The organism is Achromobacter sp. (genome assembly GCF_050285585.1).
Lineage (GTDB): Bacteria > Pseudomonadota > Gammaproteobacteria > Burkholderiales > Burkholderiaceae_B > Achromobacter.
In genome coordinates this window covers 57,220-108,175 of the sequence record NZ_JBLZXF010000016.1, presented here as the reverse complement: position 1 = coordinate 108,175, position 50,956 = coordinate 57,220, and the positions used below count along the sequence as shown (strand labels likewise).

Genomic DNA, 50,956 nt, shown 5'->3' with positions numbered 1-50,956 from the left:
ACTCCGCGCTTGGCTATAATTCGCGGGATTTTTCCCATTTGGAGATCTGCATGGAAAGCATCGAACAGCGCGTCAAGAAGATCGTCGCTGAACAACTTGGCGTCAACGAAGCCGAGATCAAGAACGAATCCTCCTTCCTTGACGACCTCGGTGCCGATTCGCTCGACATGGTCGAACTGGTCATGGCGCTCGAAGACGAATTCGAGACCGAGATCCCCGACGAAGAGGCCGAAAAGATCACGACCGTGCAACAAGCGATTGACTACATCAATTCGCACGGCAAGCAGTAAGCTAGGCTTATACCCTTCTGGTGGCCCGAGGATGAACTTCGGAGCCAACCGGAAAATCGGGGCGGTTTCAGGAATTTGCCGTGTGGTCCGCATGCGGGAAGGGCGTGGTAAAGCCCGACCCGCTTTTGCGTGGGCCGCGCGCGCAGCGCATCCCGAAAACCGCCTTTCTTTTGTCTGTTTGAGGAGTCATCCGTGAAGCGACGTGTCGTCATCACCGGCCTGGGTATCGTTTCTCCCGTGGGGAACGACCTGACCACCGCTTGGGACAATATCGTCAACGGACGTTCTGGCATCAGCCGCATCACCCGTTTCGATCCCTCGGCCATCACCACGCACATTGCCGGCGAAGTCAAAGACTTCGACATCAGCGCCTATATTTCGGCCAAGGAAGCCCGCCAGATGGATACGTTCATCCATTACGGGCTGGCGGCCGGGATGCAGGCATGGCGCGATAGCGGCCTGGAAGTCACCGAAGCCAATGCCGAGCGCATCGGCGTTATCGTGGGTTCCGGCATCGGCGGCCTGCCGCGCATCGAAGAAACCCAGGTCGAATACCTGTCCAAGGGGCCGCGGCGCATTTCGCCGTTCTTCGTGCCGGGTTCGCTGATCAACCTGATCTCCGGCCATCTGTCCATCGCCTATGGCATGAAGGGCCCGAGCTACGCGGTCGTGTCGGCTTGCACCACGGGCCTGCATTGCATTGGCGATGCCGCCCGCCTGATCGAGTACGGCGATGCCGACGTCATGGTGGCCGGCGGCGCCGAGTCGACCGTGTCGCCGCTGGGCATCGGCGGCTTCGCCGCCATGCGTGCCCTGTCGACCCGCAACGATGATCCTCAGACGGCTTCGCGTCCCTGGGATCGCGACCGTGACGGTTTCGTCCTGGGCGAAGGCGCGGGCGTTCTGGTGCTGGAAGAGTACGAGCACGCCAAGAAGCGCGGCGCGCGCATCTACGGCGAATTCGCGGGCTACGGCATGAGCTCCGACGCGCACCACATCACCGCCCCGGACAAGGACGGCCCGCGCCGCGGCGTCATGAACGCGCTGCGCAATGGCGGCCTGAACGTCGATGACGTCCAGTACGTCAACGCGCACGGCACGTCCACGCCTCTGGGCGACAAGAACGAAACCGATGCGTTGAAGCTGGCTTTCGGCGATCACGCCAAGAAGCTGGTGGTCAACTCGACCAAGTCCATGACCGGGCACCTGCTCGGCGCCGCGGGCGGCATCGAGGCAGTGTTCACCACGCTGGCCGTGTACAACCAGGTTTCGCCTCCGACGATCAACATCTTCAATCAGGATCCCGAATGCGATCTGGATTACTGCGCCAATGAAGCGCGGCAGATGAAGATCGACGTGGGTCTGTCCAACTCGTTCGGTTTCGGCGGCACCAACGGCTCCATGGCCGTTCGCCGGGTCTGATTTGGAAGACCCGGTCGGGGAGCGTTGGTCGTTTCGCGTGCCCGTCTCGCGTCCCAGGGGTGTCACGGCTGTCCACGGCCTGGCGCTGGCCCTGGCCGCGGGCAGCGCGTTGACGGCCGCCTCCTGGCACGGCATGGCCGGGCCGGCGTGCGCGGCGGTATTGCTGCTTGGGCTGGCCAGGCTGTTACACTCCGCACGGAGCGGCCCGTCCCCGGTATCCGCGCTGCGCACGGCAGCCGGGGCAGGGCGCTGGCAGTTGCGGCTGCCGCAAGGCTGGCAGGACGCAAGTCTTCTGGACCGGCAGCGCGGTCCTCGCTGGCTCACGCTCACTTTGCAGCCCTTGCCCACCGGGAGTACGGCCTTTACCCACAGCACCATCACCCTCACCGTCTGGCAGCGGACGTTGCGACCTGAGTCCTGGCGGCGCCTTTGCCTGCTGACGGGCACGGCGCGGCGCGTCCGGCCGGCGGCCCGCCCGCGGGAGGCGTCATGAGCGAGCGCGAAGTCGACGCCGAGCTTGTCGCGCGCGTCCAGCGAGGCGACAAGAAAGCCTTCGACCTGCTGGTGCTCAAGTACCAGCGCAAGATTCTCCGCCTGCTGGCCCGGATGATCCGCGACCCCGCGGAAATCGAGGACGTGGCCCAGGAGGCGTTCATCAAGGCCTACCGGGCCCTGCCCCAGTTCCGGGGCGAAAGCGCCTTCTACACCTGGCTGTACCGTATCGCCATCAATACGGCGCGGAACTGGCTGGCGTCGCAGGGCCGGCGTCCCAGCGCGCCCAATGCGATAGAAACGGAAGACGGTGAAACTTTTAACGAAACCGACAACCTAACCGATATAAGCACGCCGGAATCCATGGTCGCCAGCCGCGAAATCGCCGAAACGGTGAACGCGGCCATTGAGGAATTGCCTGAAGAATTGCGCACTGCAATCGTCCTGCGTGAAATCGAAGGTATGAGTTACGAAGACATCGCCCAGAGCATGGACTGCCCGATCGGTACGGTGCGCTCCCGCATTTTTCGTGCGCGTGAAGCCATCGCCACCAAATTGCGCCCATTGCTAGGCACCGATGACGAGCGTCGCTGGTAAGGAGTGGCAGTCATGCAAACAGCAGCCAAATCCGTCGTGATCTCCGAGTCCTCCTGGGAGGAGTCGGTCTCCGCCTGGATGGACGGAGAGGAATCCGACGATATTTTTCCCGGCTTGTTGTCCCGCGAGGGACGCGAGACCTGGGACACCTATCATTTGATCGGTGATTCCCTGCGCAACGCCGACCTGGCGCTGACCCCCAGCGCGGCCTTCCAGGCCCGGCTGGCACGGGCCCTGGACGCGGAATTGCCTATCGTTGCGGCGCCTCGGCGCCGTTCGCCTTTGCGGGTAGGCCTGTCCGGCCTGGCCGTGGCCGCCGCCGTGGCGACCGTCGCCTGGGTGGCCCAGCCCTACCTGACCGGCGAGTCGGGCGGCGAAGTGCGCGTGCTGGCCGACGCCAGCGCGCCGGCCCCGGCCCCGGCCTCGGCCGCGGATGATTCCGGCCTGCGCGACTACCTGGAGGCCCACCGCCAGATGGCCGGCCCCAGCGCCGTCCGGCAGGTGTCGTTCGACGTGGGAGCGGGGCGTTGATGGCGCTGGTGCTTCCATCACGCTGGCCGGTGCTGAATCTGGGACGCGCTGCGTCGCTGCAGGCTCACCGCGCCGGCTGGCTTGCCGCAACGCTTCTGACCGCTTTCCTGGCCGCGCACGAACCGGCGCGCGCCGCCGACGCCGCGCCAGCCGCCACCGATGACGTGGTCCAGCTGCTGACCCGCATCCAGCAGGCGGCCCGCAAGCAGGACTACGCGGGCGTCTTCATGTACCAGCAAGGCGAGACGATCCAATCCTCGCGCCTCGTGCACGTCCTGGACGGCACGGGCGAGCGCGAGCGCCTGGAGATCCTCGACGGCCAGCCCCGGGAATACCTGCGCCACAACGATGACGTGCAGTGCCTGATTCCGGAGCGCAAGACGGTGCTGATCGAGCGCCGCCGGGGAGACCGCTTTCCCGGCCTGCTGCTCGGAGACGCGGCCGATCTGACCGAAAACTACAAGATCCGCACCGAATCGGCCCTGCATCGCGTGGCCGGGCGGGAGTGCCGCCTGATCATGATCGAGCCGCTGGACAAGCTGCGCTACGGTTACCGGCTCTGCGCGGATGTCGAAACCAATCTGCTGCTGAAGGCCCAGACGCTGAACGCCGCCCGCGGCGTGGTGGAGCAGGTGTCGTTTACGTCGTTGCGCCTGGGCTCGGAGGTCGATCCCCAGCTGCTGACCTCGCGTTGGAGCACGCGCGACTGGAAGGTGCTCGAAGCCTCGATGAAGCCGGTCGACCTGGCCGCCCAGGGCTGGCGCATCCCGGCCCCCAAGGGCTTCAGGCCGGTCATGCAGGTGGCGCGCGCCATGGGGCGAGGCGCCACGGTCAGCCAGATGGTGCTGTCCGATGGGCTGGCGGCAATTTCCGTATTCATCGAACCGTACGATAGTCAGCGCGGCCACCGTCCGCCCCATGGCGCCGCCCAGCGGGGTTCGATTACCGTATATGGCACGCGCATCGCGGATTTCTGGCTGACGGCCGTGGGTGAGGTGCCCGTGGCGACGCTGGAACAGCTCGCGGAGTCCACAGAGTACGTGCCCGCCGCCGGGTCCAAGTGATCCGCCGGACGCGGCAAGCAGCAATTTCGGAGTAAGTCTATGAAAGCAATGACAGTGTCGAACGTGTTTTTCCGGCGCTTTCTGGCGGCGGCAGCGCTGGGCGTGGCGATGTCCGTCGCCCAGGCGCCCGTGGCGCTTGCCCAGTCGCCCGGGGTGGTGCTGCCGGACTTCACGAGCATTGTCGAAAAAGCCGATCCCGCGGTCGTGAACATCCGCACCACGGCGACCGTGCCGGTGCGCGGGATGGGCCCCGGCGGCGGCAACGATCCGTACGAGCTGTTCCGCTGGTTCTTCGGCCCCGAATTCCAGCCGCCGGGCGGCGGCGCGCCTACGCCGCGCCAGCGTCCGCAGCAGCCCCAGCCCGAAGAGCGCACGGTGCCGCGCGGCGTGGGGTCCGGCTTCTTCATCTCCGACGACGGCTACATCCTGACCAATAACCACGTGGTCGTGGACGCGACGGACATCTACGTCACCCTGACCGACGGCCGCGAGTTCAAGGCCAAGGTCATCGGCACGGACGAGCGCACCGACGTGGCGTTGATCAAGATCGAAGCCAAGGACATGACTCCGCTGGTCATCGGCGATCCGAAGAAGCTCAAGAAAGGCCAATGGGTGCTGGCCATCGGCTCGCCGTTCGGCCTGGATTCCACCGTAACGTCGGGCATCGTCAGCGCCATCGGCCGCGACACCGGCGAGTACCTGCCTTTCATCCAGACGGACGTGGCGGTCAACCCGGGCAATTCGGGCGGTCCGCTGATCAATCTGGACGGCGAGGTCGTGGGCATCAATTCGCAGATCATTTCGCGCAGCGGCGGCTTCATGGGCATCTCGCTGGCGATTCCCATCGACGAGGCCATGCGCGTGGTGGACCAGTTGCGGGCCACCGGCAAGGTGACGCGCGGCCGCGTCGGCGTGCAGATCGGCGAAGTGGGCAAGGACGTGGCCGAAGCCATCGGCCTGCCCAAGGCCGAGGGGGCGCTGGTGAGCAGCGTGGAAGCCGACGGCCCCGCGGAACAGGCGGGCGTGCAGCCGGGCGACGTGATCCTGAAGTTCAACAACGAGCCGATCAAGCGCTGGTCCGATCTGCCGCGCATCGTGGGCGAAACCAAGCCCGGCACGCGCGCCGACATGCAGGTGTGGCGCAAGGGCAAGACCCTGACGCTGACGGTCAAGGTCGGCGAGATCCCGACCGAGAAGGCGCCTGCCGCAGGCAAGCCGGCGGCGCCCGCGCCGGAAGCCACCAACGCGCTGGGCCTGGGCGTGGTCGACGTGCCTGCCGACGTGCAGAAGAAGCTGCGCATCAAGGGCGGCGTCCAGGTGAAGATCGCCGAGGGCGCGGCCGCCAAGGCGGGCCTGCAGGAAGGCGACATCGTGTTGGCCCTGAACGACACCGACGTGACCGGCGCCAAGCAATTCGGCGAACTTGTCTCCAAGCTGGACAAGGGGCGGGCCGCGGGCCTGTTGGTGCGCCGAGGCGACCAGACGCAGTGGGTGGCGGTCCCTGCTTCGAAGTAGAGCCCCCACGCCTCGCCCCCCTGAGGGGCGGGCTGCCCCCCGAGGGGGCGTCTTTTGCCTTGGGGCGGCGCGCCCTTCGAGGGCGTGCGTTTTCGCCCAGGAACGGCCCGTCGGCAAAAATGGTCCAAGACCGGCTAAAATGCCTGGTTGCCGCAAGAGGGGGCGCATGGCGCCCCCTCGTTTTGCCCGGGCTATGCCCACAGGCACTCCTCTCGTCAGCCGTGCGTACTCCGGCGGCGGTGTCTTCCGGCCCTGTGCCGAGTGTTCCGTCCCCTTATAATTTCAAGCATGCAGCATATCCGCAACTTCTCCATCATTGCCCACATCGATCATGGCAAATCGACGCTGGCCGATCGCCTGATCCAGCGCTGCGGCGGATTGGCGGACCGCGAAATGTCGGCTCAGGTCCTCGATTCGATGGAAATCGAGCGCGAGCGTGGCATCACCATCAAGGCGCAGACGGCCGCCCTGCATTACAAGGCGCAGGACGGCAAGGTCTACAACCTGAACCTGATCGATACCCCGGGACACGTGGACTTTTCGTATGAAGTCAGCCGCTCGCTGTCGGCATGCGAAGGCGCGCTGCTGGTGGTCGACGCGTCGCAGGGCGTCGAAGCGCAGACCGTGGCCAACTGCTACACCGCCATCGAACTGGGCGTGGAAGTCCTGCCCGTGCTGAACAAGATGGACCTGCCGCAGGCCGATCCCGAGGGCGCGCGCCAGGAAGTCGAGGACGTGATCGGCATCGACGCCTCGCAGGCCGTGCTGGCCAGCGCCAAGACCGGCATGGGCATCGACGAGATCCTCGAGTCCATCGTCGCGCGCGTGCCGCATCCCGAGGGCGACCCCGAGGCGCCGCTGCAGGCGTTGATCATCGATTCGTGGTTCGACAACTACGTGGGCGTGGTGATGCTGGTGCGCATCATCAACGGCGTGCTCAAGCCCAAGGACAAGATCCTGCTGATGGCTTCCGGCGCCACCCACCTGTGCGAGCAGACCGGCGTGTTCACGCCCAAGTCGCAGCAGCGCCCGCAACTGTCCGCCGGCGAAGTGGGCTTCATCATCGCCGGCATCAAGCAGCTGGCGGACGCCAAGGTCGGCGATACGGTCACACTGGCCAACAGGCCGGCCGCCACGCCGCTGCCGGGCTTCAAGGAAGTGAAGCCGCAGGTGTTCGCGGGCCTGTATCCGGTGGAAAGCTCCGAGTACGACCAGCTGCGCGATTCGCTGGAAAAGCTGAAGCTGAACGATTCCGCGCTGATGTTCGAGCCGGAAGTCTCGCAGGCGCTGGGCTTCGGCTTCCGTTGCGGCTTCCTGGGCCTGCTGCACATGGAAATCGTGCAGGAGCGCCTGGAGCGCGAGTTCGACATGGACATCATCACCACGGCGCCGTCCGTGGTGTACGAAGTCGTGCAGCGCGATGGCTCCGTGATCACGGTGGAAAGCCCGTCGCGCATGCCGGAAGTGGGCAAGATCCAGGAAATCCGCGAGCCCATCGTGAAGGTCACGCTGTTCATGCCGCAGGACTACGTGGGCCCGGTCATGACGCTGTGCAACAACAAGCGCGGCGTGCAGATCAATATGAGCTACCACGGCCGCCAGGTCCACCTGGTGTACGAGATTCCGCTGGCCGAGATCGTGCTGGACTTCTTCGACAAGCTGAAGTCGGTGTCGCGCGGCTATGCGTCCATGGACTACGAGTTCCTGGAGTACCGCTCCGCCGATGTCGTGCGCGTGGACTTGCTGATCAACAACGACCGTGTGGACGCGCTGGCCGTGATCGTCCACCGCAGCAACGCGCGTCACCGCGCCCGCGATGTGGTTTCGCGCATGCGCGGCCTGATTCCGCGCCAGATGTTCGACGTGGCCATCCAGGCCGCGATCGGCGCCGAGATCATTGCGCGCGAGAACGTGAAGGCCTTGCGCAAGAACGTGCTGGCCAAGTGCTATGGCGGCGACATCTCGCGCAAGAAGAAGCTGCTGGAAAAGCAGAAGGCCGGCAAGAAGCGCATGAAGCAGGTGGGTAGCGTGGAAATCCCGCAGGAGGCGTTCCTGGCCATCCTGCAAGTGGAAGACAAATAGAACCAAAAAGAAGGCGGTTAGCTGATGAGTTGGAACTTTGCCCTGATCCTGTTTGTGTTGCTGGTGCTGACCGGCATTATCTGGGTTCTTGATCTGGCAGTGCTGCGCCGAGGCCGCGAGCGCCGGGCCCAGGCCGCAATGGCGCAATACGACGCGGCCCTGGTCGGAGACGCCCAGGAGGCCGAAAGGCTGCGCCGCGAGGCGGGCGACGCGGCGCGCCGCGTGCCCTGGTGGATCGAGTACGCGGTCAGCTTCTTCCCCGTGATTCTTTTCGTGTTCCTGCTGCGTTCGTTCGTGGTGGAGCCGTTTCGCATCCCGTCGGGTTCCATGCTGCCGACCCTGCAATCGGGCGATCTGATCCTGGTGAACAAGTTCAGCTACGGCCTGCGCCTGCCGGTCATCGACAAAAAGATCATCGAGGTGGGCAAGCCCCAGCGTGGCGACGTTTTCGTCTTCCGCTACCCGGTGGATCCGGACGTCGACTACATCAAGCGGGTGGTCGGCCTGCCCGGCGACGAGATCGCCTACCTGGACAAAAAGCTGTACGTCAACGGCGAATTGGTGCCGCATGTGCGGGACGGCGACTATTTCGAACCCGATCGCGTTTCCTATATTGCGCAATATAAGGAGAAATTGGGCGAAGTTGATCACAAAATCCTGCTAGATGAAAACAAACCGCAGGAATATGCGCCGATGTGGCAATTTCCCAACCGTGGGAACTGCCAATACAGCCGCAATGGGGTACGCTGCAAAGTACCTGAAGGCCAATTCTTCGCAATGGGCGATAATCGGGACAACAGCGCGGACAGCCGGTACTGGGGCTTTGTTCCGGAATCCAATATCGTCGGGCGCGCGTTCTTCATCTGGATGAACTTCAGCGATCTCAGCCGCATCGGCCGGTTCAACTGATTATGTCGCTAGCCACGCTAGAAAACCGCCTGGAGCACCACTTCGGTGATCCGGCCTTGCTTGAACAGGCGCTGACGCATCGCAGTCATGGTTCGCGCCACAACGAGCGATTGGAATTCCTGGGGGATTCCGTGCTGAACTTCGTCGTCGCGGCGATGCTGTTCGAGCGCTATTCCAAGATCGACGAAGGCGACCTGTCGCGCCTGCGGGCCAATCTGGTCAAGCAGGCCTCGCTGGCGGACATCGCCCAGCGCCTGGAGCTGTCGCAGTACCTGCGCCTGGGTGAAGGCGAGTTGAAGAGCGGGGGCTTTCGCCGCCCCTCCATTCTGGCGGACACGGTCGAGGCGCTGTTCGGCGCCGTCTTCCTGGATGCCGGCTTCGATGCCGCCCGCCGCGTGATCGTGCGCCAGTACCAGCCCGTGCTGGCGTCGGTCGACCCCAAGACCCTCGGCAAGGACGCCAAGACGCTGCTGCAGGAATTCCTGCAGGGCCGCAAGATGGCGCTGCCGCAATACACAGTGGTGGCCACGCACGGCGCGGCCCACAGCCAGCAATTCGAAGTCGAGTGCGCCATCGCGGCGCTCGAGATCAAGGTAATGGCCGCAGGCGCCAGCCGCCGGGCGGCCGAGCAATCCGCGGCCAAGCTGGCGCTGGAGGCCGCTTTGGCCGTCAGCCCGGCCACCAAGGCCGCCCGCAAGTCGGGCAAGGCGCGCAAGACCGCGCAATTGTCGCTGCCCGTGGCAGTGGCTCAAGAGACTAAATGAGCGATACCCCTTTCCGTACCGGCTTCGTTGCCATCGTCGGCCGTCCCAACGTGGGCAAGTCCACGCTGACCAACGCCCTGATCGGTTCCAAGATTTCCATCGTGTCGCGCAAGGCGCAGACCACGCGCCATCGCATCCATGGCGTGCTGACGCGCGAGCACGAGCAGTTCGTATTCGTCGATACCCCCGGGTTCCAGACGCGCCACGGCGGCGCCATGAACCGCATGATGAACCGCGTGGTCACGCAGGCCCTGGCCGACGTGGACGTGGTGGTGCACGTGGTCGAGGCCGGCAAGTGGTCCGAAGGCGACGCCAAGCTGCTGCCGCTGCTGCCGTCGCCCGAGCGCACCATTCTGGCCATTTCCAAGATCGACGCCCTAAAGAACCGCGACGATCTGTTCGCGTTCGTGTCCAAGATCATGGCGCTGCATCCGTTCGGCGCCGTCGTGCCCGTCAGCGCCACCAAGAACCAGCAGCTGGACCAGCTGCTGCAGGAGATCGCCGCGCGCCTGCCCGAAGGCGAGCCGATGTTCGAGGAGGACACGCTGACCGACCGCCCCATGCGCTTCATCGCCGCCGAACTCGTGCGCGAGAAGATCTTCCGCCTGGTGGGCGACGAACTTCCCTACGGCTGTACCGTCGTCATCGAACAGTGGGAAGAGACCGACAAGGGCGCGCGCATCGCCGCCTGCGTGGTGGTCGAACGCGACAGCCACAAGCCCATCCTGTTGGGCACGGGCGGCATGCACATGAAGCGCATCGCTTCGGAGGCGCGGCAGGACATCGCCAAGCTGCTGGACAAGCCGGTGCACCTGGAGGTCTACATCAAGGTGCGCAAGGGCTGGTCCGACCGCGAGGGTGCGCTGCGCGACCTGGGCTATGAGTAGACGGGCGCCTCGCGTCCAGGATCGTCCGGGATATATGCTGCACGCCACCGCGTGGCGTGAGACTTCCCTCATCGTTCAGACTTTTTCGCGCGACCACGGCTGCGTGGCCATGGTCGCCAAGGGCGCAAAGCGCCCGTACTCCGTGCTGCGGCCCGTGCTGTCGGCGTTCCAGCCACTGCTGCTGTCGTGGACCGGCAATGGCGAAGTCAAGACGCTGACGCGCGCCGAAATCGCGGGCATCCGCCCGCTGACCGGCACCGCGCTCATGTCGGCCTGGTACATGAACGAGCTGCTGTTGCGGCTGCTGCCGCGCGAAGACGCCCATCCGCTGCTGTTCGACGCCTACGACTTCGCCTTGCAGCAGTTGTCGGGCGGCACTCGCGCGGCCGGCGCGCTGCGCCGGTTCGAATGGACGCTGTTGCGCGAGACCGGCTACGGCGTGGACGAAGCGCCGCCCGACTTCGACGATCCGGCCATCGAGCCTGCCTTGCGGCGCGACCTGCGCGAGCGCCTGGCCGAAATCCTGGCCGGCCGGCCGCTGTCGACCCGGCGCGTGCTGCTGGACCTGCAGCGCATCTGAGCGCATCGCATCCCGGCCATGACCTTCACGCTCAAACAGGTCGAAACTTTCCGCACCGTCTACGAGACGGAAAGCGTCACGGCCGCCGCCCGGCGGCTGGACGTTTCGCCCGCCACCGTCAGCGCCACCCTGGCCGCGCTGGAAGCCAGCATCGAGCTGCGGCTGTTCGAACGCGTGCGCCAGCGCATGCAGCGCACGCCCGAGGCGACGCTGCTGTACGAGGAAATCCGCCGGTTGAATGTCGGGCTGGAAAGCCTGGGGCGCAAGATTCGGGCGATCCGCGGCGCCGCGCAGCCGAGGCTGCGCATCGGTTGCATCCATGCCTATAGCGGCGCGGTCATCAGCGACGCCATCTCGCGTTTCCGCGAGCGCTATCCCGATACCGCGCTGTATTTGCAGATCCGGGATTCCAATACCCTGCGCGACATGGTGGTGTCGGGCGAGCTGGACCTGGCCGCGGTCGCCGACGAATCGGAGCTGGAAGGGCTGCGCGGCCATCGGCTCGCCAGCCTGCGGGCCGTGGCGGTTTTTCCCAGGAACCATCCGCTGGCGCGCCTGCAATGCGTGGAGTTCTCGCACCTGTCCGAGGCCGACGTGATCGCGCTCAATGCCGAGGACGGCTCGCGCAAGCGCCTGGACGCCTTGCTGGCGCAGGCGGGACAGCACTTGAAGGTAGCCATCGAGACGCCGTACTCCAGCACCGTGTGCCAATTGGCGCTGGCCGGCCATGGGGTGGGCATCGCCAACCCCGCGACCGCGGTCGGCATGGAGGCGGTGGGGTTGTGCTACCGGCCGCTGGCGGCGCCCGTGCATTTCGAATGCCACATGATCCTGCATGGCAGCCGCCCCTTGTCCGAGGCGGGGAGATTCTGGGCCACCTGCCTGCGCGGCGCCCTGGCGCCGCTCGTGGCGCGCTTTGGCGTCTAGCCGCCGAAGCGTCCGCTAGCCGCGGCGCCCATCCGAGGTCAGCAACAGTACGATGGACGATTCGGCATCCACGAGGCCGGAGCGCCGCAGCCGGGACACGGCGGCCAGCGCGGCGGCGGAGGAGAGCTCGGTGGCGAGGCCGACGCGTTCCAGGCGCTGCTGCGCCTGCGCGGCGGCCGCGTCCGAAACTTCCACGGGCGAGCCGCCCGAACGCGACAGGACTTCCAGCGATTGCAGCGTGCAGGTGCTGCCCGCGATCGAATACTGGTCCGTCACGCCTTCCCAGGTCTTGCGCGCGTCGCCGGTGGCGCGGGCGCGCGACAGGCGGGCGTAGGGCTCCACCGCATGCATGCGGGGCAGGCGATCGATGAGCCCGGCCTGCAGCAGGTGCCGCCAGCCCAGGAAGATTCCCCAGAACAGGTCGCCGCGCGCCACCGGCACGACGATGTCGGTCGGAACGCCGCAGGCATCGAAGATTTCCTGCGCGATGGGTTTGTAGCCTTCCACGCCGTAGGCGTGCGTGCCCACGGGGGGATTCAGATAGTTGGTGCCGGCGAACGCGCCGTGGTTGCGGCACAGGTCCGCGACGTAGGGCCAGCGGCTGAGGCTGTCCTCGAAGGCGCGCAGCCGAGCGCCGAAGCGCTGCATGGCCTCGCGTTGCAGGGGCGGGCAGTCGCGCATGATGGCGATGTCGGCGTCCAGGCGGGCGGCCGCGCAATAGGCGGCCAGCGATACGCCCGCGTTGCCGCTCGAGGCCGCGGCCACGCGCGTGGCGCCGGCCAGACGGGCGCGCGACACCAGCTGGGCCGCCATGCGGTCCTTGTGGCTGCCCGTGGGATTGGCGCCTTCGCACTTGAGCCACAACTGGCCGACGCCTTCCGCCTGCGCGAGCGCGGGCGCCGCGAGGCAGGGCGTGGCGCCTTCGCCCAGCGTCACGGGATCTAGCACCGGCAGCGGGATGGACGGGTCCGCGGACGGCCCGTAGCTGCACTCCAGGGAAGCGGGGTGGCCCGCCTCCAGGCAGCTGGGGCAGCCCTCGGGGTAGTCGGCGGGAGGCCAAAGGCTGTCGCAGCGGATGCAACGCAGGCCGGACAATCTCGGGTTCATCTGCATGGTTCTTCAGTACCTTGACGAAAGGGAATCCAGGGGGAGGGCGGGCGCGATCTGGAACAGGCAATCGCCGTCGCCGCTGCGGGCGATGGCGCGCAGGCAGACGACGGTGCCGGCCTGCGGGCTGACCAGCGCGCGGGCGGGGAGGTCGGGGCGGGCCGGTTCGATCATCCGGCCGATGCGCTGATGGGCCGTGACCGACTGCCCCAGTTCGACGCCGGGAATGAATACGCCGGACTCGCGGGCGCGCAGGGTGGCGGCCGGCGCGTCGAGATCGTAGAGCCGGATCTCGGGATTGCGCGGCAAGGGACGGCCCGGCAGCAGCCCCAGTTCGCTGAGGCAGCCCAGCAGGCCGTCGCGGCAGCGTTCGACCAGGCCGCCGCTCGTCTCGCGGCCGCCGCCGATTTCCGCGCTCAGACGCAGCACGCCGTGGCGGCTGGCCGCGGCGGGCATGGAGCCCGCCTCGCCGCCGCGGAAGAAGATGCATTGCGGCAGCCCGAAGGCGCGGGCCAGGGCGGGCAGCCGAGCGTCGTAGGGATCGTCGCCATAGCGGGTGATCACCGAAGAGGGAAGGTAGCGCAGCGAGGCGCCGCCGCTGTGCACGTCCACCAGGGCCTGTATGCGCGGCAGCAGCCGGGTTTCCAGCGCGGCCGCGACGCTTTCCGTATAGCCGCGCGCGGGCTGGCCCAGGAAGGCGCGGTTCAGGTTGCCGCCGTCGGAAGGGGAGAGCCGCGTGCCGGCGAGCGAGGCTTCGGCATTGACCGCCGGCAGCAGGTAGACCGTGCCGTGCCGCAGGATGCCCGGCAAGTGGTGCCATAGGTCCAGGATGGCCGCCTGGCCTTCCCATTCGTCGCCGTGCACGCCCGCCATCAAGGCGACGGCCGGCCCGGGCCCCGCGTCGATCTTCAGTACCGGCACGGTGATGCGCCGGTAGGCCGACTCGTTGGTGGCGGCGGCGCAGGTGAAGTCCTCGCGGCTTACCGTGGCCATGCCGCCGCTCCCTGGCGCGTGGGGGTCGGGCTCAATCCAGCGTCGTGCCGGCGGCCTTGATGATGCCTTCCCATTTGGGCAGCTCCTTGCGAATCTGGGTCTGTACGTCTTGCGGCGTGCCGCCCAGGGGTTCCTGGGAGCGGCTGCGCAGTTCCTTGCCGACACTGTCCGAGCGCAGAGCCTGGTTCATGGCCGAGTTCAGCCGCGCGATAACGGCGGGCGGCGTGCCGGCGGGCGCTACCAGCGCGCTCCATGCCGATTGCTCGTAATCGGGATAGCCCTGTTCGGCCACGGTGGGCACGTCGGGGTTGGAGGCGGCGCGGGTCTTGGTGGTGACGGCCAGGGCGCGCAGCCGGCCGTCCTTCAGGTTGCCGATCAGCAGCGGCAGGTTTTCCATCATGGAATCGACGTGGCCGCCGAGCAGGTCTGACAGCTGGGCGGCCGTGGCTTTGTAGGGAATCTGGCGCACGGCGGCGCCGGTCTGGGCGATGAACAGCTTTACGCCGACCTCGCTGGTCGTGCCGGGATCCGCGGAGGTCATGGTCAGGCGCTCGGGCTGGGCGCGGGTGGCGTCGATGAAGCCCTTCAGATCGCGATAGGGCGACGATGCGTTCACGACGATGACATTGGGCGTTTCGGCCACGAGGCCGATCGGCGCGATGTCGCGGTCCAGGTCGTAGAGCTGCTGCTTGAACAGGAACCGGTGCAGCACCAGCGTGCCGACGTGCGCATAGCCAATGGTGTAGCCGTCGGGCGCGGCCCGCGCCACCGCTTGCGTGCCGATGCGTCCGCCCGCCCCGACGCGGTTCTCCACGACCACGGGCTGGCCCAGCTGGCGGCTCATTTCCTGGCCGATGAGGCGCGCCGTGATGTCGGCGTTGCCGCCCGCGGCGGCAGGCACGATCAGCGTGATTGCGCGTTCCGGGTAGTCGGCCAGCGCGAGGGGCGCGGCCAGGCAAAGCGACAGGGCGGCAAGGCAGGCGGTGGCGGAGCGGTTCATGACGATTCCCGAGGCGTTGAGAGCGGTGCCATTTTGCGGCGGCGGCCCCGGGAATATGTTTGGTCGAATGATATGAGTGTTCAGTAAAACCTAATGATTGCCGGGCCTGCGCAGGTCAGCGCGCCGCCCCAGCCCATAGCCCACCGCGGCCGCGCCCAACGCGCAGGCCGCGCCCAGCAGGGCGATCAGCGCCGCGCCGTAGCCCAGCATGTCCACGCCAGCCTTGACCCAGCCGCTGGCCGCGTCGCCGGCCCGGTAGACCACCGTGTCGATGACGTTCTTGGTCTTGTACTTGTCTGCGGGCGGCACCGCGGTGAACAGCATCTCGCGCCCCGGCTTGATCAGCGCGTACTCGCCCACGCGGCGCAGGATCATGACCGCGGCCAGGACGCCGAAGACCGGGAAGGCCGCCAGCGCCAGGAAGCCGGCCGCCATCGCCAGGGGCACGGCGGTCAATAGAAAGCGCAGGCCCAGCCGGGTGGCGACCCGCCCGGTGATGAAGACCTGGGACAGCAGCGACAGCGCCTGCACCGCGAAGTCCAGCGTGCTGAAGACCCGTATGCGTTGGGCCGTGTCGGGAAAGGCATGGGCCACGAGCCGCGCCTGCTCCATGTACAGGAACGTGCTGAGCGTGGCGAGCAGGATCACCAGCAGCGAAATCCCCATCAGGTAGGGCGACCGGAAGATGCGCGATATGCCCGCGAGGACGGAGCCCTCGATGGGGCGCTCCATATCGTCCGGCGAGGCGTCTTCCCGGGCGGCCGCGCGCCACCGCAGCAGCCAACGCTTGAGCGGCAGCGTGGCGGCCAGCAGCAGCGCCGACAGGAGCAGCAGGCCGGCGGGGCCCAGGGCGCCGGCCAGGAGTCCGCCCAACAGCGGGCCCGAGAGGCCGCCCGCGCTGGCGCCCGCGGCGATCAGGGCGAAGAGGCGCTTGGCGGAATCCATCCGGAATACGTCGGCCATCAGGCTCCAGGCGATGGAGACGACGAACAGGTTGAACACCGACAGCCAGACGTAGAAGGTGCGCGCCGCCCAGACGCTGCCGGGCCGCAAGTGGAGCAGGACGGCGAAGCCGGCCATGGTGAGGGCGAAGAGGGCGTAGACCCAGGTGACCAGCGTGGCGCGCGGCACGCGGGCGGACAGCCAGCCGAACAGCGGCACGACGGCAAGCATGGCGATGAAGGTGGCGGTGAATAGCCACTGCAACTGATTCACGCCGGCCTGGATGCCCATCGTTTCGCGGATCGGGCGCAGCATGAAATAGCCGCAGAAGAGAAAGAAGAAAAAGGCGAAGCCGCAGGCCGCCGGAGCCAGCTCGCCATCCTGGATGCCCAGCGCCTGCGCCGCCCGGCCCCGCAGGGTGTTCGCGGCCGCCATGGCGTCAGGCCAGCAGGGCGGCGATGCGGTCCCGCAGGGCGGCGTTGGGTTGCCGGCCGAACCCGGCGCGGGCATTGTCCGCCATGTTGGCCGGTTTGGAGGTGGCGGGGATGACGGCCGTGACGGCGGGATGCCCGATGATGAATTTCAGGAAGAGCTGCGCCCACGACGTGCAATCGATTTCCGCCGCCAGGGCTGGCAGCGCCATGCCCCTGACCTGGCGAAACAGCGCGCCGTCCTGGAAGGGGCGGTTGATCAGCACCGCGACGCCGTTGGCCTGGCATGCGGGCAGCAGGCGTTTTTCCGCGTTGCGGGCCCCGACCGACAGGTTGACCTGCAGGAAATCGGGCCGCTCTCGCTCGACCAGCGCGGTCAGCTCGTCGTGGGCATGGTCCGCATAGTGGGTGATACCCGCGTAACGGATGATGCCCTGGCGTTTCAGATCGCGCAGCAGCGCCAGCTGGTTGGCGGTGTCGATCAGATTGTGAACCTGGACCAGGTCGAGCTTGTCGGTGCCGAGCGCTTTCTGGGATTGGCGAAGCTGGCGCATGGCCGACTCGTGCCCCTGCGTGCTGATCTTGGTGGCCAGGAAGGTCCGGGCCCGCAGGCCGGGGGCGCGGTCCAGCAGCGCGCCGGTGACGGCTTCCGCCTGGCCATAGCTGGGCGCGGTGTCGATGAGCGAGCCGCCCGCTTGCTGGAAGGTATCCAGTACCTGGGCCAGCGGCGCCATGGCGGAGGCATCGCCGGGATCCACGTTGAAGGTGTCCGCGGTACCCAGGCCGATGACGGGCAGCGCCTCGCCGGACGCCGGAACGGTGCGGGCCAGCATCGGAGACTGCTGGCTGAGGGCGCGGGCGGCCCCGGAAGCGCCGATAAGGGCGGCACCGGCGGCGGCCTGGAGGAAACGGCGGCGGTCTGGCATGGCGGCAGGAATCGAAGGTGCCCGAAATAAAAAAGGGCCTACATGGGAATGTAGGCCCTTGGAGCCGTTCTGGCTGCTGGCGATTACTCGCGGTTGCCGCCGAAGATGCCCAGCAGCATCAGCAGGTTCGAGAAGACGTTGTAGACGTCCAGGTAGATGGCCAGCGTGGCGGACACGTAGTTGGTTTCGCCGCCGTTGACCACGCGCTGGAGGTCGACCAGCATGAAGGCGGAGAAGATGACGATGGCCAGGACCGAAATGGTCAGCATCAGCGCAGGCAACTGCAGGAAGATGTTGGCCAGGGCCGCCACCAGGATCACGACCGCGCCGATGAACAGGAATTTCTGCATTCCGGAAAGGTCGCGCTTGATGGTCGTGGCCAGCGTGGCCATCGTGCCGAACACGATCGCGGTGCCGCCGAAGGCGGTCATGACCAGCTGCGAGCCGTTGCTCATGCCCATGACGAAGCCGAGCAGGCGCGACAGCATGATGCCCATGAAGAAAGTGAAGGCTAGCAGCAGGACGACGCCCAGCGAGTTGTTCTTATTCTTCTCGATGGCGAACATCATGCCGAACGCGCCCACCAGGAACACGATCGCGGACAGGCCGGGGCTGGCGCCCATGACGGCGTTGATGCCGGTGTACAGGCCCACGGCGGCGCCCAGCACGGTGGGGATCAGCGAGAGCGCCAGAAGCCAATAGGTGTTGCGCAGGACCTTGTTGCGCGCGACCTCGCCCGGCGCGCCGGCCAGCGCGCCGGAACGGTTAAAAGGGGACGGACGATATTCGTTCATGGAGAACTCCTGTGTGCGGCAGAGTAGTGGTTGCCTAGAAGGCTTAGATGGGAAGGATACCTTACAGTTCCCTGAAGAATCCAGTTTTGACCAGAATTAGACCAGATGCCTGGCATGGGTTCCCGGGAGCTCAGCCTGGCCTGACATCCCGCAGGACACGGGCGACGATGGCCGGCAGTTCGGCGTCCATGCGGGCCTGGATCTGCTCGATGGCGTCCGCCAGGGCCTCCCGCATGAGCTGTTCCACTTCCGCCTGCAGGCGGGCGCTGACGACGGCAGGATCGGGCAGGGGGGCGGGGGCCGGGCCGCCGGCGGGCGAACCCGCGGGTTCGGCCACGTCGGTCAACAGCGGGAAGGCCTCGTCGGCATACGCATGCGCGGCCTCGTCGGCCAGCGCCGTCAGCACCGGCGCCTGCGCGCCGCCGACGGCCGAGGGCGCATGGAAGGTGGGCTCGGCCCGTTGGGTCAAGGTAGGGATGCCGGGGTCGTTGAGGCGAGAGGGCATGGTGGCTCCCAGAAGGTCTGGATGGCGCGGCGGGCCGGGGCGCGCCGGCGTGGCGGTCAGCCGTCCGGCTGCTGGCGGCTGAGGTCGTGGCTGTGCGGCGCGTGGCCGGCGCCCTGGTAGGCGCGCCAGCGCTGGCGGGCGGCCTGCTTGTCCTCGGGGTCGTCGGAGACGATTTCGAGCAGCCGCTCGAAGGCCTCGAACCCGGGGGGGCAGTCATTGTCCAGGTTCAGCAGCCAGGAAGGGGCGGGATGCCCGCCCTGGCTCGCGGCCGCCGCGGCCTGCTGCGGATCGCCCGCGGTCAGCACCACCGGCGTATCGGCCGCCAGCGGGTCGTTGGCCAGCACGTGGGGCACGAAGGACGTGTCGTCGAACGCCCACAGCATGCGGTCGAACGCGGCCAGCCGGCTGCCGTCTTTACAGTACACCACCAGCCGCTGGCCCGCCAGGAAGCGTTTGCGCACGACCTGGCACGCCATGCGCAGGCGGTCTGGCGCGCCGAAGGCGAAATCGATGCGCGTCATGCCAGGCACCGTTCCAGGCGCTTCACGCCTGGTCCAGCAGGTACTGCATCAGCAGCGGCACGGGGCGGCCGGTGGCGCCCTTGTCCTTGCCGCCGCGCCAGGCCGTGCCGGCGATGTCCAGGTGGGCCCAGGGATAGGCCGTGGCGAAGCGCGACAGGAAGCAGGCCGCCGTGACCGCGCCCGCCGGGGGGCCGCCGATGTTGGCGAGGTCGGCGAAGTTGGACTTCAGCTGTTCCTGGTAGGCGTCGTCCATGGGCATGCGCCATGCGGTGTCCAGCGATGCGCGGCCGGCGGCGGCCAGCGCGTCGGCCAGGGCGTCATGCTTGGAGAACAGGCCGCTGTTGACGTTGCCCAGGGCGACCACGCAAGCGCCAGTCAGGGTGGCGATGTCGATCACGGCGGACGGCTTGAAGCGTTCGGCGTAGGTCAGGGCGTCGCACAGGACCAGGCGGCCTTCGGCGTCGGTGTTCAGGATTTCGATGGTCAGGCCGGCCATGCTGGTGACCACGTCGCCCGGCTTGTTGGCCTTGCCGCTGGGCAGGTTCTCGCAAGCGGGGATCAGGCCGACCACGTCCAGCGGAAGCTCCAGTTCGGCCAGGGCGCGGAACGAGCCCAGCACGCTGGCGGCGCCGCACATGTCGTACTTCATTTCGTCCATGGTGGCGGCGGGCTTGAGCGAAATGCCGCCGGCATCGAAGGTGATGCCCTTGCCGACCAGCACGATGGGGCCCGGGGCCGACTTCGCGCTCTTCTTGGCGGACTTGTTGCCGGCGTGGCGCAGCACGATGAAGCGCAGGGCTTCCTCGGAACCGCGGGCGACCGACAGGAACGAACCCATGCCCAGCGCCTCGACCTGCTTGCGGTCCATCACCTCGACCTTCAACGACTTGAACTCGCGGGCCAGGCGCTTGGCGGTCTCGCCCAGGTAGGTGGGGGTGCAGATATTGCCGGGCAGGTTGCCCAGCGTGCGGGTCAGGTCCATGCCGTTGGCGATGGCGCCGCCTTCGCGCAGGCCCTTCTGGGCCTGGGCGGCATCGGCGCGCTCGACGACCTGGACGATTTTCTTGAGCTTGGGGCGGGCGTCGCGGTCGGGCTTGCCGAAGCTGGCGTCGTAGTGATAGGCGGCGTTGCCGGCGGCGATGGCCGCGCTGCGGGCGCGGGCGACGATGGCCACGTCGGCGATGGGGTTGGCGGCCAGCGTGGACACGCCTTCGGCGAGCTGGGCGGCGACGCAGGCCGACGCGAACGCCTGTTCGGCCGAGGCGTGGGCGCGGGCCGAGTATTCCTCCTGCTTGCCCAGGCCCACCAGCACCACGCGTTGCGCGGTCACGCCGGGCAGGTTGCGCAGCGTCAGGGTGGAGCCGGCGCGGCCGCGGAACTCGGCCTTGACCACCGAGCGCACGGCGCCGTTGGAGGCGCGGTCGATGAGGTCTGCTGCGGGGCTCAACACGCCTTCCGCGTACACCCCGACGGCCAGGGCGGCGGTTTTGACTTGGTGCAGGGAAGCAGTGGTCTGTGTGCTAAATTCCATGAGGGTTTCCCGTGTACGTCTGTGTATGATGCGGTCGATTATCCCGCATATTCTCCCATGTCTCTATTTAAACGCTCTGTCGTCAGCGAGATCGTCAGTCACGCTGGCGTTGTCTTTTCCACGTTGCTCGTCGTGTGGCTCAGCGTGCTGCTCGTGCGCTTGCTCGGCGAAGCCGCGGGAGGCAACATCGGGGCGGACGTCGTGCTGGTGCTGGCCGCGCTGTCGACCATCACTGCCTTGCCGACCGTGCTGGCGGTCTCGGTATTCATCGCGGTCCTGACCACCGTCACGCGCAACTACCGCGAATCCGAAATGGTGGTGTGGTTCGCCAGCGGCCTGTCCCTGGCGGACTGGCTGAAGCCCGTGCTGCGCGTGGCCGTCCCCGTCGCGATCGCCGTGGCGGGGCTGACGCTGGTGGCGGCGCCTTGGGCGTACCGCCAGATCGGCGAATACCACGAACGTTTCGAGCAACGCTCGGACCTGTCCAAGGTCACGGCGGGCCAGTTCGCGGAATCGTCCGGAGGCAACCGCGTGTTCTTCGCCGAGGATCCGCTCGACGCCAACGATGAATTGGGCAACGTGTTCGCGCGCGAAACCGGGCCCGAATGGCTGAGCGTGCTGACCGCGAGCAAGGCGCACAGCGAAACTTTGCCCAACGGCGACCGCTTCCTGGTGCTGGGCGAGGGGCACCGCTACGACCTGAAGCCGGGCACGCCCGAGCTCCGCCTGGTGCATTTCGACAAGTACGGGCTGCGTCTGGAAAGCAAGTCGGGCGGCGATCCGGTGGCCGAGGCCCGCGCCGCGGCGGAGCGCTCGTCCAAGGCGCGCACCACCTCGCAACTGATGGCGGACAACACCGACAGCAGCTGGTCGCAGGTGATGTGGCGTATCTCGCTGCCGCTGGCCGCATTGAACCTCGCGCTGCTCGCCATCCCCCTCGGTGCGGTGAACCCCCGCCTGGGACGCTCGGGCGACCTGCTCATCGCCGGCCTGGTGGGCCTGCTCTACATGAATCTGATCAACCTGTCGCGCGCCTGGATCTCCAGCGGCAAGCTCAGCTTCGGCGTGGGCGTGTGGGCCATCCATGGCGTGGTGGCCCTGTTGACGGTCTTCCTGCTGATGCGGCGGCTGCGCGTGAAGGCGCCCCGCAACAGCGCCTAGGGCGGCTCCCCCGGGGCCCCGGCCTTCAGGGCAGATACTTCATCGTGCCGCGCCGGCCGGCCAGCAGGTCGGCGTTCTTCAGCACCGATTTGCGGATGAACTCCCACAGGACCGTCACGCGCTTGAGCTTGCGCAGGTCCTCGTGGCAGTACATCCAGAACGAACGCGTGATCTCCACTTCGTTTTCCAGCACGGGCACGAGCCGCGGGTCCTGCGCGGCGATGAAGCAGGGCAGGATCGCCAGCGACTGGCCCTGCAGCGCGGCGTGGTACTGCGCGACCACGCTGGTGCTGCGCAGGACCACCTTGCTGGCGGGCAGCAGGTCTTCCAGGTAACGCAGGCGTTCGCTGAACAGCAGTTCGTCCACGTAGCCGATGAAGGTATGGTCGGACAGGTCCGCGCGCGACGCGATCGGCGGGTGGCGGGCGAGATAGCCGGGCGTTCCGTACAGGCGCAGCGTGTAGTCGCACAGTTTGCTGCACACATACGGCCCGCGCTGGGGACGCTCGATGGTGATGGCCAGATCGGCCTCGCGCTTGGACAGGCTGACGAAGCGCGGCACCGGCAGGATGTCCAGCGTGATGTGCGGATAGCGGCGCTGGAAATCGGCGGCCAGCGGCGTCAGCACGTAGCTGCCGAAACCTTCGGTGGCGCCGATGCGCAGGTGGCCGGACAGCGCCTGGCCGATGCCCGACAGGTTCTCGCGGGCGGAATGCACCGTGCTTTCCATCTGTTCGGCGTGGACGAAGAGGCGCTGGCCGTCTTCCGTCAGCATGAACCCGGCGCTGCGCGATTTCTCGAACAGCAGCGTTTCCAGCTCGGCCTCCAGCGCGCGGATGCGCCGCGAGACCGTCGTGTGCTCCACCCCGAGCTTGCGCGCCGCCGCGCTGACCCGCTGCGTACGGGCCACTTCCAGGAAATACCGCAGGCTATCCCAATCAAGCACGATCCGGCGCTCCAGGCGTCCGTGGCGCCATGCGCGGCGGACGAGAAATCCTATTGTTCATAAATGCACAAGGAATGTGCATTTCTGGTGTTGCTCGTTGATTTTCACACATCTACACTGGGTTGGCAGACCCTGGGGCGACGCTCCATGGGATCGCAGGCCGCAAAGACGGCGCCATAACGCATAAAACTCAGGAGACAAATCCATGAAATTGCACGCACGCGGGCTGGCCGTAGGTTTGTGTCTGGGCGCCGCCCTGGTTGCCCAGGCGCACGCGGCGGACAAGCCGCCAGTGAAGATCGGCATTCTGACGGACATGTCCGGCACCTACGCCGGGATGGGGGGAGCGGGTTCGGTGGCGGCGGCGCAGTTGGCGATCGACGATTGCCTGGCCGCGGAGTGCAAGGGAATGAAGATCGATCTGGTGTCCGCGGACAACCAGAACAAGGCGGACGTGGGCGCGGCCAAGGCGCGTGAATGGTTCGACCGCGACGGGGTCACCGCCATCGCCGACCTGACCAACTCCGCCGTGGCGCTGGCGGTGCAGGGCATCGCGCGAGAAAAGAACAAGGTGGTGATGTTTTCCGGTCCGGCCACGACGGCGCTGACCAACAAGGACTGCTCGCCCGTCGGCTTCCACTGGATGTTCGACACGTATTCGCAGTCCGCGGGCGGCGCCAAGGCCACGGTGCGGGCGGGCGGCAAGTCCTGGTTCTTCATTACGGTGGACTATGCCTTCGGCCATTCCCTGGAGGCCGATACGGCCAAGGCCGTGCAGGCGCTGGGCGGCACGGTGGCGGGCAGCGTGCGCCACCCGCTGAATGCGCCGGACTTCGCTTCCTATCTGCTGCAGGCCCAAAGCTCCAAGGCGCAGGTGGTGGCGCTGGCCAATGGCGGCCAGGACACCGTCAACGCGGTGAAGCAGGCGCGCGAGTTCGGCATCGTGGCGGGCGGGCAGCGGCTGGTGTCGCTGCTGATCTTCCTGTCCGACCTGCGCGCGCTCGGCCTGGACAATGCCCAGGGCCTGTCGTACGTGGACGGCTTCTATTGGGATTACGACGACACCACCCGCCAGTGGTCCACGCGCTTCGAAAAGGCCTTCCGCGGCCTGAAGCCCACGATGACCCAGGCCGGCGTGTATTCCAGCGTGCTGCACTACCTGCGCGCCGTGGCGGCGTCCGGCAGCACGGACGGCAAGGTGGTGGCCGACAAGATGCGCGAACTGCCCATCAAGGACCCGATCATGCGCAATGCCTCGATCCGCCCGGACGGCCGCGTGATCCACGATATGTATCTGTATGAAGTGAAGAAGCCGGCGGAATCCAAGGGCGGCTGGGACTATTCCAAGCTGGTGGCCACCATTCCGGCCGCCGAGGCTTTCCAGCCCCTGGCCTATTCCACCTGCCCGCTCGTGAAGAAATAAGGCCATGCGCGTGGCGCAGGCCCGAGGCCCGCGCCGCGCCGCAAGATCCATGAACGCGGAGTCCCCTCCGCATCGACTATGCAGTGTGAGGAGCATCAAATGAGTGAAGTCCCGCGCGTTCCGCTATTGATCGGCGGCAAGCTAGTGCAGTCCAAAACCACCGAATGGCGAGACGTGATCAATCCCGCCACCCAGGAGGTCGTCGCCAAGGTCCCCTTCGCCACCCGCGAAGAACTGGACCTGGCCGTCTCCAACGCCAAGGAGGCCTTCAAGACCTGGCGCAACAGCGGGCAGGGCATGCGGATGCGCGTCATGCTGAAGTTCCAGGAGCTGTTGCGCGCCAATACCGGCAAGCTGGCCGAGATGATCACCCGCGAGCACGGCAAGACGCTGCCGGACGCCGAGGGCGAAGTCGGCCGCGGGCTGGAAGTGGTCGAGCACGCTTGCTCGATCGCCAATCTGCAGCTGGGCGAGTACGCCGAGAATGCCGCATCGGGCATCGACGTCTACACGCTGATCCAGCCGCTGGGCGTGTGCGCGGGCATTACCGCGTTCAATTTCCCCGTGATGCTGCCCTGCTTCATGTTCCCCATCGCCGTGGCTTGCGGCAATACCTTCGTGCTCAAACCCTCCGAACAGGACCCGACGTCTTCGCTGTTCCTGGCGCAGCTGGCCCTGGAAGCCGGCCTGCCCCCAGGCGTGCTGAACGTCGTGCACGGCGGCCCCGACACCGCCAACGGCATCTGCGAGCACCCTGACATCAAGGCGGTCTCTTTCATCGGCTCGACCCGCGTGGGCACCGAGATCTACAACCGCGCCTCGGCCGCGGGCAAGCGTTGCCAGTCCATGATGGGCGCCAAGAATCACTGCGTGGTGCTGCCGGACGCCGATCCCGAGGTCGCGCTGAACCAATTGCTGGGCGCCGCCTTCGGCGCGGCCGGCCAGCGCTGCATGGCCTCGTCCGTGGCCGTGCTGGTCGGCGAGGCGCGCAACTGGCTGCCCGATTTCGTCGAACGCGCCAAGAAGCTCAAGGTCAACGCCGGCACCGACCGCGCCGCCGACCTGGGCCCCCTGGTGTCGCCCAATGCCAAGAAGCGCGTCGAAAGCCTGATCCAGAAGGGCGTGGACGAGGGCGCGAAACTGCTGCTGGACGGCCGCAACCTGAAGGTGCCCGGTTTCGAGCAAGGCAACTTCGTGGGCCCGACGATCTTCGACGGCGTCAACGAAAACATGACGATCTATACCGAAGAGGTCTTCGGCCCGGTCCTGTGCGTGGTGGGCGCCGAAACGCTGGAGGACGCGGTGGAGTTCATCAACCGCAACCCCAACGGCAACGGCGTCGCGATCTTCACCCAGGATGGCGGCGCGGCCCGCTACTTCCAGAACAACATCGACGTGGGCCAGGTGGGCATCAACGTGCCGATTCCGGTGCCGGTGGCCTGGTTCAGCTTCACGGGTTCGCGCGGCTCCAAGCTGGGCGACCTGGGCCCCAATGGCAAGCAGGCGGTGCAGTTCTGGACACAGACCAAGACGGTTACCGCGCGCTGGTCCGCGCATGCCAAGAGCGTGAACACCACGATTACGATGCGCTGAAAGGGGGACGTCTTGCTCCTAAGCTTATACAAATAAGTGATATAGCAAGGCGTCCTTATTACTTATAATTGGTCCGTCTATCAGGGGCCAATTCATGAACCTGCAGCAATTTCGTTTCGTGCGGGAAACCATCCGGCGCGACTTCAATCTGACCGAAGCCGCCCGGATGCTCTACACCTCCCAACCGGGGGTCTCCAAGGCGATTATCGAGTTCGAAGACGAACTGGGCATCAAGATCTTCGAACGGCATGGAAAACGCATCAAAGGGCTGACCAAGCCCGGCCTGGCGGTCTCGCAGGTCATCGACCGCATCATGCGGGAAGTGGACAATCTCAAGAAGGTCAGCGACGAGTTCGCGCGCCGCGACGAGGGCGGCCTGGTGATTGCATGCACGCACACCCAGGCGCGCTATCTGCTGCCCCGGGTCATCCCCGCGTTCCGCAAGCAATTTCCCAAGGTGCACCTGTCGCTGGCCGAAGGCAGTCCCGCGCAATTGGCGGAGATGGTCCTGCACGAGCAGGCCGACCTTGCGCTGGCGACGGAATCCCTGGCCCTGACGCCGGGTCTCGCCACCCTGCCGGTCTACGCCTGGGAGCACACCGTGGTCGTGCGCCCGGACCATCCGCTGGCCGAGCTGACGTCGAGCGCCGCCAAGCGCCTGTCGCTGGCGCAGCTGGCCGAATTCCCCATCGTGACCTATGACCGCGCCTTCACCGGCCGCAGCACCATCGACGAGATCTTCGCGAACCAGGGCATCCATCCGGACATCGTGCTGGAAGCCATCGACGCCGACGTGATCAAAACCTACGTCGACGTGGGCCTGGGCATCGGCATCATCGCGGGCGTGGCCTACGACCCGCGGCGCGACTCGAACCTGGTGGGGTTGCCCGTGGGCCATCTGTTCGGCACGCATACGACCCGCGTCGGCGTGAAGGCGGGCGTGTTCCTGCGCGACTATGTCTACACCTTCCTGGAAATGCTGGCGCCGTCCCTGAGCCGCGCCGTCGTCACCGAAGCGGTGCAGGGCACGCCCAAGTAGGCGGCTTCTCCCCCTCATCGAGCAGAAAGCGCGGCGCCTTCCGGCCCGCGCTTTTTTCTTGCCGCTTCCTGATCTCGCTATCCCTCTTTGTGGGCTCATAAAAATAATTAAATAAGAATGGCTCTCATTTGTGTTGACTAAAAAATAGGAATCATTATCATTACATCTAGTCTCAACGACCCAGCGAGGTTCATCATGACGGCAGGACTCAGTGCAGTGGTAGTGGGCGCCGACCGCCTCGGCAACATTCCCGATCTTCTCAAAGGACACAATATTTCGATCACGCACCACATCAGCGGGCGCGATCCCTCGCATCAAAAGAAGACGCTGCAACTGCCGTCGGGCACCCAGCTGGTCATCCTGCTGACCGACTTCCTGGGTCACAACGTCATGAAGACCTTCCGCAACGCGGCTCAGCGCGGCGGCATCCGGGTCGTGGCTTGTCGCCGCTCGGTATGCAGCATGCAGCAGGCGCTGCAGCAGTGCGGCCTGTGCTCCCGCGCGGGCACGGTGCACTAGGCAGCGGCCGCCTGCCGCGGCCGCAAGGGAACACTGGGGAGGCCGAAACGGCCCGCGGCCCGCAAGCCGCGAAGAGAAACGAAAACGCCGCCTGGCTGGAAAGCCAGGCGGCGTTTTGCTTGTCTGGTGCGAGGAAGCGGGGCGGGGCTCAGTTGGCCGCGCGGGCGGAAGCCATCAGGTTGTTGTCCAGGCGGCGGGCGCCGTTGTAGCGCTTGGCCCAGTAGGCCATGGTCATGTTTTCGACGCGGACCACGCCGCCGGCGCTGGGGGAGTGCACGAAGCGGTCATCGCCCAGGTAGATGCCGACATGCGAATAGCGGCGGCCCAGCGTATTGAAGAAGACCAGGTCGCCGGCCTTCAGTTCGTTCTTGTCGACGGCGACGCCCTGGCGCGCCATCTCGGCGGCGTTGCGGGGCAGCTTCAGGCCGAGCGAACGTTCGGCGGTGTACGTGACCAGCCCGCTGCAATCGAATCCGGTATCGGGGGAATTGCCGCCGAAGCGGTAGCGGATGCCCAGGTAGTTCAGGGCTTCGCTTACCATGGCGTTGTCGCTGCTCACGCCGGAATGGGCTTTCTGGCGCTCGCGCTTGAACTTGTGCACCACCAGCATGCCGATGGGGTCATCGGCGGTGGCGACCCACTCCGTTTCGTAGGGGTCGATCTCCGACGTATAGGCGGTTGACTTTTGGTTCGTACCGGCACAACCTGCCAGACCCGCCACGCACGCAACCAGCGCCAGCAAACGCAGACCGCGAGTCGCCTGGCCAGTGGATGAAATCTGTCGCGCGTGTGTGGAGTGTCGATGCATTCGCCTGGGGATGATCCGCGGACAACGGCCAAAAGCACGGAATTCGCCGTGAATCGGGCTGAAATGTCAGCAAAATCAACATTTTTGTACAACTTCGCGGGGATTCTACCAAACTTTCAAGACCGGTTCGTTACGTTACCGGCTTAAATGTCCATGCAGCGTGGACGCTTGGCGGAACTTTTTGACTTGCGGCAAGCCTCGTGCAAGGTTCGCCAACCAAAATGACCGAAGGATTCCAAAAGAAAGCAATCAGCCTTAAGGCTTACGAACGATAACAGGAGACATAAATGCAAAAAACCCGGGATTTCCATTACCGCTCGGTGCACGATCGCGATGCATTCTGGCGGGAAGAGGCGGGCCGCATTCACTGGGAAACGCCGTTCGAGTCTGTGCTGGACTTTTCCCGTCCGCCCTTCGCCAAGTGGTTCGTGGGCGGGCGCACCAATCTTTGCTACAACGCCGTCGACCGCTGGCTGCCGACGCAGGCCGACGCGCCGGCCCTGATCTGGGTGTCCACCGAAGTGGACCGCGAACGCGTCTACTCCCGGCAGGACGTCTTCGAAGAGGTCAATGCCGCCGCCGCCATGCTCAAGGAACTGGGCGTGGGACGCGGCGACCGGGTGCTGCTTTACATGCCGATGGTGCCGGAGGCGGTGTTCACGATGCTGGCCTGCGTCCGGATCGGCGCCGTGCATTCCGTGGTGTTCGGCGGGTTCGCCTCGGTCAACCTGGCGCAGCGCATCGACGACGCGGCGCCCAAGGTCGTGGTCTGTACCGACGGCGGCTCCCGGGCCGGCAAGGTCGTGCCGTACAAACCGCTGCTGGACCGGGCGCTGGCCCTGGCCAAGACGCCGCCCGCCTCGGTGGTGGTGTTCGACCGGGGCCTCGCTCCGTTCGAGCCCGTGGCGGGGCGCGACCTCGATTACGCCGCCCTGAGGGAGCGCCACCGGGGCGCGCGGGTGCCGGTCGAGTGGCTGGAGTCGTCCGAACCCAGTTATATCCTCTACACCTCGGGCACCACGGGCCGGCCCAAGGGCGTGCAGCGCGACACGGGCGGCTATGCCGTCGCGCTGGCTTCGTCCATGGAATACATCTTCAACGGCAAGGCGGGCGACACGTTCTTCTGCACCAGCGACATCGGCTGGGTGGTGGGGCATTCCTACATCGTCTACGGCCCGCTGATCGGCGGGCAGGCGACGGTGCTGTATGAAGGCACGCCGGTGCGCCCCGACGGCGCGATCCTGTGGAGGCTGGTGGAGCAGTTCGGCGTCAATACCCTGTTTTCGGCTCCGACCGCGGTGCGCGTGCTCAAGCGCCAGGACCCGGCGCTTCTCAGACAGCACGACCTGTCCTCGCTGCGCGCGGTGTACCTGGCGGGCGAGCCCCTGGACGAACCCACGGCGCAATGGATTTCCAGCGGGCTGGGCAAGCCGATCATCGACAATTACTGGCAGACGGAATCCGGCTGGCCCATTCTCTCGGCGCAGCCGGGGGTCGAACAGGTGCCCACCCGCTACGGCAGCCCGTCCTTCCCCGTATACGGTTTCGACGCGCGGATCGTCAGCGAATCCACCGGCGAGGACCTGGGCCCGGACCAGAAGGGCGTGGTGGCCATCGTGCCGCCGCTGCCGCCCGGCGCGATGGCGACCATCTGGGGAGATGACGAGCGTTTCGTGCAGACCTACTTCACGTCCATTCCCGGCCGTCAGGTGTATTCCACATTTGACTGGGGGCTGGTGGACGCCGATGGCTACTGGTTCATCCTGGGCCGCACGGACGACGTGATCAACGTGGCGGGCCACCGGCTGGGCACGCGCGAGATCGAGGAATCGGTCAATAGCCACGGCCTGGTAGCCGAATGCGCGGTCGTGGGCGTGGCCGATGCGCTCAAGGGGCAGGTGGCCATGGCGTTCGCGGTGCTGAAGAATCCCGCCGGGGCCGAAACGCCGGAGGGGGCAAAGCAGCTGGAAGGCGATATCATGCGGCTGGTGGAAGATCAGCTGGGAGCGGTGGCCAGGCCCGCCCGGATCCGGTTCGTGGGCGCGTTGCCCAAAACCCGGTCCGGCAAGGTGCTGCGCCGCGCGATCGTCGCGGTATGCGAAGGACGCGATCCCGGCGACCTGACGACCATCGAAGACCCAACCGCCCTGGAACAGATCAAGGAGTCGCTGCAATGAATACCAAACCCGTGCTGAGCGCCGAAGACGTCAAGAAAGTGTTGGCCGCGGCCGAAGCACACGCCCTGCAGAACAAGTGGGCAGTCACCATTGCCGTGGTCGACGACGGCGGCCACCTGCTGGGCATGCTGCGCCTGGACGACGCGGCCCCGATCTCGGCGCATATCGCTCCCGCGAAGGCCAAGACCGCCGCGTTGGGCCGCCGCGAATCGCGCGTCTATGAAGAAATGATCAACAACGGCCGCTATTCATTCCTGTCGGCCCCCCTGATCGACGGCCTGCTGGAAGGCGGCGTGCCGGTCGTGGCGAACGGCCACGTGGTGGGCGCGGTCGGCGTCTCGGGCGTGAAATCGACCGAAGACGTGCAGATCGCTCAAGCAGGCATCGCGGCGCTGGGCCTATGAGCCATGGCGAGCCGTCGGAAGCGCCCGCCGGCGCTTCCGCGCAGCACGCCGGAGCAGGGGGCGACAGCCCTCTGAATCCGGGCGTGGCCAAACGCGAAGTCTGGGCCTGGGCCATGTACGACTTCGCCAATTCCGGCTACACCACCGTGATCCTCACGGCGGTGTTCAGCACCTATTTCGTCGGCGTGGTGGGCGGGCGCGCTCCGTGGGCCACGCTGGCCTGGACCGCGGCGCTGTCGCTGTCCTACCTGCTCATCATGCTGACCATGCCCACGCTGGGCGCCCGCGCCGACGCGCGCGCGGGCAAGCGCCGGCTGCTCTACACCAGCACGGTGGGATGCGTCGCGGCCACCCTGGTGCTGACCCAGGCCGGGCCGGGAGACGTCTGGCTCGCGCTGGCCGCCATCGTCATATCGAACTACTGCTATTGCGTGGGTGAATCCGTGGTGGCGGCCTTCCTGCCCGAGCTCGCCAAGCCCGCCGCGCTGGGGCGGGTGTCGGGCTGGGGCTGGAGCTTCGGCTATTGCGGCGGCATGCTCACCCTGGGACTGTCGCTGGTGGTCGTGACCCTGGCCGAGGCCCGGGGGGCGACGGCCGAGCACTTCGTCCCCTGGGTCATCGTCGTCACGTGCTCCGTATTCGCGCTGGCGGCGCTGCCGTCCTTCTTCCTGCTGCGCGAACGCGCGAAACCGCAAACCGGCCAGCCCGAGGCGCTGCGCATGCTCAAGCGGCTGGCCTACGCGTGGCGTGAAACGGGGTTGCATTTTCCGGAGTTCCGCCGGCTGCTTATGTGCATCGCCTGCTACCAGGCCGGAATCTCCGTGGTGATCACGCTGGCGGCCGTGTACGCCTCGGAGGTCATGGGCTTCACCACTCCCCAGATCATGCTGCTGGTGTTCACGGTGAACATCGGCGCCGCGGCCGGCGCGTTCTCGTTCGGCTACGTGCAGGATCGCATCGGCCACAAGCCGGCGCTGGCCATGACGCTGGTCGGCTGGATCGTCATGGTGCTGGTGGCCTACGCGGCCGTGACGGCGCCGGTGTTCTGGGTGGCCGCCACGCTGGCGGGGCTGTGCATGGGCACCACCCAGAGCGCGGGGCGGGCCATGACGGGCGCGCTCGCGCCCGCAGGCCGCCTGGCCGAGTTCTTCTCGCTGTGGACCTTCGCGGTGCAGCTGGCCGCCGTGATCGGCCCGCTGACCTATGGCCTGGTGACCTGGGCCACTGACGGCAACCACCGGCTGGCGATCCTGGTGACCGGCCTGTTCTTCGTCGGCGGCCTCATCCTGCTGGCGCGCGTGGACATGAAACGCGGGCTGGCCCGGCGCGCCGCCTGAGTCTCGCGAAAGCGCCGCCGCGGCTGCTATCCTTATGGTCTGCCCAGCGGCGCCGCTTTCCCGATGCGGCGCCGGTGCGTTGTTTGCTTGTGCATGCCGCTACATGGATGCCTTGCGGCCCTCCGGCGCGAGGCCGGCATTGCCGGAGCTCCGAGCTCCTGCGCCCTTGCGGGCTCTGGCCCGCATTTTGCGTAAGGTGCCCGTAAGAGCGTGGCGATACGGTTGCAAGTGGGTAATGAAAAAGCGGCATAAACAACAGAATCACCGATTGGAGACAAAAATCATGTCGAACGCTATTGAGTCCGTCCTGGTGGAAACCCGTGTTTTCCCGCCGCCCGAACGCGCGGCGCAGGGCGCCGCCATTCCCAGCATGGAAGCCTATAACGCGCTATGCGCGCAGGTCGAGAACGATTTCGACGGATTCTGGGCCGGCCAGGCCCGCGACAACCTGCAGTGGACCAAGCCGTTCACGCAGGTCCTCGACGAATCCGACGCTCCGTTCTACCGCTGGTTCGGCGACGGCGAACTCAACGTGTCGGCCAATTGCCTGGACGTCCACCTGACCAACGGCAATGCCGACAAGACCGCCATCATCTTCGAGTCCGACGATGGCAAGGTCGACAAGGTGACCTATCGCGAACTGCTGGCGCGCGTGTGCCGCTTCGCCAACGGCATCGCCGCGCTGGGCTACAAGAAAGGCGACCGCGCCATCATCTACATGCCGATGTCGATCGAAGCCGTGGTGGCCATGCAGGCCTGCGCGCGCCTGGGAGTGACGCATTCGGTGGTGTTCGGCGGCTTCTCGGCCAAGAGCCTGCAGGAGCGCATCATGGACGTGGGCGCATCGCTGGTCATCACCGCCGACGAGCAGGTGCGCGGCGGCAAGACCATTCCGCTCAAGCCCGCGGTGGAAGAGGCCTTCGCGATGGGCGGCTGCGACGCCGTCTCCAAGGTCATCGTGTACCGCCGCACCGGCGGCAAGGTGCAATGGAACGAAGGCCGCGACCTCTGGATGCATGACGTCGAGGCCGGCCAGGCCGATACCTGCGAGCCGGTGCCGGTCAACGCCGAGCATCCGCTGTTCATCCTCTACACCTCCGGTTCCACCGGCAAGCCCAAGGGCGTGCAGCATTCGTCGGCGGGCTACCTGCTGTGGGCGCTGCTGACGGTGAAGTGGACCTTCGACGCCCGCAAGGACGATGTGTACTGGTGCACGGCCGACGTGGGCTGGGTCACCGGGCACACCTACATTACCTACGGTCCGCTGGCCGCCGGCCTGACGCAGGTGGTCTTCGAAGGCGTGCCGACCTACCCGAACGCCGGCCGGTTCTGGGACATGATCGCCCGCCACAAGGTCACCACGTTCTACACCGCGCCCACCGCGATCCGTTCGCTGATCAAGGCGGCCGAGGCCTCGCCCGAAGCGCATCCGATGAAGTACGACCTGGACAGCCTGCGCATCATCGGCACGGTGGGCGAGCCCATCAATCCCGAAGCCTGGATGTGGTACCACAAGAACGTGGGCCGCGAGCGCTGCCCCATCGTCGACACGTGGTGGCAGACCGAGACCGGCGGCCACATGATCACGCCGCTGCCGGGCGCCACGCCGACCAAGCCGGGTTCCTGCACCCTGCCGCTGCCGGGCATCGCGGCGGCCATCGTCGACGAGACCGGCGCCGACGTCGAGCAAGGCAATGGCGGCTTCCTGGTCGTCAAGCGGCCGTGGCCCGCGATGATCCGCAACATCTGGGGCGACCCGGAGCGTTTCAAGAAGAGCTATTTCCCGTCCGAACTGCGCGGCTACTACCTGGCCGGCGACGGCGCGCAGCGCGATGCCGACGGCTATTTCTGGATCATGGGCCGCATCGACGACGTGCTGAACGTCTCGGGCCACCGCCTGGGCACGATGGAAGTCGAGTCGGCGCTGGTGGCGCACGAGATGGTGGCCGAGGCCGCGGTGGTGGGGCGTCCGGACGACACCACGGGCGAGGCCGTCGTGGCCTTCGTGGTGCTCAAGCGGACGCGTCCGGAAGGCGACGAGGCGCAGGCCATCGCCAAGACCCTGCGCGACTGGGTGGCCAAGGAAATCGGCCCCATCGCCAAGCCCAAGGACATCCGCTTCGGAGACAACCTGCCCAAGACGCGCTCTGGCAAGATCATGCGCCGCCTGCTGCGCGTGGTCGCCAAGGGCGAGGAGGTCACGCAGGACGTCTCCACGCTGGAGAATCCCGCCATTCTCGAACAGCTGTCCAAGCCCCTGTGAGCGTGGCCGGCCGGCGTCGTCCGGCCGTTCTCCGCGCGGCAGGCGCATAATGTCAGGCGCCCGTGCCGGCAACCCGCCGGCGCCGGGCGCCTTTTCTTTTTCCCTCACATATCCACGGAGCCACAGACGTGAGCCGCAGCAGTTTCGATCGCGCAGGGCTAGCCCTGATGTTCAGCACCATCCTGGTCTGGGCGGGCAGCTGGATCGCGATGAAACTGATCGTGCCCTACATCGGCCCGTTCGATTTCGTGGCGCTGCGCTACGTGGCCGGCAGCCTGGTGCTGTTCGCGCTGGCGTTCGCGACCCGCCGTCCGCTGGCCATGCCGCCCTGGAAACTGACCTTGCTGATCGGCCTGACGCAGACGGCCGGCTTCCAGGGATTCGTGCAGACGGCGCTGGTGACGGGCGGGGTGGGCAAGGTTTCGCTCATGGCCTACACCATGCCGTTCTGGGTGATCCTGTTCGCGTGGTGGCTGTTGCGCGAACGGCCCACCGCGAGGCACGGGTTCGGCATCGGCCTGGCCGCCGTGGGCCTGATCTGTTTCGTGGAGCCGTGGAACGGCCTGGGCGACATCCGCCCCGTGGTGCTGGGGCTGGGCAGCGGCCTGAGCTGGGGCGTGGGCACGGTGCTGTCCAAGCGCATGTTCGAGCGGCATGCGCCGGATGTCATGACCTTCACCGCATGGCAGATGCTGTTCGGCGGCCTGGCGATAGTGCCCGCGGCTCTGCTGGTGCCGCAGATACCCGCGCAGTGGGGCTGGCAGCTCTGGACCGGCATGACCTACATCGTGCTGATCGCGACGGCGGCCGGCTGGCTGCTGTGGCTGCAGGTCGTGCGCCGCGTGCCCGCGTCCATCGCCGGTCTGTCGAGCCTGGGCGTGCCCGTCGTGGCGATGCTGTTCGCCTGGGCGCTGCTGGCCGAACGGCCGACCCCGGCCGAACTGGGCGGCATGACCTTGATCCTCGCCGGCATCTGGGTCGTGAGCCGGGCCGCGCCGGCGCCCCGCGTCGAGTGAGCGGTGTTTCGAATTCCGTTTTCCATCCAAGGATTTTCCATGATCGATCTGCGTAGCGACACCGTTACCCGGCCCTCCGCGGCCATGCTGCAGGCGATGGTCGCCGCGCCCCTGGGCGATGACGTGATGGGCGACGACCCCACCGTGATCCGCCTGCAGGAGGCGGTGGCCGAGCGCGCCGGCAAGGCGGCGGGTCTGTTCTTCCCCTCGGGCACCCAAAGCAATCTGGGCGCGCTGATGGCCCATTGCGGCCGGGGCGATGAATACCTGGTGGGGCAGCTGGCGCACACCTACAAATACGAAGGGGGCGGGGCGGCCGTGCTGGGCAGCATCCAGCCCCAGCCGATCGAGCACGCGGAAGACGGATCGCTGCCGCTGGAAAAGCTGGCAGCGGCGCTCAAGCCCGAGGGCGATCCGCACTTCGCCCGCACCCGCCTGCTTGCCCTGGAAAATACCTTCCACGGCAAGCTGATTCCGGCCTCCTATGTGCAGGCGGCCACGGACTGGGCGCGCCAGCACGGCCTGGCGACGCACCTGGACGGCGCGCGCGTGTTCAACGCGGCAGTGGCCAGCGGCAAGCCGGTGGTGGATCTGTGCCGGCCCTTCGACTCGGTTTCGATCTGCTTTTCCAAGGGGTTGGGCGCGCCCGTGGGCTCCGTCCTGGTGGGCAGCGCCGAACTGATCGCCCGCGCCCGCCGTTGGCGCAAGATGCTGGGCGGCGGCTTGCGGCAGGCCGGCGTGCTGGCCGCCGCCTGCCTGTATGCGCTGGAGCACAACGTCGAGCGCCTGGCCGAGGATCACGAGAACGCGCGCTTGCTGGCCGAGGGGCTGCGCGGCGTCCCGGGCGTCAAGGTGCTGAGCCAGGACACCAACATGGTGTTCGTCCAGGTCGAACCGGCGCTGTGCGATGGCCTGACCGCCGCGCTGGACGCGCAGAACATAAAGATGCGGGCGGTGTACGGCGGGCCGACGCGCCTGGTGACCCACCTGGACATCAGCGCGGACGACGTGCGCCGCGCGGCGCGCGCCGTGGCCGATTACTGCTCGGCCGCGCCGCGTTGAGCGCTGCGGTTGCGCGCGCCGCCGGGGGCAACGCGGCGTGGCGCGCATGCAGGCGTCAGGGCATGGACCGCAACGCGTCGTACAGCGTCGAGAAGAGCCGGTCCAGCTGATGGCGTTCGATCGTGAGCGGCGGCGACAGCAGCATGGTGTCGCCGGCCGAGCGGATCAGGCAATCGCGCTCCAGGCAGGCCTGGTGCACGGCATAGCCGCGCTGACCCGGTTTGCCTTCCTCCGGGGCGAGTTCGATCGCGGCAAGCAGGCCGATGTTGCGCACGTCGACTACGTGCGGAGCGCCCTTGAGCGAGTGCGCGGCGTCTTCCCACTCCTTCCATAGCTCGCCGGCCCGCTCGAACAGGTTTTCGCGCCGGGCGATCTCGAGCGTGGCCAGGCCGGCTGCGCATGCCACCGGATGGCCCGAGTACGTATAACCGTGCGATAGCTCGATGGCGCTCTCCGGTCCTTGCATGAAGGCTTCGTACACGTGCTCCCGCACCAGCGTGGCGCCCATCGGGATTGCGCCGTTGGTCAGTCCCTTGGCGCTGGTGATGATGTCCGGCATCACGCCGAAGTGCGACGCGGAGTACGCGCCGCCGATGCGCCCGAAGCCGCAGATAACTTCGTCGAAGATCAGCAGGATGCCGTGCTTGTCGCAGATGTCGCGCAGACGTTGCAGGTAGCCGCGGGGCGGCACCAGCACGCCCGTCGAGCCTGCAACGGGTTCGACGATGACCGCTGCGATGGTCGAGGCATCGTGCAAGGCCACGATGCGTTCCAGCGCGTCGGCCAGGTGCGCGCCCCACTCGGGCTGGCCGCGGGTGTAGGCCATCTTCTCGCGGTCGTATGTGTGGGGCAGGTGATCGACGAAGGGCAGCAAATTGCCGAAAGGCTTGCGGTGGCCCGCGATGCCCGAGACCGACAGGCCGCCGAAACCGACCCCGTGGTAAGAGCGTTCGCGGCCGATCAGGCGCACGCGCTGTCCGTCGCCGCGCGCCCGATGGTAGCCTAGCGCGATCTTCAGCGCGGTGTCCACGGCCTCCGAACCCGAATTCGAGAAGAACACCTGGCTGAAGCCGGCGGGCGCCGCCTGAATCAACTCATCGGCGAAGCGCAGGGCGAGCGGATGGCTCATCTGGAACGAGGAGGCGTAATCGAGATCCGCCGCCGCCCGCGAAATGGCGCGCACGATCTCCGGCCGGCCGTGGCCGGCGTTCACGCACCACAGGCCCGCGATGCCGTCGAGCACTTCGCTGCCGTCGGGGCGGAAGTAGTACATGTCCTGCGCGCCGCTGAACACCACGGGATGGCGCTTGAAACGGCGGTTGGCGGTAAAGGGCAGCCAATAAGCGTCGGAATTTGGGAGCTGGGGCGACATAAGACGATCCTGCTGGGACGGTGAATGACGCCTTATTGTGTACTAATGTATTGAAAAATACAATCTAGCTTGAGCTGAAACATTCCGAACCCGGGCATGGGGCGGGCGCGAAAGGGTCAGGGGATCAGGAGCGTTGCAGCGCGGATTTCAGGTGCTGCCGCATCAGTTGGGCGGCCCATTCCTGGTCGCCGTCCTCGATTGCAGCCAGTATCTGCAGATGCTCGCGGCTGGAGCTCGAGTACTGCGCCAGGTGATAGAACGCGCGGTGTTCCTCGAGCCGGCGCAGTTGGTTCTGCTGTTGCACGGCCTGCAGGATGTAGCGGTTGCCCGAAAAGCGCGCCAGCATTTCGTGGAACGAGGCGTTCAGATTGAAGAATTCCGCGGCCGAGATGTCGCTGCCGTCGCCGCGCGCGGCAAGCGCCTCGTGCGCGGCGCGCATGCGCGCCACGGCCTCTTTGTCCGGGCGGAACGTGGGCTCCAGCAGGCCCGCGCATTCGACCGTCATGCGGAAGCGGTAGCTTTCGTTAAGCGCGTCGCGGTTTTCCAGCGACGGCGCGAACTGCCAGCCGTGGCCTTTGCGCTTTTCGATCAGGCCGTCCGCCGACAGCTGCAACAGCGCTTTGGCGAGCACGCTGCGCGGCGCGGGGTAGCGCTGGAGCAGGTCGCTTTCCGTAAAGGTGTCCGGCAGCGCGCGCGAGGCGCGATCGCCGATCAGGCGCCGATAGAGCTCGTCCTGGGTGGGGCCGGCTCCCTCGATCGCGGGAAGCGCGGAGGCGCCGTGCGCCGCCACCGTATAGCCGCTGTTGGGGCGATGCAGGATCAGGCCCTGCGCGGCCAGCAGCTTGAGCGCGCCGCGCACGGGAGTGCGCGAGACCGCGTGGTTCGCCGCCAGCGCTTCCTCGGAAAGATGGTCGCCGGGCGCGTAACGCCCGGCCACGATGTCTTCCGCGATATGGCGAGCCAGGTCGACTTGCAGCGGAGTGGGGCGGGCGGGGACGGCGGTGGACATGGACGGGGCGGCGGCGCGCGTGGCGAGGGAGTGGGAATGGTACCGGAGAGCGATGCGGCGCGGGTGTCGCGCCTGCGATGGCCGGGTAGGCGGAAATATTGATTATTTTCTTATATTAGTACAAATAGAATGCCTGCCCCGGCCGCCGAAGAAGGCGTTTCAGCCATGCCGTTCGCGGCTGTCCGCGGGGGCCTCCTGACGTTCATGCATGCCGTAGTCGCGCAGCACCTGGGCGACTCGCAGGCGGTAGCCCGCGAATACGCCGCCGCGCCCGGCCTCCTGTGCGCGGCGGTGCGACTCCAGCGAACGCCAGCGGCGGACGGCCTCTTCATCCCGCCAGAACGACAGTGACAGCAGTTTGCCCGGATTGGCCAGGCTCTGGAAGCGCTCGACCGAGATGAAGCCGTCGATGGCCTTCAATTCGTCGATGAGGCCGGCGGCTATTGCGAGATAGGGATCGGGGTTGCCGTCGGCGGGTTCGACTTCGAATATCACGGCGATCATTGGGAGGGCTCCTTGGAGAAATCAAATTGCGGAACGCGCGCGTTGGGCAGCGGCCGGTAGCGGAAGCGCGCCGCGAGCGATACGGCATCGGCGCCCGCGCGCAGCAAATGCGCAAGCGCCGCGGCCGCGTGCCGGCGGGCCGGTCCGGCGCCGGGGCAGGCGTGCCCCAGCGCCCCGAAAGTCCAGTGCGCCTCGGGCTCGATCATGGCGGCGGCGGCCAGGACCAGCAGCACGGTCTGGCCGGCTTCGATGCGCTGGCCGCAAACCTCGATGCCGGCTGCAAGAAAGCGCCGGGTATTGTGCACGGGCGGGTCCTTGCGCAGCACGTCGTCCACCAACGCGTCGGCCTGTCCGTCCGAGACCGCGCCGCGCATGCCGCGGCGCCCTGCCAGGATGAGCGCGTTGCCCAGCAGGCCTGCGCCCGCTTCGCAGGATTGGAACAGCAGGCCCGCGAGGTTCGCGGCCAGCAGGGCCGGCGCCAGATCGGCGCGCATGCCCGCTACGCGCAGCCTGCGCAAGGCGGGGGAGGTCTGCGGGGCTTCCAGGTGCGATTCGAGACGGCTCTGCAATCGTTCGGCGGCGGCGTGCGCGGCCGCGGTCTTGGGCCCCGCGGAAACGTCGGGCAACCCAGAGAGGAAGGCGCCGATATCCGCCGCGCAGTCGGCGTAGACGCCGGGCGGCAGGCCGAGGTGCGCGGCTTGCGCATGCACCGGGGCCGCGGCGAGGTAGCGGTCGATGGCGTCCGCCGTGAGGGCTCCGGTATCGGGCCACGCCGTGGTCTGCGGATGAGGTTCCTGCTCGCGTATGAAATCGGTGAGCAAGCCTTTGAGTCGCGCGTGCGGCACGCTGTCGTTCATGCGCACGAAGCGGCCGAACAGCGTCCCCGCCGGGCCCGGACACAGCGCGGGAGGCACTGGCGCGGCCGGGGGGCGCACCCGGGCGGCCGGGTGGCCCATGACCGCGCGGATGGCGTCCGGGTGGCATGCGATCCAGAGGCCGAGCGCCGGCTCTCGGTATAGCGGCCGGCCGCGAGCCAGCGCCGCGTAGTAGGGATAGGGGTCGGGATGCGTGACCGCTTCGACAGGATGGGTGGGAAACATGAGGGCGATGGGGGACGGTGAGCGTGGCCGCCAGTATCCGGCACGTTCGCGGTCAACGATTCGGCGTGGGCCGAACTATGCCTGGGGATGATCGTCCTGCCCGGCCGCCTCCGCCAGCAATGCGGCATAGCCAGACCGCGAGTCGGGCCATTGCGGCGTGAAGCCCGTCGCGCGCAATCTGGCGTTGCTGAGCTTCTTGCTTCCGACGTTGGGGGGCGCGGGGGCCACACGCGGCGCGGGCGCGCCTGCGAGCCGGGCCAGCTCGGCATACAGCGTGTGCAGGGGCAGGGGAGTATCGTCGCAGCCTATGTACGCCGGCGCCGCCTCGGGGATGAGCGCCAGGTGCGCCACCGCGGCGGCGGCATCGTCGATGTGCATGCGATTGGCCCAATGCTCGGGCCGGACCGGGGCGCCGGCCAGGCCATTGCGCAGGCGCTCGATCAGTTGCAGGCGGCCGGGGCCATACAGGCCGGCCAGCCGCAAGGCCGTGGACGGCAGCTTGCGCGCGGCCAGCGCGGCTTCGGCCTCCAGCAGCAGGCGGCCGTTCATGCCCAGCGGAGCGGGCGGCGTGTCCTCGTTCACCCAATCGCCGTGATGTTCGCCATAGACCGCGCTGGACGAAACGAATACCACGCGTTCGAGTCGCGAGGCGTCCAGCGCATCCAGCACGTTCGCCAGGCCATCGACGAATACGCCGCGATAGGCGCCGGCTTCGCGAGCGCCGGGCGCGGGCAGGTGGATCAGGCGCGTCACGCCCCGGGGCAGAGAGGGCAGCCCATCGGGGCGGGAGATGTCGCCGCGCAGCCAGTGCAGGCCCTCCGGGCCGCCGGCCGGCGGATTGCGGCGCAAGGCATGGACCTCGTCGCCGCGCGCCAGGAAGCGCTGGGCGACGCGCAGGCCCAGATCGCCACAGCCTATGAGGAGTACGCGTTCGGTCATGGGGGAACGGCGGGCGCCGCAGGGCGCCCGGCCTTTACATGCCGCTGTAGACGGGACCTTCGCCGCCTTGCGGCGCGACCCAGACGATATTCTGGGTCGGGTCCTTGATGTCGCAGGTCTTGCAGTGCACGCAGTTCTGCGCGTTGATCTGCAGGCGGTCCTCGCCGTGGTCGTCCTTGACGAATTCGTACACGCCCGCGGGGCAGTAGCGCGACTCGGGGCCGCCGTACTTGGCCAGGTTGACCTGCACGGGAATGCTGGGGTCCTTCAGCGTCAGGTGGATGGGTTCGTTCTCATCGTGGTTGGTGTTCGAGATGAAAACCGAGCTGAGCTTGTCGAAGGTGAGCTTGCCGTCGGGCTTGGGATAGTCGATGCGCGCGCATTGCGACGCCGGTTGCAGGCAGGCGTGGTCGGGCTTGCTGTGGCGCAGGGTCCAGGGCATCTTGCCCTTGAACAGCAGTTGCTCGACGCCCGTCATCACGGTGGCGATGGTGCGGCCCTTCTTGAACCACTGCTTGAAGTTGCGAGCCTTGTTCAGCTCGGCATGCAGCCAGGACGCCTCGAATGCCTGCGGGTAGGCCGAAAGCTCGTCCTGGCGGCGGTCTGCGACCAGGGCGTCGAAGGTGGCTTCGGCCGCCAGCTTGCCGGACTTGATGGCAGCGTGGCTGCCCTTGATGCGGGAAGCATTGAGGAAGCCGGCCTCACAGCCCACCAGCACGCCGCCGGGGAAGGTCAGTTTGGGCAGCGAGAGCAGGCCGCCGGCCGTGATGGCGCGCGCGCCGTAGGCGATGCGCTTGCCGCCTTCGAAGGTGCCGCGGATGGCGGGGTGCGTCTTGTAGCGCTGGAATTCATCGAACGGCGACAGCCAGGGGTTGGCGTAGTCCAGACCGACGATCATGCCGACCGCAACCAGGTTGTTGTCCAGGTGATAGAGGAAGGAGCCGCCGTAGGTGTCGGCATCCAGCGGCCAGCCCGCCGTGTGAATGACCAGGCCGGGCTTGGACTGGGCCGGGTCCACTTCCCACATTTCCTTGATGCCGATGCCGTAGGACTGCGGGTCGCGGCCGTCATCGAGCTTGTAGCGTTCGATCAGCTGGCGGCCCAGCTGGCCGCGGGCGCCTTCGGCGAACACCGTGTAGCGGGCGTGCAGCTCCATGCCGGGCTGGTAGTGGTCGGTGTGGCTGCCGTCGCGGGCCACGCCCATGTCGCCGGTGGCCACGCCGCGGACGGCGCCGTTCTCGTCGTACAGGACTTCCACGGCGGCAAAGCCGGGGAAGATGTCCACGCCCAGCGCTTCGGCCTGCTCGCCCATCCATTTCACGACGTCGCCCAAGCGGACGATGTAGTTGCCTTCGTTGTGGAAACAGGGCGGCAGCAGCCAGTTGGGCGTGCCGCGCGCGCCGGTTTCGGACAGGAACAGGAACTTGTCCTGCGTGACCGGCACGTTCAGCGGCGCGCCTTTTTCCTTCCAGTCGGGGATGAGTTCGGTCAGCGCCAGCGGGTCCATGACGGCGCCGGACAGGATGTGCGCACCCAGTTCCGCGCCTTTTTCAAGCACGCAGACGCCGATTTCCTGATGCTTCTCAGCGGCCAGCTGCTTAAGACGGATTGCGGTGGCCAGGCCGGCGGGTCCACCGCCAACCACGACCACGTCATATTCCATCGACTCGCGTTCAGACATTTGCAAAGCTCCCCGTATGTGTTCCATATATGGCTGGAAGTATTATCGACGATTGTATTGCAGGCGGCGCCTTGCCCGCCTTCGTATTTCATTCAGCCATCAGGAGCTATTGGTGAACCCGGACAATCTGTCTGCACGGATTCTTGCGGTAGGCGATACCCACGAAACGGAATTGCCTTTGCGTTGGGGCGATTCGGACGCTTTGAACCATCTCAATAACACGCTGTATTTCCGCCTCATGGAAGAGGCCCGGATGCAGATCCTCTACGAAGCCGGCTTCGAGCTGCCCGCGGACGCGGGCCCCATCCTGGCCCACGCATCCTGCGATTTCCTGCGTCCCTTGACCTATCCCGCCAACGTGCGCGTCACGCACAAGGTCACCCGCATCGGCCGTTCCAGCGCGGAATTCGAGCTGCTGCTGGAGAAGGCCGGCGACGCCGAAGGCCCCTATGCCCGCGGGCGCAACGTGCTAGTCTGGATGGACTATGTGGCCAATGCGTCCGCCCCGTGGCCGCCGGAAGTGCTGGCGCAGCTGGGCGCGCTGTTCAGGCCCGCGGCCTGAACCGCCCGCGCCGCAAGGCGCGATGCCGGCAAAATAGGGCGTGCGTTGGCCGGGCATGCCGGTAAAATCTAGCGCAAGATTACAAAAGCAATAGAAAAAACAGGGCCTATCCCGATTTTTTCGATCCCCGCGCGGGACGGTGGCGCGCAAGCGGCGGGGCAGGCTCTCTTCAGTTCGACCTTAACTAGGAGTTGGAGCGATGGACAAGGTTTATGCAAGCGCCAAGGAGGCGCTGGCAGGCATCGTCAAGGACGGTCAGATGATCGCCGTGGGCGGTTTCGGCCTTTGCGGTATTCCCGAAGCCCTGATCGCCGCGCTGCGCGATTCGGGCGTCAAGGACCTCACCTGCATCAGCAACAATGCGGGCGTCGACGGCTTCGGCCTGGGCCAGCTGCTCAATACGCGCCAGGTCCGCAAGATGATCGCGTCCTACGTGGGCGAGAACAAGGAATTCGAGCGCCAGTACCTGTCGGGCGAACTCGAGCTCGAATTCACGCCGCAGGGCACGCTGGCCGAAAAGCTGCGCGCGGGCGGCGCGGGCATCCCGGCGTTCTTCACGCGCACCGGCGTGGGCACGATCGTGGCCGACGGCAAGGAAATCCGTGAGTTCGACGGCCAGCAGTACGTGATGGAGCGTTCGCTGGTGCCCGACGTGTCGCTGGTCAAGGCGCACATCGCCGACCGCAGCGGCAACCTGGTGTTTCGCAAGACGGCCCGCAACTTCAACCCGAACGTCGCCATGGCGGGCAAGCTGACGGTGGTCGAAGTCGAGGAAATCGTTGAAACCGGCAGCCTGGACCCCGACCAGATCCACCTGCCCGGCATCTATGTGCAACGGATCGTGCTGAACGCCACGCCCGAAAAGCGCATCGAACAACGCACCACTCGCCCGGCCTAAGGAGAACAGACATGGCATGGTCCCGCGATGAAATGGCGGCTCGCGCCGCGCGCGAACTGCAAGACGGTTTTTACGTGAACCTGGGCATCGGCTTGCCGACCCTGGTGGCCAACCACGTGCCCAAGGGCGTGGAAGTGTGGCTCCAATCCGAGAACGGCCTGCTGGGCATCGGCCCGTTCCCCACCGACGACGAGGTCGACGCAGACCTGATCAACGCCGGCAAGCAGACGGTGACGACGCTGCCCGGATCCTCCATCTTCTCCTCGGCCGACTCGTTCGCGATGATCCGCGGCGGCAAGATCAACCTGGCCATTCTCGGCGCGATGCAGGTCTCCGAAAAGGGCGACCTGGCCAACTGGATGATCCCGGGCAAGATGGTCAAGGGCATGGGCGGCGCCATGGACCTGGTGGCGGGCGTGGGTCGCGTCGTGGTCCTGATGGAGCACGTGGCCAAGAAAAAGGACGGCACCGAAGACATCAAGCTGCTGCCCGAATGCTCGCTGCCGCTCACGGGCGTGGGCGTGGTCAACCTGATCATCACCGATCTGGGCGTGATGGAAGTCACCGAAAACGGCCTGAAGCTGCTGGAAACGGCGCCCGGCGTGACGGTGGACGAAATCCAGTCCAAGACGCTGGCCAAGCTGGACGTCTCCGGCCTGTGATGCGGCGCCGCTGACCGGCTGCGCGCGGCCGGCGGCGGGCCTTCGCCCGCAGTTTCGCGCCGCGCCCATCCCGCGACGCACGACGCCCCGCCAGGGGCGTTTTTGTTTTCGATCGCGGCGGCGCTGCCGCCGTCAGGCCGATTCCGACAGCAGCATGCCGACGTGCGGAATGCCGTCTTCCATGTACTCGTCGGTGACCGGCACGAAGCCATGCCCCGCGTAGTACCCCTTCAGCCGCGCCTGCGCGCCCAGGTACACGGCCTGGCCAGGCCATAGGCGCTCCACCTCGGCCTTGGCGCGGCGCATCAGCTCATGGCCCAGGCCCGCGCCGCGGGCGGCCGGGGCCGTGATCACGCGGCCGATGACGGCCTTGCCTTCGTTCAGGGCCGGTTCCAGCAGCCGGCAGTAGGCGAGCAGCGCGCCGTTCTCCCTGGCCATCAGGTGTTCGGTCTGGCCCTCCAGGTCCTTGCCGTCCATGTCGAGGAAAACACAGTTCTGTTCGACCACGAAAACTTCGGAGCGCAGCCGCAGGATGGCGTAGAGCTCGGTCGGCGTCAGTTCGGCGTGCGGTTTGCAGGTCCAGGCGGGCATGGCGGAAAACGGGAAACAGGGAAGGGGATCAGCGTAACGCAGACCGGCCCCATTTTCTTGTCCGGGGGTTGTTACATTTTTGCACGGGTATACCCTTAGTATGAAAATCTATTTTCTTCTCTAAAATTTGCGTGTAAACGAATTTACACAAACCTCAGCTACACACATCCCCTCTCTTCGATGAACAAGGCCGCACTCACGATCGCTGATCGGATCGCCCGGGCCCAGCCCGCGCTGAGCCGCACCCAGCACAAGATGGCCGACTACGTCCTGGCGCACCAATTCCGGGTGGCGACCATGACCATCGACGAGTTCGCGGCGGCGGTGGGGGTATCGGTCGCCACCGCGAACCGCTTCGCGCGCGCCCTGGACCTGCCGGGCTATCCGCAATTCCGCGCCGAACTGGCGCGCGGTTTCGAGGCCGCGCTGGAGCCCGTGGAAAAGCTGCGCACCGAGCTGGCCCATTCCGCCAGCGCCGTGCAGATCTTCGCCGCCACGCTGGAAGAGGACATTCGCAATGCGCAGCGCAATCTGCAGTCGCTGGACGCCGCCGCCTGTGAGCAGGCGGTGGACGCCATCCTGGCGGCGGAGCGCGTGTTCATCATCGGCTTTGGCGCCAGCGGTTTCCTGGCCGGCCTGCTGCAGCGCGGCCTGTGCATGCACCTGCATTCGGTCGAGTCGCTGGCCGGACCGGGAGGCGTATCGCACGCGGCGCGCCAGATGTCGCGCATGACGGGCAAGGACCTGGTGATCGCCATCGGCTTTCCCCGCTATCTTGCCGACACCGTCACCCTGGCCGGCGCCGCCAAGCAGGCCGGCGTGCCGGTCCTGGTGCTGACCGACAAGCCCACCTCGCCGCTGGCGCCCACGGCCTCCGTGGTGCTGTATGCGTTTTCCGCGCGCCAGCTGAGTCCCAATTCCGAAACCGCCGCGCTGGGGCTGATCGAAGCCCTTTCCGCAGCGGTGGCCTATCGGGCCAAGAATTCCGTCGCGGCCGCCGCTGGGGTGACCCAGTCCGTGATGCCGTGGCTCATCCATGGAGTAGGTAAACGATGATTCAACCCGTGATCGCCATTCACGGTGGCGCCGGCGCGATGTCCCGCGCGGCCATGTCGCCCGAAAAAGAACAGGAATACCTGAGCGCGCTGGAGTCCATCCTGGCCGCCGGCCAGGCCGTGCTGGCCCGGGGCGGCAGCGCCCTGGACGCCGTGACCGAGGCCGTCCGCCTGCTGGAGGATTGTCCGCTGTTCAACGCCGGCCACGGCGCGGTGTTCACCAGCGCGGCCACCCACGAGCTCGACGCCGCCATCATGGACGGCGCCACGCTGCGCTCGGGCGCGATCGCCAACGTGCATCGCGTGCGCAATCCGGTTTTCGCCGCGCGCAAGGTCATGGAGAACAGCAAGCACGTCTTCTTCGTGGGCGAGGGCGCCGAGGCGTTCGCCGCGCAGGAGGGCGTGGAACTGGTCGATCCTTCGTACTTCTCCACCGAGGCCCGCCGCGAACAGCTGCTGCGCGTGCAGCGCGAAACGCCGGAAGCCGCCGTGCTGGATCACGACGGGCAGGCGATGGTCGCGCGCGGCCAGCCCGCGCCGGCGGATCCGCTGGACGCCGACAAGAAGTTCGGCACGGTAGGCGCCGTGGCGGTGGACGCCCAGGGCAACCTGGCCGCGGCCACCTCGACCGGCGGCATTACCAACAAGCAGGTCGGCCGCGTGGGCGACGCGCCGCTGATCGGCGCCGGCACCTATGCCAGCAACAAGACCTGCGCGGTGTCCACGACGGGCACCGGCGAGATGTTCATCCGCATGGTCGCCGCCTATGACGTGGCGGCGCAGATGGAGTACTGCGGCGCCTCGCTGGAGGCGGCGGCGGACCGAGTCGTCATGGAAAAACTGCCCACCATCGGCGGCAAGGGCGGCCTGGTGGCCGTCGACGCCCAGGGCAATGTGGCCTTGCCGTTCAACACGGAAGGCATGTACCGGGGCTATGCCCGCGTCGGCGAGAAGCCGGTCACCGCGATCTACCGCTGAGGTCCGGCGGGTCGGTTGCGGGATTTTTTAATTTTAGGGATTGAATAAAGATGGTTGATCGCGCAAGCAGCCTGGCGCTGCCCGATAACCGCGTGGTCCAGGTCGACGACCTGACGGTGCGCTTCGTGGGATCCGAGCGCACGGTCGAAGCCGTGCGCAATCTGTCGTTCCATGTGGACCGGGGCGAGACCCTGGCCATCGTGGGCGAATCGGGTTCGGGCAAGTCGGTGACGTCGCTGGCGCTCATGCGCCTGGTGGAGCACGGCGGCGGACGCATCGCCCAGGGCAGCATGGCGCTGCGCCGCCGCAACGGTTCCGTGATCGACCTGGCCGGGTCCAGCCAGCGCGTCATGCGCAACGTGCGCGGCGCGGACATGGCCATGATTTTCCAGGAGCCGATGACCTCCTTGAACCCGGTGTTCACGGCCGGCGACCAGATCGCCGAATCGATCCGCCAGCACCAGGGCAAGGACGCAGCCTCGGCTCGCGCCGAAGCCCTGCGCATGCTGGAACAGGTGCGCATCCCGGAAGCGAAATCGGTGCTGGACCGCTATCCGCACCAGTTGTCGGGCGGGATGCGCCAGCGCGTCATGATCGCCATGGCGCTGGCCTGCAAACCGGCGCTCCTGATCGCCGACGAGCCCACCACCGCGCTGGACGTCACCATTCAGGCGCAGATCCTGCAACTGATCCGCCAGCTGCAGGAAGAAATGCACATGGGCGTGGTGTTCATCACTCACGACATGGGCGTGGTGGCCGAAGTGGCCGACCGCGTGCTGGTCATGTACCGCGGCGACAAGGTCGAAGAAGGCCCGTCGGAACAGGTGTTCGCCGCGCCGCAGCACCGCTACACCAAGGCGCTGCTGTCGGCCGTGCCGAAGCTGGGCGCGATGCAGGGCACCGATTCGCCGGCGCGTTTCCCGCTGCTGCAGGTGGATGGCCAGGCCCAGCCCGAGGAAGCCCCCGCCGTCAGCGCGCCGCAGGCGGCCGAGGGCAAGCGCGAGCCCATCCTGAGCGTGCGCGATCTCGTGACCCGGTTCGACCTGCGCGGCGGCATCCTGAGCCGCGTGCAACGCCGTGTGCACGCCGTGGAGCGCGTCAGCTTCGACCTGTACCCCGGCGAAACGCTGTCGCTGGTGGGCGAATCCGGTTGCGGCAAGTCCACGACGGGCCGTTCGCTGCTGCGCCTGGTCGACAGCCAGGGCGGCGAGATCCGCTTTGGCGGGCGCGATATCGTGCGCCTGAAGAACAATGAGCTGCAATCCCTGCGCCGCGACATCCAGTTCGTGTTCCAGGATCCCTTTGCATCGCTCGATCCGCGCGTGACCGTGGGCTTCTCCATCATGGAGCCGCTGCTGGTGCACGGCGTGGCCAAGGGCCGCGACGCCGAGCGCCGCGTGGCCGAACTGCTCGAGCGCGTGGGCCTGCCCGCCGAAATGGCGCAGCGCTATCCGCATGAATTCTCCGGCGGCCAGCGTCAGCGCATCTGCATCGCGCGCGCCCTGGCCCTGAATCCCAAGGTCGTGATCGCGGACGAATCCGTGTCCGCGCTGGACGTGTCGATCCAGGCGCAGATCGTGAATCTGCTGATCGACCTGCAGCGCGACATGGGCATTTCGTTCCTGTTCATTTCGCACGACATGGCCGTCGTGGAACGCGTCAGCCACCGCGTGGCCGTCATGTACCTGGGCCAGATCGTCGAGATCGGCCCGCGCCGCGCCATTTTCGAGAATCCGCAGCATCCGTACACGAAGAAGCTGATGTCGGCCGTGCCGATCGCCGATCCCGCGCGCCGCCACCTGAAGCGCACCTTGTTGTCCGATGAAATCCCAAGCCCGATCCGCAAGCTGGGCGACGAACCGGTGGTGCAGCCGCTGGTGCAGGTCGGAACGGATCACTTCGTCGCCCGGCATCCGGTCGGCGGAGCGTATTGAGTCTTTGTTGTACCCGTTTTTCTTCCACCAAACCCCCTAATTCCCATCCGGAACCAGGAGTTGCAATGATGAAAGTTCTGCGCCCCACCAAGCTGATGGCCGCCGCCGCGGTGGCCTTCGGCATGCTCAGCTCGCCGCTGGCGCACGCTGCCAAGGACGTGACGTTCGCCGTCTCCATCGCGCTGGAAACGCTCGATCCGTACAACACCAACAGCACCCTGAACCAGGCGGCCGGCAAGGCCTACTACGAAGGCCTGTTCGAATTCGACAAGGATCTGAAGGTCCAGAAGGTGCTGGCCACCGATTACACCGTCAGCGAAGACGGCCTGGTCTACACGTTCAAGCTGCGCCCCGGCGTGAAGTTCCACGACGGCACCGATTTCAACGCCGAAGCCGTCAAGATCAACTTCGACCGTCCGGCCAATCCGGACAACCGCCTGTCGCGCTACATCCAGTTCAGCGTCATCGAGAAGACCGAAGTGGTCGATCCGATGACCGTCAAGATCACGCTGAAGAAGCCGTTCTCGGCCTTCATCAACGCGCTGGCCCACCCGGCCGCCATGATGATCTCGCCCGCCGCCCTGGCCAAGTACGGCAAGGAAATCGGCTTCCACCCCGTGGGCACCGGCCCGTTCGAATTCGTCGAATGGAAACCGGCCGAGTACCTGAAGGTCAAGAAGTTCGACGGCTACTGGAAGAAGGGCTATCCCAAGGTCGATACCCTGACGTTCCGCACCGTTACGGACAACAACACCCGCGCCGCCGTGGTGCAGACGGGCGAGGCGCAATTCGCCTTCCCGGTGCCGTTCGAGCAGGCCGCCGTGCTGCAGAAGAACGACAAGCTGGACGTGGTCGACCACAAGAATTCGATCATGGCCCGCTATCTGTCGATGAACACGCAGCAGAAGCCGTTCGACAACGTCAAGGTGCGCGAAGCCATCAACTACGCCATCAACAAGGAAGCCCTGGCCAAGGTCGCTTTCTCCGGCTACGCCACCATCGTCGACGGCGTCGTGCCGGCCGGCGTGGACTTCGCCCACAAGACGGGACCGTGGCCGTACGACATCAAGAAGGCCAAGGCCCTGCTGGCCGAGGCCGGCTACCCCAACGGCT

At 66.8% G+C, this 50,956-nt stretch carries 48 protein-coding genes (1 of these 48 cut by a window edge); 30 read left to right on the top strand and 18 right to left on the bottom strand.

Annotated features, from left to right (window positions below; all coding sequences use genetic code 11):
* Positions 1-50: 50 nt before the first annotated feature.
* From acpP to ACN6PJ_RS20115, 12 genes are all read left to right on the top strand, one after another.
* Positions 51-290, top strand: coding sequence for an acyl carrier protein (acpP, locus tag ACN6PJ_RS20170; protein ID WP_003813816.1), 240 nt, complete (start codon positions 51-53; stop codon positions 288-290).
* Between the two features lie 192 nt (positions 291-482).
* Complete coding sequence (fabF, locus tag ACN6PJ_RS20165) at positions 483-1,712, top strand: beta-ketoacyl-ACP synthase II (RefSeq protein WP_427997594.1); 1,230 nt, start codon at positions 483-485, stop codon at positions 1,710-1,712.
* Between the two features lie 489 nt (positions 1,713-2,201).
* A complete protein-coding gene (gene rpoE / locus ACN6PJ_RS20160; RefSeq protein ID WP_043543305.1) occupies positions 2,202-2,801 on the top strand; it encodes an RNA polymerase sigma factor RpoE in 600 nt (199 codons plus the stop codon).
* A 12-nt stretch (positions 2,802-2,813) separates the two neighbouring features.
* Positions 2,814-3,332, top strand: a complete 519-nt coding sequence (locus ACN6PJ_RS20155) for a sigma-E factor negative regulatory protein (protein ID WP_427997593.1) — start codon at positions 2,814-2,816, stop codon at positions 3,330-3,332.
* The gene (locus ACN6PJ_RS20150; RefSeq protein ID WP_427997592.1) at positions 3,332-4,396 is read left to right on the top strand and encodes a MucB/RseB C-terminal domain-containing protein; all 1,065 of its coding nucleotides are present in this window, start codon (positions 3,332-3,334) and stop codon (positions 4,394-4,396) included. The genes ACN6PJ_RS20155 and ACN6PJ_RS20150 overlap by 1 nt, the downstream gene beginning before the upstream one ends.
* 108 nt (positions 4,397-4,504) lie before the next feature.
* Positions 4,505-5,911 carry a DegQ family serine endoprotease gene (locus tag ACN6PJ_RS20145; protein WP_427997595.1) on the top strand — a complete coding sequence of 469 codons (1,407 nt, stop codon included), beginning with the start codon at positions 4,505-4,507 and terminating at the stop codon, positions 5,909-5,911.
* Between the two features lie 288 nt (positions 5,912-6,199).
* Positions 6,200-7,993, top strand: coding sequence for a translation elongation factor 4 (gene lepA / locus ACN6PJ_RS20140; protein ID WP_427997591.1), 1,794 nt, complete (start codon positions 6,200-6,202; stop codon positions 7,991-7,993).
* A gap of 24 nt (positions 7,994-8,017) precedes the next feature.
* Positions 8,018-8,902 carry a signal peptidase I gene (lepB, locus tag ACN6PJ_RS20135; RefSeq protein ID WP_427997590.1) on the top strand — a complete coding sequence of 295 codons (885 nt, stop codon included), beginning with the start codon at positions 8,018-8,020 and terminating at the stop codon, positions 8,900-8,902.
* Positions 8,903-8,904: 2 nt separating this feature from the next.
* Complete coding sequence (rnc, locus tag ACN6PJ_RS20130) at positions 8,905-9,666, top strand: ribonuclease III (protein WP_427997589.1); 762 nt, start codon at positions 8,905-8,907, stop codon at positions 9,664-9,666.
* Positions 9,663-10,553: a GTPase Era gene (gene era, locus ACN6PJ_RS20125; RefSeq protein ID WP_427997588.1), complete on the top strand. Its 891-nt coding sequence runs from the start codon at positions 9,663-9,665 to the stop codon at positions 10,551-10,553. The genes rnc and era overlap by 4 nt, the downstream gene beginning before the upstream one ends.
* A complete protein-coding gene (gene recO, locus ACN6PJ_RS20120) occupies positions 10,546-11,133 on the top strand; it encodes a DNA repair protein RecO (protein ID WP_102774428.1) in 588 nt (195 codons plus the stop codon). Before era ends, recO begins: the two co-directional genes overlap by 8 nt.
* 18 nt (positions 11,134-11,151) lie before the next feature.
* Entirely contained in the window at positions 11,152-12,060 is a 909-nt protein-coding gene (locus tag ACN6PJ_RS20115; RefSeq protein ID WP_427997587.1) for a LysR family transcriptional regulator, read from the top strand.
* Positions 12,061-12,075: 15 nt separating this feature from the next.
* On the opposite strand, the gene ACN6PJ_RS20110 is transcribed toward ACN6PJ_RS20115, so the two are convergent.
* The 9 genes from ACN6PJ_RS20110 to ACN6PJ_RS20070 all read right to left on the bottom strand — a co-directional run bounded on the left by ACN6PJ_RS20110 (position 12,076) and on the right by ACN6PJ_RS20070 (position 20,810).
* Positions 12,076-13,173 carry a pyridoxal-phosphate dependent enzyme gene (locus ACN6PJ_RS20110; protein ID WP_427997586.1) on the bottom strand — a complete coding sequence of 366 codons (1,098 nt, stop codon included), beginning with the start codon at positions 13,171-13,173 and terminating at the stop codon, positions 12,076-12,078.
* A gap of 6 nt (positions 13,174-13,179) precedes the next feature.
* A complete protein-coding gene (locus tag ACN6PJ_RS20105; RefSeq protein WP_427997585.1) occupies positions 13,180-14,160 on the bottom strand; it encodes a succinylglutamate desuccinylase in 981 nt (326 codons plus the stop codon).
* A 31-nt stretch (positions 14,161-14,191) separates the two neighbouring features.
* Positions 14,192-15,160, bottom strand: a complete 969-nt coding sequence (locus ACN6PJ_RS20100; protein ID WP_427997584.1) for a Bug family tripartite tricarboxylate transporter substrate binding protein — start codon at positions 15,158-15,160, stop codon at positions 14,192-14,194.
* A gap of 90 nt (positions 15,161-15,250) precedes the next feature.
* The gene (locus ACN6PJ_RS20095) at positions 15,251-16,537 is read right to left on the bottom strand and encodes an NTP/NDP exchange transporter (protein WP_427997583.1); all 1,287 of its coding nucleotides are present in this window, start codon (positions 16,535-16,537) and stop codon (positions 15,251-15,253) included.
* A 4-nt stretch (positions 16,538-16,541) separates the two neighbouring features.
* Positions 16,542-17,459 carry an aldo/keto reductase gene (locus ACN6PJ_RS20090; protein ID WP_427997582.1) on the bottom strand — a complete coding sequence of 306 codons (918 nt, stop codon included), beginning with the start codon at positions 17,457-17,459 and terminating at the stop codon, positions 16,542-16,544.
* 83 nt (positions 17,460-17,542) lie between these two features.
* Entirely contained in the window at positions 17,543-18,253 is a 711-nt protein-coding gene (locus tag ACN6PJ_RS20085; protein ID WP_427997581.1) for a Bax inhibitor-1/YccA family protein, read from the bottom strand.
* Positions 18,254-18,383: 130 nt separating this feature from the next.
* Entirely contained in the window at positions 18,384-18,758 is a 375-nt protein-coding gene (locus tag ACN6PJ_RS20080; protein ID WP_427997580.1) for a hypothetical protein, read from the bottom strand.
* A gap of 56 nt (positions 18,759-18,814) precedes the next feature.
* A complete protein-coding gene (locus ACN6PJ_RS20075) occupies positions 18,815-19,279 on the bottom strand; it encodes a DNA polymerase III subunit chi (RefSeq protein WP_427997579.1) in 465 nt (154 codons plus the stop codon).
* Positions 19,280-19,301: 22 nt separating this feature from the next.
* Positions 19,302-20,810, bottom strand: coding sequence for a leucyl aminopeptidase (locus tag ACN6PJ_RS20070; protein WP_427997578.1), 1,509 nt, complete (start codon positions 20,808-20,810; stop codon positions 19,302-19,304).
* 57 nt (positions 20,811-20,867) lie between these two features.
* Here ACN6PJ_RS20070 and lptF point away from each other — a divergent pair, with 57 nt between their 5' ends.
* Positions 20,868-21,971 (top strand): LPS export ABC transporter permease LptF, encoded by a 1,104-nt coding sequence (lptF, locus tag ACN6PJ_RS20065; protein WP_427997577.1) that lies wholly within the window; start codon positions 20,868-20,870, stop codon positions 21,969-21,971.
* 25 nt (positions 21,972-21,996) lie between these two features.
* Here lptF and ACN6PJ_RS20060 read toward each other — a convergent pair whose 3' ends face one another.
* On the bottom strand, positions 21,997-22,917 hold the full coding sequence (locus ACN6PJ_RS20060; protein WP_427997576.1) for a LysR family transcriptional regulator: 921 nt from the start codon (positions 22,915-22,917) through the stop codon (positions 21,997-21,999).
* Between the two features lie 205 nt (positions 22,918-23,122).
* Between ACN6PJ_RS20060 and ACN6PJ_RS20055 the strand changes: the two genes are divergently transcribed.
* The 4 genes from ACN6PJ_RS20055 (at position 23,123) to ACN6PJ_RS20040 (ending at position 27,491) form a co-directional block, all read left to right on the top strand.
* Complete coding sequence (locus ACN6PJ_RS20055; protein WP_427997575.1) at positions 23,123-24,340, top strand: ABC transporter substrate-binding protein; 1,218 nt, start codon at positions 23,123-23,125, stop codon at positions 24,338-24,340.
* A 99-nt stretch (positions 24,341-24,439) separates the two neighbouring features.
* On the top strand, positions 24,440-25,933 hold the full coding sequence (locus tag ACN6PJ_RS20050) for a CoA-acylating methylmalonate-semialdehyde dehydrogenase (protein WP_427997573.1): 1,494 nt from the start codon (positions 24,440-24,442) through the stop codon (positions 25,931-25,933).
* A 94-nt stretch (positions 25,934-26,027) separates the two neighbouring features.
* The gene (locus tag ACN6PJ_RS20045) at positions 26,028-26,972 is read left to right on the top strand and encodes a CysB family HTH-type transcriptional regulator (RefSeq protein WP_043543269.1); all 945 of its coding nucleotides are present in this window, start codon (positions 26,028-26,030) and stop codon (positions 26,970-26,972) included.
* Between the two features lie 195 nt (positions 26,973-27,167).
* Complete coding sequence (locus ACN6PJ_RS20040) at positions 27,168-27,491, top strand: DUF2325 domain-containing protein (RefSeq protein ID WP_039883953.1); 324 nt, start codon at positions 27,168-27,170, stop codon at positions 27,489-27,491.
* A 148-nt stretch (positions 27,492-27,639) separates the two neighbouring features.
* Here ACN6PJ_RS20040 and ACN6PJ_RS20035 read toward each other — a convergent pair whose 3' ends face one another.
* On the bottom strand, positions 27,640-28,299 hold the full coding sequence (locus ACN6PJ_RS20035; RefSeq protein WP_427997572.1) for a C40 family peptidase: 660 nt from the start codon (positions 28,297-28,299) through the stop codon (positions 27,640-27,642).
* A 287-nt stretch (positions 28,300-28,586) separates the two neighbouring features.
* Here ACN6PJ_RS20035 and ACN6PJ_RS20030 point away from each other — a divergent pair, with 287 nt between their 5' ends.
* From ACN6PJ_RS20030 to ltaE, 6 genes are all read left to right on the top strand, one after another.
* Positions 28,587-30,476 carry a propionate--CoA ligase gene (locus ACN6PJ_RS20030; RefSeq protein ID WP_427997571.1) on the top strand — a complete coding sequence of 630 codons (1,890 nt, stop codon included), beginning with the start codon at positions 28,587-28,589 and terminating at the stop codon, positions 30,474-30,476.
* Complete coding sequence (locus ACN6PJ_RS20025; RefSeq protein WP_043543261.1) at positions 30,473-30,880, top strand: heme-binding protein; 408 nt, start codon at positions 30,473-30,475, stop codon at positions 30,878-30,880. The genes ACN6PJ_RS20030 and ACN6PJ_RS20025 overlap by 4 nt, the downstream gene beginning before the upstream one ends.
* Positions 30,877-32,217 carry an MFS transporter gene (locus ACN6PJ_RS20020; protein WP_427997570.1) on the top strand — a complete coding sequence of 447 codons (1,341 nt, stop codon included), beginning with the start codon at positions 30,877-30,879 and terminating at the stop codon, positions 32,215-32,217. The genes ACN6PJ_RS20025 and ACN6PJ_RS20020 overlap by 4 nt, the downstream gene beginning before the upstream one ends.
* A gap of 283 nt (positions 32,218-32,500) precedes the next feature.
* Entirely contained in the window at positions 32,501-34,480 is a 1,980-nt protein-coding gene (gene acs, locus ACN6PJ_RS20015; RefSeq protein WP_427997569.1) for an acetate--CoA ligase, read from the top strand.
* Between the two features lie 128 nt (positions 34,481-34,608).
* Positions 34,609-35,496: a DMT family transporter gene (locus tag ACN6PJ_RS20010; RefSeq protein WP_427997568.1), complete on the top strand. Its 888-nt coding sequence runs from the start codon at positions 34,609-34,611 to the stop codon at positions 35,494-35,496.
* Positions 35,497-35,535: 39 nt separating this feature from the next.
* On the top strand, positions 35,536-36,558 hold the full coding sequence (ltaE, locus tag ACN6PJ_RS20005; RefSeq protein ID WP_427997567.1) for a low-specificity L-threonine aldolase: 1,023 nt from the start codon (positions 35,536-35,538) through the stop codon (positions 36,556-36,558).
* 55 nt (positions 36,559-36,613) lie between these two features.
* Here ltaE and ACN6PJ_RS20000 read toward each other — a convergent pair whose 3' ends face one another.
* The 6 genes from ACN6PJ_RS20000 to ACN6PJ_RS19975 form a co-directional block, all read right to left on the bottom strand.
* Positions 36,614-37,930: an aspartate aminotransferase family protein gene (locus ACN6PJ_RS20000; RefSeq protein ID WP_427997566.1), complete on the bottom strand. Its 1,317-nt coding sequence runs from the start codon at positions 37,928-37,930 to the stop codon at positions 36,614-36,616.
* A 124-nt stretch (positions 37,931-38,054) separates the two neighbouring features.
* The gene (locus ACN6PJ_RS19995; protein WP_427997565.1) at positions 38,055-38,939 is read right to left on the bottom strand and encodes a GntR family transcriptional regulator; all 885 of its coding nucleotides are present in this window, start codon (positions 38,937-38,939) and stop codon (positions 38,055-38,057) included.
* Positions 38,940-39,098: 159 nt separating this feature from the next.
* Positions 39,099-39,443, bottom strand: a complete 345-nt coding sequence (locus tag ACN6PJ_RS19990) for an antibiotic biosynthesis monooxygenase family protein (protein ID WP_427997564.1) — start codon at positions 39,441-39,443, stop codon at positions 39,099-39,101.
* Positions 39,440-40,543 carry a cytochrome gene (locus ACN6PJ_RS19985; protein WP_427997563.1) on the bottom strand — a complete coding sequence of 368 codons (1,104 nt, stop codon included), beginning with the start codon at positions 40,541-40,543 and terminating at the stop codon, positions 39,440-39,442. The genes ACN6PJ_RS19990 and ACN6PJ_RS19985 overlap by 4 nt, the downstream gene beginning before the upstream one ends.
* A gap of 75 nt (positions 40,544-40,618) precedes the next feature.
* On the bottom strand, positions 40,619-41,482 hold the full coding sequence (locus ACN6PJ_RS19980) for an NAD-dependent epimerase/dehydratase family protein (protein ID WP_427997562.1): 864 nt from the start codon (positions 41,480-41,482) through the stop codon (positions 40,619-40,621).
* Positions 41,483-41,516: 34 nt separating this feature from the next.
* Positions 41,517-43,163: an electron transfer flavoprotein-ubiquinone oxidoreductase gene (locus ACN6PJ_RS19975; RefSeq protein ID WP_427997561.1), complete on the bottom strand. Its 1,647-nt coding sequence runs from the start codon at positions 43,161-43,163 to the stop codon at positions 41,517-41,519.
* Positions 43,164-43,275: 112 nt separating this feature from the next.
* Between ACN6PJ_RS19975 and ACN6PJ_RS19970 the strand changes: the two genes are divergently transcribed.
* The 3 genes from ACN6PJ_RS19970 (at position 43,276) to ACN6PJ_RS19960 (ending at position 45,285) form a co-directional block, all read left to right on the top strand.
* Positions 43,276-43,725 carry an acyl-CoA thioesterase gene (locus tag ACN6PJ_RS19970; protein WP_427997560.1) on the top strand — a complete coding sequence of 150 codons (450 nt, stop codon included), beginning with the start codon at positions 43,276-43,278 and terminating at the stop codon, positions 43,723-43,725.
* A 199-nt stretch (positions 43,726-43,924) separates the two neighbouring features.
* Positions 43,925-44,623 carry a CoA transferase subunit A gene (locus ACN6PJ_RS19965; RefSeq protein ID WP_043543243.1) on the top strand — a complete coding sequence of 233 codons (699 nt, stop codon included), beginning with the start codon at positions 43,925-43,927 and terminating at the stop codon, positions 44,621-44,623.
* An 11-nt stretch (positions 44,624-44,634) separates the two neighbouring features.
* Positions 44,635-45,285: a CoA transferase subunit B gene (locus ACN6PJ_RS19960; RefSeq protein ID WP_043543242.1), complete on the top strand. Its 651-nt coding sequence runs from the start codon at positions 44,635-44,637 to the stop codon at positions 45,283-45,285.
* 132 nt (positions 45,286-45,417) lie between these two features.
* Here the strand turns inward: ACN6PJ_RS19960 and ACN6PJ_RS19955 are convergent, their stop codons facing one another.
* Complete coding sequence (locus tag ACN6PJ_RS19955) at positions 45,418-45,876, bottom strand: GNAT family N-acetyltransferase (RefSeq protein ID WP_427997559.1); 459 nt, start codon at positions 45,874-45,876, stop codon at positions 45,418-45,420.
* A 180-nt stretch (positions 45,877-46,056) separates the two neighbouring features.
* Between ACN6PJ_RS19955 and ACN6PJ_RS19950 the strand changes: the two genes are divergently transcribed.
* The 4 genes from ACN6PJ_RS19950 to gsiB all read left to right on the top strand — a co-directional run.
* Complete coding sequence (locus ACN6PJ_RS19950) at positions 46,057-46,932, top strand: MurR/RpiR family transcriptional regulator (protein WP_427997558.1); 876 nt, start codon at positions 46,057-46,059, stop codon at positions 46,930-46,932.
* Complete coding sequence (locus ACN6PJ_RS19945; protein WP_427997557.1) at positions 46,929-47,909, top strand: isoaspartyl peptidase/L-asparaginase family protein; 981 nt, start codon at positions 46,929-46,931, stop codon at positions 47,907-47,909. Before ACN6PJ_RS19950 ends, ACN6PJ_RS19945 begins: the two co-directional genes overlap by 4 nt.
* Positions 47,910-47,959: 50 nt before the next feature.
* Complete coding sequence (locus tag ACN6PJ_RS19940) at positions 47,960-49,843, top strand: dipeptide ABC transporter ATP-binding protein (RefSeq protein ID WP_427997556.1); 1,884 nt, start codon at positions 47,960-47,962, stop codon at positions 49,841-49,843.
* Between the two features lie 65 nt (positions 49,844-49,908).
* Positions 49,909-50,956, top strand: the 5' portion of a protein-coding gene (gsiB, locus tag ACN6PJ_RS19935) for a glutathione ABC transporter substrate-binding protein GsiB (RefSeq protein WP_427997555.1). The gene runs 506 nt beyond the window's last position; the window shows 1,048 of its 1,554 coding nt (coding positions 1-1,048); the start codon lies at positions 49,909-49,911; its stop codon lies off the right edge, out of view.

Excerpts from the sequence above, each read along its gene's own strand:
- recO (WP_102774428.1), top strand. The coding sequence starts at position 10,546 with ATGAGTAGACGGGCGCCTCGCGTCCAGGATCGTCCGGGATATATGCTG.
- ltaE (WP_427997567.1), top strand. The coding sequence starts at position 35,536 with ATGATCGATCTGCGTAGCGACACCGTTACCCGGCCCTCCGCGGCCATG.
- ACN6PJ_RS19995 (WP_427997565.1), bottom strand. The coding sequence starts at position 38,939 with ATGTCCACCGCCGTCCCCGCCCGCCCCACTCCGCTGCAAGTCGACCTG.
- ACN6PJ_RS19950 (WP_427997558.1), top strand. The coding sequence starts at position 46,057 with ATGAACAAGGCCGCACTCACGATCGCTGATCGGATCGCCCGGGCCCAG.
- ACN6PJ_RS19940 (WP_427997556.1), top strand. The coding sequence starts at position 47,960 with ATGGTTGATCGCGCAAGCAGCCTGGCGCTGCCCGATAACCGCGTGGTC.
- acpP (WP_003813816.1), top strand. The coding sequence starts at position 51 with ATGGAAAGCATCGAACAGCGCGTCAAGAAGATCGTCGCTGAACAACTT.
- ACN6PJ_RS20055 (WP_427997575.1), top strand. The coding sequence starts at position 23,123 with ATGAAATTGCACGCACGCGGGCTGGCCGTAGGTTTGTGTCTGGGCGCC.
- ACN6PJ_RS19975 (WP_427997561.1), bottom strand. The coding sequence starts at position 43,163 with ATGTCTGAACGCGAGTCGATGGAATATGACGTGGTCGTGGTTGGCGGT.
- ACN6PJ_RS20075 (WP_427997579.1), bottom strand. The coding sequence starts at position 19,279 with ATGACGCGCATCGATTTCGCCTTCGGCGCGCCAGACCGCCTGCGCATG.
- ACN6PJ_RS20115 (WP_427997587.1), top strand. The coding sequence starts at position 11,152 with ATGACCTTCACGCTCAAACAGGTCGAAACTTTCCGCACCGTCTACGAG.
- lepB (WP_427997590.1), top strand. The coding sequence starts at position 8,018 with ATGAGTTGGAACTTTGCCCTGATCCTGTTTGTGTTGCTGGTGCTGACC.
- ACN6PJ_RS20045 (WP_043543269.1), top strand. The coding sequence starts at position 26,028 with ATGAACCTGCAGCAATTTCGTTTCGTGCGGGAAACCATCCGGCGCGAC.
- rnc (WP_427997589.1), top strand. The coding sequence starts at position 8,905 with ATGTCGCTAGCCACGCTAGAAAACCGCCTGGAGCACCACTTCGGTGAT.
- ACN6PJ_RS20145 (WP_427997595.1), top strand. The coding sequence starts at position 4,505 with ATGTCCGTCGCCCAGGCGCCCGTGGCGCTTGCCCAGTCGCCCGGGGTG.
- ACN6PJ_RS20030 (WP_427997571.1), top strand. The coding sequence starts at position 28,587 with ATGCAAAAAACCCGGGATTTCCATTACCGCTCGGTGCACGATCGCGAT.
- ACN6PJ_RS20080 (WP_427997580.1), bottom strand. The coding sequence starts at position 18,758 with ATGCCCTCTCGCCTCAACGACCCCGGCATCCCTACCTTGACCCAACGG.
- ACN6PJ_RS19985 (WP_427997563.1), bottom strand. The coding sequence starts at position 40,543 with ATGTTTCCCACCCATCCTGTCGAAGCGGTCACGCATCCCGACCCCTAT.
- ACN6PJ_RS20020 (WP_427997570.1), top strand. The coding sequence starts at position 30,877 with ATGAGCCATGGCGAGCCGTCGGAAGCGCCCGCCGGCGCTTCCGCGCAG.
- lepA (WP_427997591.1), top strand. The coding sequence starts at position 6,200 with ATGCAGCATATCCGCAACTTCTCCATCATTGCCCACATCGATCATGGC.
- ACN6PJ_RS20050 (WP_427997573.1), top strand. The coding sequence starts at position 24,440 with ATGAGTGAAGTCCCGCGCGTTCCGCTATTGATCGGCGGCAAGCTAGTG.
- lptF (WP_427997577.1), top strand. The coding sequence starts at position 20,868 with ATGTCTCTATTTAAACGCTCTGTCGTCAGCGAGATCGTCAGTCACGCT.
- ACN6PJ_RS20155 (WP_427997593.1), top strand. The coding sequence starts at position 2,814 with ATGCAAACAGCAGCCAAATCCGTCGTGATCTCCGAGTCCTCCTGGGAG.
- acs (WP_427997569.1), top strand. The coding sequence starts at position 32,501 with ATGTCGAACGCTATTGAGTCCGTCCTGGTGGAAACCCGTGTTTTCCCG.
- ACN6PJ_RS20100 (WP_427997584.1), bottom strand. The coding sequence starts at position 15,160 with ATGAACCGCTCCGCCACCGCCTGCCTTGCCGCCCTGTCGCTTTGCCTG.
- ACN6PJ_RS20085 (WP_427997581.1), bottom strand. The coding sequence starts at position 18,253 with ATGAACGAATATCGTCCGTCCCCTTTTAACCGTTCCGGCGCGCTGGCC.
- ACN6PJ_RS19960 (WP_043543242.1), top strand. The coding sequence starts at position 44,635 with ATGGCATGGTCCCGCGATGAAATGGCGGCTCGCGCCGCGCGCGAACTG.
- ACN6PJ_RS20000 (WP_427997566.1), bottom strand. The coding sequence starts at position 37,930 with ATGTCGCCCCAGCTCCCAAATTCCGACGCTTATTGGCTGCCCTTTACC.
- ACN6PJ_RS20105 (WP_427997585.1), bottom strand. The coding sequence starts at position 14,160 with ATGGCCACGGTAAGCCGCGAGGACTTCACCTGCGCCGCCGCCACCAAC.
- ACN6PJ_RS19945 (WP_427997557.1), top strand. The coding sequence starts at position 46,929 with ATGATTCAACCCGTGATCGCCATTCACGGTGGCGCCGGCGCGATGTCC.
- ACN6PJ_RS20025 (WP_043543261.1), top strand. The coding sequence starts at position 30,473 with ATGAATACCAAACCCGTGCTGAGCGCCGAAGACGTCAAGAAAGTGTTG.
- ACN6PJ_RS20150 (WP_427997592.1), top strand. The coding sequence starts at position 3,332 with ATGGCGCTGGTGCTTCCATCACGCTGGCCGGTGCTGAATCTGGGACGC.
- ACN6PJ_RS19990 (WP_427997564.1), bottom strand. The coding sequence starts at position 39,443 with ATGATCGCCGTGATATTCGAAGTCGAACCCGCCGACGGCAACCCCGAT.
- rpoE (WP_043543305.1), top strand. The coding sequence starts at position 2,202 with ATGAGCGAGCGCGAAGTCGACGCCGAGCTTGTCGCGCGCGTCCAGCGA.
- ACN6PJ_RS20040 (WP_039883953.1), top strand. The coding sequence starts at position 27,168 with ATGACGGCAGGACTCAGTGCAGTGGTAGTGGGCGCCGACCGCCTCGGC.
- ACN6PJ_RS20035 (WP_427997572.1), bottom strand. The coding sequence starts at position 28,299 with ATGCATCGACACTCCACACACGCGCGACAGATTTCATCCACTGGCCAG.
- ACN6PJ_RS19965 (WP_043543243.1), top strand. The coding sequence starts at position 43,925 with ATGGACAAGGTTTATGCAAGCGCCAAGGAGGCGCTGGCAGGCATCGTC.
- ACN6PJ_RS20090 (WP_427997582.1), bottom strand. The coding sequence starts at position 17,459 with ATGCCAGACCGCCGCCGTTTCCTCCAGGCCGCCGCCGGTGCCGCCCTT.
- ACN6PJ_RS19955 (WP_427997559.1), bottom strand. The coding sequence starts at position 45,876 with ATGCCCGCCTGGACCTGCAAACCGCACGCCGAACTGACGCCGACCGAG.
- ACN6PJ_RS20110 (WP_427997586.1), bottom strand. The coding sequence starts at position 13,173 with ATGCAGATGAACCCGAGATTGTCCGGCCTGCGTTGCATCCGCTGCGAC.
- ACN6PJ_RS20095 (WP_427997583.1), bottom strand. The coding sequence starts at position 16,537 with ATGGCGGCCGCGAACACCCTGCGGGGCCGGGCGGCGCAGGCGCTGGGC.
- ACN6PJ_RS20070 (WP_427997578.1), bottom strand. The coding sequence starts at position 20,810 with ATGGAATTTAGCACACAGACCACTGCTTCCCTGCACCAAGTCAAAACC.
- ACN6PJ_RS19980 (WP_427997562.1), bottom strand. The coding sequence starts at position 41,482 with ATGACCGAACGCGTACTCCTCATAGGCTGTGGCGATCTGGGCCTGCGC.
- era (WP_427997588.1), top strand. The coding sequence starts at position 9,663 with ATGAGCGATACCCCTTTCCGTACCGGCTTCGTTGCCATCGTCGGCCGT.